This window comes from Peribacillus sp. NPDC055009 (assembly GCF_053608705.1).
Genome location: NZ_JBSGVZ010000017.1, coordinates 1 through 57,671 on the forward strand (window position 1 = coordinate 1; position 57,671 = coordinate 57,671).

56 protein-coding genes (1 of these 56 running past the window's edge) are annotated in these 57,671 nt (G+C 43.3%); 2 read left to right on the plus strand and 54 right to left on the minus strand.

Annotation, left to right across the window (positions count from 1 at the left end):
* Nucleotides 1-377: 377 nt before the first annotated feature.
* The 26 genes from ACWF5P_RS20730 to ACWF5P_RS20855 form a co-directional block, all read right to left on the minus strand.
* Nucleotides 378-650, minus strand: coding sequence for an EscU/YscU/HrcU family type III secretion system export apparatus switch protein (locus tag ACWF5P_RS20730; protein WP_397314480.1), 273 nt, complete (start codon nucleotides 648-650; stop codon nucleotides 378-380).
* Nucleotides 647-2,566, minus strand: a complete 1,920-nt coding sequence (locus ACWF5P_RS20735; protein ID WP_434169063.1) for a hypothetical protein — start codon at nucleotides 2,564-2,566, stop codon at nucleotides 647-649. Before ACWF5P_RS20735 ends, ACWF5P_RS20730 begins: the two co-directional genes overlap by 4 nt.
* A gap of 12 nt (nucleotides 2,567-2,578) precedes the next feature.
* Nucleotides 2,579-3,361 carry a ribonuclease HII gene (locus ACWF5P_RS20740; RefSeq protein WP_230177691.1) on the minus strand — a complete coding sequence of 261 codons (783 nt, stop codon included), beginning with the start codon at nucleotides 3,359-3,361 and terminating at the stop codon, nucleotides 2,579-2,581.
* Between the two features lie 140 nt (nucleotides 3,362-3,501).
* Nucleotides 3,502-4,410 carry a ribosome biogenesis GTPase YlqF gene (gene ylqF, locus ACWF5P_RS20745; RefSeq protein ID WP_101224634.1) on the minus strand — a complete coding sequence of 303 codons (909 nt, stop codon included), beginning with the start codon at nucleotides 4,408-4,410 and terminating at the stop codon, nucleotides 3,502-3,504.
* 17 nt (nucleotides 4,411-4,427) lie between these two features.
* Entirely contained in the window at nucleotides 4,428-4,988 is a 561-nt protein-coding gene (gene lepB, locus ACWF5P_RS20750) for a signal peptidase I (RefSeq protein ID WP_101224633.1), read from the minus strand.
* Nucleotides 4,989-5,204: 216 nt separating this feature from the next.
* Nucleotides 5,205-5,552: a 50S ribosomal protein L19 gene (gene rplS, locus ACWF5P_RS20755; protein ID WP_034313702.1), complete on the minus strand. Its 348-nt coding sequence runs from the start codon at nucleotides 5,550-5,552 to the stop codon at nucleotides 5,205-5,207.
* A gap of 130 nt (nucleotides 5,553-5,682) precedes the next feature.
* Entirely contained in the window at nucleotides 5,683-6,417 is a 735-nt protein-coding gene (gene trmD, locus ACWF5P_RS20760; protein WP_101224632.1) for a tRNA (guanosine(37)-N1)-methyltransferase TrmD, read from the minus strand.
* On the minus strand, nucleotides 6,417-6,935 hold the full coding sequence (gene rimM, locus ACWF5P_RS20765) for a ribosome maturation factor RimM (protein ID WP_434169062.1): 519 nt from the start codon (nucleotides 6,933-6,935) through the stop codon (nucleotides 6,417-6,419). The genes trmD and rimM overlap by 1 nt, the downstream gene beginning before the upstream one ends.
* A 10-nt stretch (nucleotides 6,936-6,945) precedes the next feature.
* Complete coding sequence (locus ACWF5P_RS20770; protein ID WP_034313711.1) at nucleotides 6,946-7,332, minus strand: YlqD family protein; 387 nt, start codon at nucleotides 7,330-7,332, stop codon at nucleotides 6,946-6,948.
* 209 nt (nucleotides 7,333-7,541) lie between these two features.
* Entirely contained in the window at nucleotides 7,542-7,772 is a 231-nt protein-coding gene (locus ACWF5P_RS20775; protein WP_048684915.1) for a KH domain-containing protein, read from the minus strand.
* A gap of 13 nt (nucleotides 7,773-7,785) precedes the next feature.
* Nucleotides 7,786-8,058, minus strand: a complete 273-nt coding sequence (gene rpsP / locus ACWF5P_RS20780) for a 30S ribosomal protein S16 (protein ID WP_057913437.1) — start codon at nucleotides 8,056-8,058, stop codon at nucleotides 7,786-7,788.
* Between the two features lie 153 nt (nucleotides 8,059-8,211).
* The gene (ffh, locus tag ACWF5P_RS20785; protein WP_101224630.1) at nucleotides 8,212-9,552 is read right to left on the minus strand and encodes a signal recognition particle protein; all 1,341 of its coding nucleotides are present in this window, start codon (nucleotides 9,550-9,552) and stop codon (nucleotides 8,212-8,214) included.
* A gap of 11 nt (nucleotides 9,553-9,563) precedes the next feature.
* Nucleotides 9,564-9,896, minus strand: coding sequence for a putative DNA-binding protein (locus ACWF5P_RS20790; RefSeq protein WP_101224629.1), 333 nt, complete (start codon nucleotides 9,894-9,896; stop codon nucleotides 9,564-9,566).
* A gap of 217 nt (nucleotides 9,897-10,113) precedes the next feature.
* Nucleotides 10,114-11,136 carry a signal recognition particle-docking protein FtsY gene (gene ftsY / locus ACWF5P_RS20795; RefSeq protein WP_452445221.1) on the minus strand — a complete coding sequence of 341 codons (1,023 nt, stop codon included), beginning with the start codon at nucleotides 11,134-11,136 and terminating at the stop codon, nucleotides 10,114-10,116.
* A gap of 27 nt (nucleotides 11,137-11,163) precedes the next feature.
* Complete coding sequence (smc, locus tag ACWF5P_RS20800) at nucleotides 11,164-14,727, minus strand: chromosome segregation protein SMC (protein ID WP_452445222.1); 3,564 nt, start codon at nucleotides 14,725-14,727, stop codon at nucleotides 11,164-11,166.
* 24 nt (nucleotides 14,728-14,751) lie between these two features.
* Nucleotides 14,752-15,492 (minus strand): ribonuclease III, encoded by a 741-nt coding sequence (gene rnc, locus ACWF5P_RS20805; RefSeq protein ID WP_101224626.1) that lies wholly within the window; start codon nucleotides 15,490-15,492, stop codon nucleotides 14,752-14,754.
* A gap of 264 nt (nucleotides 15,493-15,756) precedes the next feature.
* Nucleotides 15,757-15,990, minus strand: a complete 234-nt coding sequence (locus ACWF5P_RS20810; protein ID WP_034313729.1) for an acyl carrier protein — start codon at nucleotides 15,988-15,990, stop codon at nucleotides 15,757-15,759.
* A gap of 57 nt (nucleotides 15,991-16,047) precedes the next feature.
* Nucleotides 16,048-16,791: a 3-oxoacyl-[acyl-carrier-protein] reductase gene (gene fabG / locus ACWF5P_RS20815; protein WP_101224625.1), complete on the minus strand. Its 744-nt coding sequence runs from the start codon at nucleotides 16,789-16,791 to the stop codon at nucleotides 16,048-16,050.
* Nucleotides 16,788-17,735 (minus strand): ACP S-malonyltransferase, encoded by a 948-nt coding sequence (gene fabD, locus ACWF5P_RS20820; RefSeq protein WP_101224624.1) that lies wholly within the window; start codon nucleotides 17,733-17,735, stop codon nucleotides 16,788-16,790. The genes fabG and fabD overlap by 4 nt, the downstream gene beginning before the upstream one ends.
* Before the next feature lie 27 nt (nucleotides 17,736-17,762).
* The gene (plsX, locus tag ACWF5P_RS20825; protein ID WP_434169059.1) at nucleotides 17,763-18,749 is read right to left on the minus strand and encodes a phosphate acyltransferase PlsX; all 987 of its coding nucleotides are present in this window, start codon (nucleotides 18,747-18,749) and stop codon (nucleotides 17,763-17,765) included.
* Nucleotides 18,750-18,773: 24 nt separating this feature from the next.
* Nucleotides 18,774-19,331: a transcription factor FapR gene (fapR, locus tag ACWF5P_RS20830; protein WP_034313744.1), complete on the minus strand. Its 558-nt coding sequence runs from the start codon at nucleotides 19,329-19,331 to the stop codon at nucleotides 18,774-18,776.
* Between the two features lie 119 nt (nucleotides 19,332-19,450).
* The gene (recG, locus tag ACWF5P_RS20835) at nucleotides 19,451-21,502 is read right to left on the minus strand and encodes an ATP-dependent DNA helicase RecG (RefSeq protein ID WP_452445223.1); all 2,052 of its coding nucleotides are present in this window, start codon (nucleotides 21,500-21,502) and stop codon (nucleotides 19,451-19,453) included.
* The gene (sdaAA, locus tag ACWF5P_RS20840; protein ID WP_101224621.1) at nucleotides 21,499-22,383 is read right to left on the minus strand and encodes an L-serine ammonia-lyase, iron-sulfur-dependent, subunit alpha; all 885 of its coding nucleotides are present in this window, start codon (nucleotides 22,381-22,383) and stop codon (nucleotides 21,499-21,501) included. The genes recG and sdaAA overlap by 4 nt, the downstream gene beginning before the upstream one ends.
* Nucleotides 22,384-22,420: 37 nt before the next feature.
* A complete protein-coding gene (sdaAB, locus tag ACWF5P_RS20845; protein ID WP_101224620.1) occupies nucleotides 22,421-23,083 on the minus strand; it encodes an L-serine ammonia-lyase, iron-sulfur-dependent subunit beta in 663 nt (220 codons plus the stop codon).
* A gap of 207 nt (nucleotides 23,084-23,290) precedes the next feature.
* Nucleotides 23,291-24,961: a DAK2 domain-containing protein gene (locus ACWF5P_RS20850; RefSeq protein ID WP_230177530.1), complete on the minus strand. Its 1,671-nt coding sequence runs from the start codon at nucleotides 24,959-24,961 to the stop codon at nucleotides 23,291-23,293.
* Between the two features lie 18 nt (nucleotides 24,962-24,979).
* Nucleotides 24,980-25,342 carry an Asp23/Gls24 family envelope stress response protein gene (locus tag ACWF5P_RS20855; protein WP_034313762.1) on the minus strand — a complete coding sequence of 121 codons (363 nt, stop codon included), beginning with the start codon at nucleotides 25,340-25,342 and terminating at the stop codon, nucleotides 24,980-24,982.
* Nucleotides 25,343-25,594: 252 nt separating this feature from the next.
* Here ACWF5P_RS20855 and rpmB point away from each other — a divergent pair, with 252 nt between their 5' ends.
* On the plus strand, nucleotides 25,595-25,783 hold the full coding sequence (rpmB, locus tag ACWF5P_RS20860) for a 50S ribosomal protein L28 (RefSeq protein ID WP_034313767.1): 189 nt from the start codon (nucleotides 25,595-25,597) through the stop codon (nucleotides 25,781-25,783).
* A gap of 187 nt (nucleotides 25,784-25,970) precedes the next feature.
* Here rpmB and spoVM read toward each other — a convergent pair whose 3' ends face one another.
* The 18 genes from spoVM to ACWF5P_RS20950 form a co-directional block, all read right to left on the minus strand.
* Nucleotides 25,971-26,051, minus strand: coding sequence for a stage V sporulation protein SpoVM (gene spoVM, locus ACWF5P_RS20865; protein WP_034313769.1), 81 nt, complete (start codon nucleotides 26,049-26,051; stop codon nucleotides 25,971-25,973).
* A 122-nt stretch (nucleotides 26,052-26,173) separates the two neighbouring features.
* On the minus strand, nucleotides 26,174-26,827 hold the full coding sequence (locus tag ACWF5P_RS20870) for a thiamine diphosphokinase (protein ID WP_427574075.1): 654 nt from the start codon (nucleotides 26,825-26,827) through the stop codon (nucleotides 26,174-26,176).
* A gap of 103 nt (nucleotides 26,828-26,930) precedes the next feature.
* A complete protein-coding gene (gene rpe / locus ACWF5P_RS20875; RefSeq protein WP_101224617.1) occupies nucleotides 26,931-27,578 on the minus strand; it encodes a ribulose-phosphate 3-epimerase in 648 nt (215 codons plus the stop codon).
* A 1-nt stretch (nucleotide 27,579) separates the two neighbouring features.
* Nucleotides 27,580-28,461: a ribosome small subunit-dependent GTPase A gene (gene rsgA, locus ACWF5P_RS20880; protein ID WP_452445224.1), complete on the minus strand. Its 882-nt coding sequence runs from the start codon at nucleotides 28,459-28,461 to the stop codon at nucleotides 27,580-27,582.
* Nucleotides 28,462-28,484: 23 nt separating this feature from the next.
* Nucleotides 28,485-30,518, minus strand: coding sequence for a Stk1 family PASTA domain-containing Ser/Thr kinase (gene pknB / locus ACWF5P_RS20885; RefSeq protein ID WP_434169056.1), 2,034 nt, complete (start codon nucleotides 30,516-30,518; stop codon nucleotides 28,485-28,487).
* 5 nt (nucleotides 30,519-30,523) lie between these two features.
* The gene (locus ACWF5P_RS20890; RefSeq protein ID WP_452445225.1) at nucleotides 30,524-31,273 is read right to left on the minus strand and encodes a Stp1/IreP family PP2C-type Ser/Thr phosphatase; all 750 of its coding nucleotides are present in this window, start codon (nucleotides 31,271-31,273) and stop codon (nucleotides 30,524-30,526) included.
* Between the two features lie 4 nt (nucleotides 31,274-31,277).
* Complete coding sequence (gene rlmN / locus ACWF5P_RS20895; protein WP_101224613.1) at nucleotides 31,278-32,372, minus strand: 23S rRNA (adenine(2503)-C(2))-methyltransferase RlmN; 1,095 nt, start codon at nucleotides 32,370-32,372, stop codon at nucleotides 31,278-31,280.
* Nucleotides 32,372-33,724 carry a 16S rRNA (cytosine(967)-C(5))-methyltransferase RsmB gene (rsmB, locus tag ACWF5P_RS20900; RefSeq protein WP_101224612.1) on the minus strand — a complete coding sequence of 451 codons (1,353 nt, stop codon included), beginning with the start codon at nucleotides 33,722-33,724 and terminating at the stop codon, nucleotides 32,372-32,374. The genes rlmN and rsmB overlap by 1 nt, the downstream gene beginning before the upstream one ends.
* Nucleotides 33,711-34,670, minus strand: coding sequence for a methionyl-tRNA formyltransferase (gene fmt / locus ACWF5P_RS20905; RefSeq protein WP_452445226.1), 960 nt, complete (start codon nucleotides 34,668-34,670; stop codon nucleotides 33,711-33,713). Before fmt ends, rsmB begins: the two co-directional genes overlap by 14 nt.
* The gene (gene def, locus ACWF5P_RS20910; protein WP_101224610.1) at nucleotides 34,667-35,152 is read right to left on the minus strand and encodes a peptide deformylase; all 486 of its coding nucleotides are present in this window, start codon (nucleotides 35,150-35,152) and stop codon (nucleotides 34,667-34,669) included. Before def ends, fmt begins: the two co-directional genes overlap by 4 nt.
* 95 nt (nucleotides 35,153-35,247) lie before the next feature.
* Nucleotides 35,248-37,659 (minus strand): primosomal protein N', encoded by a 2,412-nt coding sequence (gene priA / locus ACWF5P_RS20915; protein WP_452445227.1) that lies wholly within the window; start codon nucleotides 37,657-37,659, stop codon nucleotides 35,248-35,250.
* A 6-nt stretch (nucleotides 37,660-37,665) separates the two neighbouring features.
* Entirely contained in the window at nucleotides 37,666-38,874 is a 1,209-nt protein-coding gene (gene coaBC / locus ACWF5P_RS20920) for a bifunctional phosphopantothenoylcysteine decarboxylase/phosphopantothenate--cysteine ligase CoaBC (RefSeq protein WP_434169054.1), read from the minus strand.
* A 260-nt stretch (nucleotides 38,875-39,134) separates the two neighbouring features.
* The gene (rpoZ, locus tag ACWF5P_RS20925) at nucleotides 39,135-39,341 is read right to left on the minus strand and encodes a DNA-directed RNA polymerase subunit omega (protein ID WP_098371057.1); all 207 of its coding nucleotides are present in this window, start codon (nucleotides 39,339-39,341) and stop codon (nucleotides 39,135-39,137) included.
* A 3-nt stretch (nucleotides 39,342-39,344) separates the two neighbouring features.
* Complete coding sequence (gmk, locus tag ACWF5P_RS20930; protein WP_034313809.1) at nucleotides 39,345-39,959, minus strand: guanylate kinase; 615 nt, start codon at nucleotides 39,957-39,959, stop codon at nucleotides 39,345-39,347.
* A gap of 10 nt (nucleotides 39,960-39,969) precedes the next feature.
* Nucleotides 39,970-40,233, minus strand: a complete 264-nt coding sequence (remA, locus tag ACWF5P_RS20935; RefSeq protein WP_034313813.1) for an extracellular matrix/biofilm regulator RemA — start codon at nucleotides 40,231-40,233, stop codon at nucleotides 39,970-39,972.
* A 53-nt stretch (nucleotides 40,234-40,286) separates the two neighbouring features.
* Nucleotides 40,287-41,162, minus strand: a complete 876-nt coding sequence (locus tag ACWF5P_RS20940) for a YicC/YloC family endoribonuclease (protein ID WP_101224606.1) — start codon at nucleotides 41,160-41,162, stop codon at nucleotides 40,287-40,289.
* Nucleotides 41,163-41,317: 155 nt separating this feature from the next.
* Nucleotides 41,318-43,996 (minus strand): calcium-translocating P-type ATPase, SERCA-type, encoded by a 2,679-nt coding sequence (locus ACWF5P_RS20945; RefSeq protein WP_434169637.1) that lies wholly within the window; start codon nucleotides 43,994-43,996, stop codon nucleotides 41,318-41,320.
* Entirely contained in the window at nucleotides 43,996-44,124 is a 129-nt protein-coding gene (locus tag ACWF5P_RS20950) for a hypothetical protein (RefSeq protein ID WP_260357047.1), read from the minus strand. The genes ACWF5P_RS20945 and ACWF5P_RS20950 overlap by 1 nt, the downstream gene beginning before the upstream one ends.
* Nucleotides 44,125-44,417: 293 nt before the next feature.
* Here ACWF5P_RS20950 and ACWF5P_RS20955 point away from each other — a divergent pair, with 293 nt between their 5' ends.
* The gene (locus ACWF5P_RS20955; RefSeq protein WP_452445228.1) at nucleotides 44,418-46,139 is read left to right on the plus strand and encodes an Rqc2 family fibronectin-binding protein; all 1,722 of its coding nucleotides are present in this window, start codon (nucleotides 44,418-44,420) and stop codon (nucleotides 46,137-46,139) included.
* Nucleotides 46,140-46,185: 46 nt separating this feature from the next.
* On the opposite strand, the gene pyrE is transcribed toward ACWF5P_RS20955, so the two are convergent.
* The 10 genes from pyrE to pyrR all read right to left on the minus strand — a co-directional run.
* Complete coding sequence (gene pyrE, locus ACWF5P_RS20960; protein WP_452445229.1) at nucleotides 46,186-46,821, minus strand: orotate phosphoribosyltransferase; 636 nt, start codon at nucleotides 46,819-46,821, stop codon at nucleotides 46,186-46,188.
* The gene (gene pyrF / locus ACWF5P_RS20965; protein WP_452445230.1) at nucleotides 46,815-47,531 is read right to left on the minus strand and encodes an orotidine-5'-phosphate decarboxylase; all 717 of its coding nucleotides are present in this window, start codon (nucleotides 47,529-47,531) and stop codon (nucleotides 46,815-46,817) included. Before pyrF ends, pyrE begins: the two co-directional genes overlap by 7 nt.
* A complete protein-coding gene (locus ACWF5P_RS20970; RefSeq protein ID WP_101224602.1) occupies nucleotides 47,503-48,444 on the minus strand; it encodes a dihydroorotate dehydrogenase in 942 nt (313 codons plus the stop codon). The genes pyrF and ACWF5P_RS20970 overlap by 29 nt, the downstream gene beginning before the upstream one ends.
* Nucleotides 48,441-49,220: a dihydroorotate dehydrogenase electron transfer subunit gene (locus tag ACWF5P_RS20975; protein ID WP_101224601.1), complete on the minus strand. Its 780-nt coding sequence runs from the start codon at nucleotides 49,218-49,220 to the stop codon at nucleotides 48,441-48,443. The genes ACWF5P_RS20970 and ACWF5P_RS20975 overlap by 4 nt, the downstream gene beginning before the upstream one ends.
* A complete protein-coding gene (gene carB, locus ACWF5P_RS20980) occupies nucleotides 49,217-52,423 on the minus strand; it encodes a carbamoyl-phosphate synthase large subunit (RefSeq protein ID WP_452445231.1) in 3,207 nt (1,068 codons plus the stop codon). Before carB ends, ACWF5P_RS20975 begins: the two co-directional genes overlap by 4 nt.
* On the minus strand, nucleotides 52,402-53,508 hold the full coding sequence (locus ACWF5P_RS20985; RefSeq protein ID WP_101224599.1) for a carbamoyl phosphate synthase small subunit: 1,107 nt from the start codon (nucleotides 53,506-53,508) through the stop codon (nucleotides 52,402-52,404). Before ACWF5P_RS20985 ends, carB begins: the two co-directional genes overlap by 22 nt.
* Nucleotides 53,505-54,791 (minus strand): dihydroorotase, encoded by a 1,287-nt coding sequence (locus tag ACWF5P_RS20990; RefSeq protein ID WP_230177546.1) that lies wholly within the window; start codon nucleotides 54,789-54,791, stop codon nucleotides 53,505-53,507. The genes ACWF5P_RS20985 and ACWF5P_RS20990 overlap by 4 nt, the downstream gene beginning before the upstream one ends.
* Nucleotides 54,754-55,689 (minus strand): aspartate carbamoyltransferase catalytic subunit, encoded by a 936-nt coding sequence (locus tag ACWF5P_RS20995; protein WP_434169048.1) that lies wholly within the window; start codon nucleotides 55,687-55,689, stop codon nucleotides 54,754-54,756. The genes ACWF5P_RS20990 and ACWF5P_RS20995 overlap by 38 nt, the downstream gene beginning before the upstream one ends.
* Before the next feature lie 194 nt (nucleotides 55,690-55,883).
* Nucleotides 55,884-57,173, minus strand: coding sequence for a solute carrier family 23 protein (locus ACWF5P_RS21000; protein WP_452445232.1), 1,290 nt, complete (start codon nucleotides 57,171-57,173; stop codon nucleotides 55,884-55,886).
* 177 nt (nucleotides 57,174-57,350) lie between these two features.
* Nucleotides 57,351-57,671: the 3' portion of a bifunctional pyr operon transcriptional regulator/uracil phosphoribosyltransferase PyrR gene (gene pyrR, locus ACWF5P_RS21005; protein WP_434169636.1), read on the minus strand. The gene runs 222 nt beyond the window's last position; 321 of the gene's 543 nt are visible here — the last part of the coding sequence; the start codon falls outside the window, past its right edge; its stop codon occupies nucleotides 57,351-57,353.

Below are 57,671 nucleotides of genomic sequence, written 5' to 3' on the forward strand. Positions count from 1 at the left end.
GAGACAGATAATATACTTCTATATCCAGGTTAAAAATGGAGAAAACCTTCTTCTCCGTTGTGTTTTTTCCTTATTAAATTCATATATTTTGGATCTGTAAATCTATTTTCAAAAAAGTCATTACCGTTATAAATCTTCTAAAAATGCCTTCATGAAAGCCTTTTCACTATATTAACCCAGAGGTCGATTCATTGATAAATTACTATTACCCTTGTGTTGATTCAAAGGAAAAGCAAAAGGACAAAGCCATGGCCTTGTCCTTTTGCAAATACATTAGTATTTTTTTAATATAATGAAAATTCATCAGTGATTTCCCTAATATTCTACATAAACCAACAGTAATCCATTTAGCGATATCATCTGGATAATTTAGGAAACTACCGATTCATATCCTTGTCAACTTTATAAATGAATGCGAATACCTCTGCAACAGCTCCATACAATTCTTCTGGAATCGTTTGATTTATATCCAATTGACCTAAAAGTGCAGCAAGCGATTCGTCCCTTTGGATTGGTATATCCAGTTTCATCGCCTTTTCCAGAATAATATCAGCGGTTTTACCTTTTCCCTTCGCCAATATGACGGGCGCTTTAGATGTCTTTTGATCATACTTTAAGGCAATCGCTTCTTTTCGTTTATCATTCATCATATTCGAATATCCACTCCACTATACGAACCGGTTTCTGAAAAAGGTATCGGTTTCCCCCCTTGGTCCCGCTCTTTTTCATTCACGGGATTTACAAAGGAAACCCCTGACAATCTGTATTCCATTTTTTCGAGATTCTCTCTCAGGATGTCAAGATATTGACCGGCTGCCTCTTCAAGGACCGCACCATTCCCATTTATGACCGTCACTTTGATGATTCGGTTTTGAACCTGCATGTCGATGACCGTCTCTTTAAGGCGTTCCAATTCTAAATAAAATAGGACACGGCAGTAATCCGGGTCAATTTTGCCATCTTTTGTTTTTCTTCCGCTCCATTGTAAAGTCAGATCCGTTTGAACAGATCCCAGATTGAGTGGAACTGTAAGAAGTAAATTCTGAATCGGTCCATTTTCCTGTGAAAGGATCTGTTGCGCAGTAATCCGATTTAGGATTTGCTCTGCCATCTCCTTCATAGATGCCGGAATTTGTTCATTCAGCAATTTAAGCAGCAGCGGTTTAAGTGTCTCCAAATCCTTCGGGAAATCCGCCATATCTTCTCCAGAAAGGTTAATGAGTGCATGTTCCAGCTGAAGACCAAGGATCTTGGTCATTTCTTTCAGCTGATGTGCAACAGAAGGTCCATCGGTGAAATCGATTGTTTGAAACTCAGCTTCCAATATAAGTGAAAGGACTAGCTTCTCATTATTCCTAGCGTATTGGGCCTCAGGAAGCCTATTAAGCGACTGGAACAATAATTCAGCCGCCTTACCCTTCGACTCAGCTATTTGATCTGTGTCCTTATTCAAGTAGCCTATAAGGTCATTCACTTCCATTTTTCCTCCTAGTGCCTTTTTAGCTGTTGCTTCGGTAAAAGAACTCTGGAGTAAATGAAAGGCATGAGAGGAAAGTTTTTCTGCAGTAATGTTTTTTCTCGGCATCGAGTGGATATCATGTGGCAGTTTTGCCCCCTCGTGTTCATGACCGTTCAATATGCGATTAATAGCAGTATCGATCTCTTCAACTTTTGCAAATGCTCCGCTTTTTGCCTCGGAAAGCAGCTGCAATCCTTGATGTATTTTATCAACCGCTGAATTCTTAGCAATACCTGACCTAGCCTCAGATCCATCAATTAAATTCTCCAGAAAGACAAATTCCGTCATTCCCTTTGGAATGAAACCCGTCTTTTGGAGCAGGGAAAATGCACCGGATTTCATTTCTGGTGTTGAATCGGAATCCAGCCAAGTGGTGACTAGTTTTTGCAAACCGATTTGTTGAAACTGGTTCTGTTTAGCAACGTGTAAGGAGTCCAATACTTCCCTCAGCTTGCCGGCAGTCCTCGTTTCTGCTTCACCATCCTCCAGCTTTTGCTTGAAGCAACTGAGAAGTTTATGGAAAGGTTCACTTTTGGACTGTGTAAATAAAGCATCAAATACATCTTTTACAAAAGGCAGTTGCTGAATGAACATCGTTTTTATTACAGGCAGACCGGCTTCTGCAGCATCAGCAGCTTTTAACCATTGCATGGCGGGCTGAAAAGTATCCTTGGTTATCGGGAGGCGATTTGTCAGGAGATATTCGGCAAGCTTCAATGCGGACGGTTCGGGCGTTATGCCGAGATGAGCGATTAATTTTGCAGCCGTTCCCTTTATGCCGGAATCGTTCAAATCGGGGGAATTTAAAGCTTTTAACACGAGCCGCCCCTCAATTGGGTGCTGCACTTGAAACCAATGCCTTTCTCCTGTCCGAAGCGGGATATCGAGAGTGGCAATCATTTTTTGGTGGCCAATCTGTACCTCGGCCGTTTGGTTAGGAAAAACTTTATTCACCTTCCCGATAAAGATTTGCCCGTTTTTCCAACTAACAATTCCTTTTATTTCAATAGGTGAAGATAACGGTTGACCGATTGTTATGGATTGCACCACTCCCCCCCCTTAATCCTTCGTTCTTGCAGCTATTTCCTTAACTGGTGCAAAACTTCTTCTATGCCAAGGTGTAAGCCCGTGCGTGTCGAGCGCTTCTAAATGTTGGCTTGTCCCGTAACCCATGTGCTTTTCAAAACCATATTCCGGATATTTCTCACCATATTCCTTCATCATTCTATCACGGGTTACTTTCGCTATTATGGAGGCCGCAGAGATGCTAATGCTTCTTGCGTCCCCCTTTATGAGCGAAAGCTGCGGAATCGGCACATCCAGTTCCATTGCATCGATCAACAAATGATCAGGAAGTTCCGACAGATCGTTCAATGCGGCCACCATTGCCTTTTTCGTAGCTTGATATATATTGATTTCATCAATTACTTCGCTATGTACAACACCTACACCTATGGATAGTGCTTCCTTAAAAATCATTTCATAAAACAGTTCCCTTTTTGCCTCTGGAATCTTTTTGGAATCATTAAGCCCAGGCAAATAAAAAGATTCAGGCAAGATGACTGCACTGGTCACAACTGGTCCTGCCAGAGGTCCTCTTCCCACTTCATCGATACCAGCCAGAATGGAAAACCCCTGTTTTCTCAATTGACGCTCAAACTCCGTCATTTCCGTGAAAGCATCCCTTACCTGTTGTTCTTTTTCATAAGCTCTTTGCCATTTGCTTACTAAGTCGGTTACTCCCTTTCGTCCGTCCTCCCGGCATTTCTGTAAAAATAAATCTTCAGGCTCTCTTATTGTCTTTAACTTTGAGGAGATTTCCTTAATGCTCATTTCGGTTATCATCTATATCACCCATCATATTAATTATCGGCAGCCTAGCTCCCTTTCTACAGTTCAAACAAAAATACGGAGCGGAAAAGAGACATCAAAAAGAGTAAGCCTTTTCGACATCCAATACTCCAGCTCCGTATCAATCCTTTTCACTGATTGTCTTCAACAATCAGGTCATTGTTAATGTTATTCGGGATATCATTCTCTTCATAATCCAAAGGGACCTCAAACGTAAGCGGACCCATCTTTTCTGAACGGATTTCACGTACGACCAACTCTGCGGTCTTGTCATAATCGATGAACCCTCCAGATGCTAAACAGCCCCTGAACTTTCCGACCGCATCGAACAATTCGAGTGTTTCCTGCGGAATTACATCCAGATTATAACGGGATTTCAATCTATCCGGATATTCTTTTTCCAAAAAGCGAAGGCCGTATAATGAGACTTCATGCAAGTTTAAAATCGTATCTTTGATCGCACCTGTCAACGCAAGCTTCAAGCCTACTTCTTGATCCTCGAATTTCGGCCAGAGAATCCCCGGCGTGTCGAGCAATTCCAATTCCTTGCCAACTTTTATCCATTGCTGCGCTTTCGTGACGCCAGGCGTATTCCCTGTTTTGGCAATGTTCTTTTTGGCAAGCCGATTGATTAAAGTCGATTTCCCCACGTTCGGAATGCCGACTATCATGGCACGGATCGCTCTCGGCTTTATTCCTCTTGATTCCATCCGCTCATACTTCTCTTTTAAAAGTTTTTTGGAAGCAGCTGTAATCTGGTTTAAACCGTTTCCAGCCTGTGAGTTAATGGCAATCGCCGTTTTCCCCTGCGATTTATAATGTTCAAGCCACATATTCGTTTTTACCGGATCGGCCATATCAGCTTTATTCAAAAGGATGACCCTCGGTTTATGCTGAATGATTTCATCGATCATCGGATTTCGTGAAGATGCCGGTATCCGGGCATCCACAAGTTCAAAGATGATGTCGATCAGTTTTAATTTCTCTGTTACTTCCCGTCTTGCTTTGGCCATATGGCCAGGGAACCACTGTATTGTCAATGGAATGCACCTTCCTACTATTCCGCCAATCGAAAGTCTTCGATCGGCCAATAAACTAATTTAGTTTTTCCTAACACTTTATCGTAAGGAACGACACCTACGCCAAAATGGCGGCTATCCTTACTAAAACGGCGATTATCCCCCAGGACAAATAGGTGGCCTTCAGGCACCGTTTCTTGTTCTATGACATCACTTAATGTAAAAGGTTCCGTCAAGTCCCCGCCATCAATCAATTGTTCTTTATATTCATCCAAGTATGGCTCATCATAAGCTTTTCCATTCACGTAAAGAGTATCATTTTTATATTCGACTTTTTCCCCAGGCAATCCAATGACCCGCTTTATGTAATCCTTGCCTTCTGGAGCTTCGAAAACGATAATGTCGAATCTTTTCGGTTCACCGATCGAATAGGAAATTTTATTAACGATCATGCGGTCCGTATCCTTTAATGTCGGCATCATGGAATTACCGTCCACAACAATAGGAGCCAGAAGGAAATAACGAATCAGCGTCGCCGCTATAACCGCGATTATGACCGCCTTTGTCCATTCCCACAATTCATTTTTCTTTTTCGCCATCCTTACACACCCTTTTTGAAGCATATCAACAATTATTTTAACATGTTGCGGACGCTATAGCGAGCAGGATTCTATATAGTTTTCACCGTAAGTGTATTCATCGTTTCTTAAAGTGCAAAAAGGGAGCCTGATAAACAAGCTCCCTTTTTGCATGATACTGTTTGGTTATTCACCTTATGTGGATCATGGTAAACCCGCATGAAGATATTCGAAGAATTAACGACGAATTTCTTTAATACGTGCTTTTTTACCACGAAGTTCGCGTAGGTAATAAAGTTTCGCACGACGTACTTTACCGTGACGGATAACTTCTAGTTTCGCAATTTTTGGTGTGTGAACAGGGAAAGCACGTTCTACTCCAACGCCGTAAGAGATCTTACGTACTGTGAAAGTTTCACTAACTCCGCCGCCACGACGTTTGATTACAACGCCTTCAAACAACTGGATACGTTCGCGAGTTCCTTCAATAACCTTTACGTGTACACGTACTGTGTCACCAGGTCTGAATGATGGAAGATCTGAGCGAAGTTGTTCTTTTGTGATTTCGTTAATAAGATTTTGCATCGATTTCAACTCCTCCTGGACGCTCATGCAAATACTTATTGTTTGCAGCGGAACATCGTTATAAGACTGAGCATTTCGCCCAAGTCACAAGGTATATCCTATCATACTATAAACGTCGATGCAATAGAGATCAGTCTTCTTTTTTAATCTCGGACAATAATTTTTCTTCAACTTCCGATAGTTCATAACTATCGAGCAAATCCGGACGCCGAATCCAAGTTCTGCGCAGGGATTCCTTCATCCGCCATTCATCGATTTTTTTATGATTCCCGGATATTAGCGGATCAGGAACTTTCATCCCCCGGAAATCTGCAGGTCTAGTATAATGTGGATGCTCTAACAAACCAGAAGAATAGGAATCAAGAATCGGGGAGTCAACATTTCCAAGAACGCCAGGCAGCAAGCGCACAACGCTGTCAATAATGACCATTGCGCCCAATTCCCCGCCTGTAAGCACAAAGTCGCCTATCGATATTTCATCAGTGACGACATGCTCCCGGATCCGCTCATCATACCCTTCATAATGCCCGCAAATGAAAATGAGATGTTCCTCTTCAGCTAACTCTTCGGCTTTTTTCTGCGTGTAACGCTCTCCCTGGGGGCAAAGCAGGACTACCCTTGGGGTTAGCTCAGCTTGCCCTTTAAGAGCTTCCACGGCATCAAAGATCGGTTGTGCCTTCAATACCATTCCGGCACCGCCGCCATACGGATAATCATCAACCGTCGAATGCTTATTATCTGCATAATCTCGGAAATTGGTCACCTTATAGCTGACAGCCTGCTTTTCCGCAGCCTTTTTTAAGATTGACGAACCAAATACCCCTTCGAACATTTCTGGAAAAAGCGAAAGCACATCGATTTTCATCAGTCTAAAAGTCCTTCCATCGGTGTAATGATGACCTTTTTAGCGGAAATATCTACTTCTTTAACAATTTGTTCAATATACGGAATCAAAATGTCCTTACTGCCAGCTTTCTTAATGACCCAAACATCATTTGCACCAGGCGTAAGAACCTCAATGATTTCCCCAACTTCAATGCCTTCATCCGTAAATACCGAACAGCCGATGATTTCATGGAAGTAGAACTCACCTTCGTCCAATTTACCAAGCTGTGCTTCCTTGACTTTCAGGACCCCGTTTTTAAAAGCCTCGACTTGTCCGACGTTATAATAGTTCTCGAACGTCAATAGGTTAAAGTTTTTATGGGTGCGATGCGACCTGATGACAAGCGGCAAAGGTTTTTTCTCAGTGTCCCTGAACAAATACAGAGTATTTCCCACTTTGTATCGTTTGTCCGGAAAGTCTGTTGAAGAAATAACACGGACTTCTCCTAAAAGACCATGTGTGTTGACAATTTTACCTACATTAAACCATTTTTCCATTCTTTCACCTCTAACGAATTTCCGAGACGATTCCATCTTTAATGACAATGGTCTTCGTTGCCATGATTTCGTCCCAATCTGCCCCAATTTCCACATCAATGATACTTTGAACTTCCCGTTCCTTCAATTCACTTCCGGCGGGAAGGATCTCCAACTGCTCCATTTGAAATTCAAGCAGTTTAATTTTTTCTTGCCTCTGGTTTATTTCTTTTTCGAAATGAGCACGGAGACTAGCAGGTTGGAGAGTTCTTGTTTTTTCAAGTTTTTTCAGTTCAAAGCGAAGCTGTTCACTCTCTTTTTGAAGCTGAAGGCGTTTTGACTTGTATTTCTCGAGGAGCTGATTCTTGCTGGATTCCGTTAATACTTGGTTAACGATTACATTTTGGAGAATTTTCATTCCAGCACCTCCTATTATCTATGATTTCGTATTTCCTTCTAAAAATATGTATGATGGGGTAATCTTTTTGAAATGGGGGTCATTCTCTTAAGTATAACGTAAATCGGTAAAAGATGCGTCTTAAAAGGCGTAAAGTTTAAAGCCCGAATTTGATCAATTGGGATCTAAGCTTTCTTGAAGTACAAAAAAAGGAGGGGAATTAACCCTCCTTATTCGGAAATCTCCAAATAGATTTTCTTCTGCTGTGAAGATCCTGCTGCATATACCACAGTCCGAATCGCCTTAGCAACACGCCCTTGTTTACCGATCACCTTGCCCATATCCTCTTTATGAACGGAGAGGATATAAACAATCCGGTCGGATTCTTCCTTGGAGGTCACGATGACCTCTTCCGGATAATCCACAAGTGCTGAAACAATCGTTTCAATCAGTGCTTTCATCAACTACCGTCGATTACTTGCTGTTTTTTGCAACATGGAATTTTTCCATGATGCCTTGTGTTGAGAATAAGTTACGAACTGTATCAGATGGTTTAGCTCCATCTTGTAACCATTTAAGAGCAAGCTCTTCGTTGATATCAACTTTTGCTGGTTGAGCCACCGGGTTATAAGTTCCTACCACTTCAATGTAACGTCCGTCACGTGGTGAACGAGAATCTGCAACTACAATACGATAGAAAGGAGATTTTTTAGCTCCCATACGTTTTAAGCGAATTTTTACTGCCATTTTAAATAAGCACCTCCGAATAGTTTCACACAAGATAGTATAATATCAAATGTCTTGCATGTTTGTAAAGGTTTTTTTCTTAACAGGTAAAAAAAGTGTTGAAATACATGGCTTCGACCCGTATTTCACCTTAGTTCCGAGCTGAAATAAACCTTACATGAACGGGAATTTAAATCCCTTTTTCTTTCCTTTTTGCATGTTCGTAACCTGTTTCATCATCTTTTTCATTTCTTCGAATTGCTTCAGTAGACGGTTCACTTCTTGAATCGATCTGCCGCTTCCTTTGGCAATCCGTTTCTTGCGGGATGCATTCATGGTTTCCGGATGTTCCTTTTCATGCGTTGTCATTGATCGGATGATAGCTTCAACATGACCGATTTGTTTTTCATCGATCTGAAGGTTGTCCATCCCTTTCATTTTATTCGCACCTGGAATCATTTTCAGAATATCATCAAGCGGTCCCATATTCCGCACCTGACCGAGCTGATCAAGGAAATCATCAAAGGTAAAAGTGGCTGTACGCATCTTTTTCTCTAATTCTTTCGCTTTTTCTTCATCAACATTGGCCTGTGCTTTTTCGATAAGGGTCAACACATCACCCATGCCGAGGATCCTTGACGCCATCCGTTCTGGATGGAAAGCTTCAAGTGCATCCAATTTTTCACCCATACCGACGAATTTAATAGGCGTGTTGGTGACTGAACGAATTGAAAGTGCCGCACCACCACGTGTATCTCCATCAAGTTTCGTTAATACGGCTCCTGTCAGGCCCAGCTGTTCATTGAAACTTTGGGCTACATTGACCGCATCCTGACCGGTCATCGCATCGACAACCAGGAAGATTTCATCTGGTTTTGTCAACTCTTTGATATCCTTCAGTTCGCCCATCAAGTTTTCATCAACATGAAGGCGACCTGCGGTATCAATCAACACATAATCATGATGTTCTTCCTTAGCTTTTTCAATTGCCTGTTTAGCAATTTCAACAGGACTGACCTGGTCCCCAAGGGAGAAAACAGGCATGCTTAATTGTTTGCCAAGTGTTTCAAGCTGCTTAATCGCCGCCGGACGGTAAATATCAGCCGCAACGAGCAATGGCTTGCGGTTGTATTTTTTCCTTAGAAGATTGGCAAGCTTTCCGGTGGTCGTCGTTTTACCTGCACCTTGAAGACCTACCATCATGATGACAGTCGGTGGTTTCGAGGCAACGGCAATCTTGCTTTGTTCGCCGCCCATCAGCTCCGTCAATTCTTCCTTGACTACCTTTATTACCTGTTGACCGGGGGTTAAGCTTTTCAGCACTTCCTGACCTACCGAACGTTCACTGACACGTTTTACAAAATCCTTCACGACTTTAAAGTTAACATCCGCTTCAAGCAGGGCCAATCGAACTTCACGCATCATTTCTTTAACGTCCGCTTCGTTGACTTTCCCTTTTCCACGGATCTTTTGCATCGTGCTCTGCAGTCGGTCGGCCAATCCTTCAAATGCCATATTGCCGCCTCCTAATCCAACTTCTCAAGCGTTGTGATTGCTTCTAGCAGCTTCTCTTTTGAAAAGGAATCCTTTTCTATGAGTCCCTTCATATTCGCAATCCACTGGTTACGCTCTTGAAATTTTTGAAATAACAACAGCTTTGCTTCATATTCCTCAAGCATCGCTTCTGTTCTTTTTATATTATCATAGACTGCCTGCCTACTGACTTCGTATTCATCGGCAATCTCGCCAAGAGAGTAATCATCCAGATAGTAGAGGGACATATAGCTCTGCTGCTTCTCTGTTAACAACGATTGGTAAAAGTCATACAAATAATTAATCCGCGTTGTCTTTTCAAGCATCTTAGCAAGCCTCCCTGCTGTTAAGTGAAAACCCTTTACAAGTTTATATTGTAAAGCCTTGTTTATTTGATGTCAAGTTAAACTCCTTACCACTTGTTTGCAAAGCATTATTTTTTTCTTTATTCCGCTTTTTTAGACCTTTATGCAATTGTTTCCCTAATTTACACAGTGAACGAAAAACCAGAAGAGAATTATCTCTTCCGGCTTACAATTTTTCTTAAACCTCTTCTTTATCGATGATATCAGCAAAAAGGCCATAAACATATTTCTCAGCATCGAATTCCTGTAGATCGTCCATTTTTTCACCTAGCCCGACAAATTTAACGGGTATGGCCAATTCATTGCGAATTGCCAAAACAATTCCGCCTTTTGCGGTGCCATCAAGCTTTGTTAAAACAATACCGGAAACATTGGTCGCTTCCTTGAATGTTTTTGCCTGAATGAGGGCATTTTGTCCAGTTGTTGCGTCAAGGGCAAGCAACACCTCATGTGGTGCACCAGGTACTTCACGTTCAATTACACGTTTCACCTTTTCCAATTCCTTCATTAAGTTCACTTTATTCTGTAAGCGACCGGCAGTATCACAGATCAAGATATCCGCTTTTCGTGCCTTGGCGGCCTGAATGGCGTCGAACATGACCGCTGCAGGGTCAGAGCCTTCACCCTGTTTGATTACACTGACGCCGACACGCTCTCCCCAAACCTCAAGCTGTTCAATCGCACCGGCACGGAAGGTATCCCCTGCAGCCAATACGACTGATTTACCTTCCATTTTGAATCTATGGGCAAGTTTACCAATGGTCGTCGTTTTACCTACCCCATTAACCCCTACAAACAAAATGACCGTCAAACCCTCTACTTGTATATTCAGGCTTGAAGTCGCTTCATCATCACCTTGGTAGATTTCCACTAGCTTTTCGGAAATAACGGACTGCACTTCCCTCGTATCAGAGATATTACGAAGCTTGACTTCCCTTTTCAATTGATCAATCAGTTCCATCACAGTATCAAAGCCTACATCTGCCTGTATCAGGATTTCTTCAAGTTCTTCAAAAAAGTCCTCATCCACTTTCCGATAACGGGCAACAAGTTCATTAACCCTTCCTGTAAAGGAATTCCTCGTCTTTGTCAAACCTTGCTTGAATTTTTCCCCTATGGATACTTCTGCTTCGACTGATTTTTCTTTTTCTTTTTCTTCCTGGGTCGTAAATTTCTCTTTTAGCTTTTTGAAAAAACTCATTGTCCCACTTCCTCTAATTCATGAATTTTAAACTTCAATAAAGTTTTCTGATTCTTCCATCCGGACGGAAACAAGTTTGGAGACGCCTGACTCTTGCATCGTAATGCCATATAGGACATCTGCTTCTTCCATCGTGCCTTTGCGGTGAGTAATCACGATGAACTGCGTTTCCCTGCTGAACTTCCTTAAAAATTGACTGAACCGGACAACATTCGCCTCATCAAGCGCTGCCTCGACTTCATCAAGGATACAGAAAGGCACCGGACGCACTTTTAGAATGGAGAATAAAAGGGCTATGGCTGTCAATGCTCTTTCTCCCCCGGATAAGAGACTCAAATTTTGCAGTTTTTTCCCGGGAGGCTGTGCAATGATATCCACACCTGTATTTAGTAAATCATCCGGATTTGTCAGTTTCAGCTCGGCTCTGCCTCCGCCAAATAAAGCTTTGAAGACTTGTTCGAATTCTTCACGGATCGAATAGAAGGTATCCGCAAAGCGCCGCTTCATTTCATCATCCATTTCATCTATGACCTGGAATAATGTATCCTTCGCCTGTTGAAGGTCTTCCTTTTGACTTAGAAGGAATTCATAGCGTTCAGCTACACGTGCGTATTCATCAATTGCACCTAGATTCACCGTTCCCAGTTCCTCGATTGCAAGCTTGATGAGCTTCACCCTTTTTTGAGCTTCTTCTGCAGGCATCATCAATGGATACTGTTCTTTAGCACCTTCAAAGGAAAGGGTATATTCTTCTCTCAAGTGCTCGAGACGATTTTCCAGTTCGACATCCAGACGAGTTAATTTCACTTCTTCATCCTTTATCACTTCGACAATGCCTCTATAAAGTCGATTTTCTTCTTTTAAGGACAGTTCAAGCGATTCAACTTCCTTTAGAAGCTCGTTTTTTTCCTGTTTTTTTATGGTGATTCCTTCAATTGCCCCATTTTTGTCAAGCAATTTCTGCTGAGCCATATCTTCCAGTGACTCTTCCCCGCTTGAACTGTCTGTCATTTCATTGGTAAGGAGGCCTAAATCATCTTTGTTTTCGGCAAGCCTGCTTGTTTCCTTTGAAAGATCCGATTCAATGCGTTCCATCTTCTCTTTTTGGTTTTGCAGCTGGCCACGCTTAGAGGCAAGCATTACCCTCAGTTCATTCGTTTCTTCAGCAAGGCTCTCCTTTGAGGATTGTTGGGATTGCTTTTGTTCCGTCATTTCGGAAATCAACTTGTCAAGCCCCTCAATTTCCGATTTACATGAGTCCAAAAGTTCTTCCAGCTCTTCAAGTCTTGCTGTTTTTTGCTGCTGTTCTTCTAAATATGAATTTTTATCCAAATCATAAAGATGCAGCCGTTCATTCACATTTCTTTCCTGCAGCTCCACTTCACGGAGTTCACCCTTAAGGGTTTGTTCTTGTAAACGAAGTCTCTCTCCTGTTTTTCTGGTTTGTTCAAGCGTTTGCTCTTGAAGACCCACATCCACTTTGAGCTGTTTGACTTGCTTTTCTAGCTGATTCGTTTTAGCTTCCATGGCAGCAAGTTTTTGTTGGAGCTCTTCCAATTCCGTTTTCCTTGAAAGCAGGGAGGTCGTTTTTTGCTTTAAGGCTCCGCCAGTCATTGAACCGCCTGGATTGACGATATCCCCCTCAAGCGTTACGAAGCGGAAACGGTGCTGCATCATTTTCGCCAGGTCATTTGCGCCTTTCAAATCAGTGGTGATGATCACGGTTCCCAATAGGTTTTCAGCAATCGCTGCATGCCTATCATCATATTGGATCAATGAGGAACCAGTCCCTACAAAAGCGGAATGGCTCTTCAGCATCGATAATTGGTTAGCTGATATCTCTCTTGCCTTTATGACTGATAAAGGCAAGAACGTCGCACGCCCATACCTATTTTTCTTCAAGAATGAAATGGCTTCCCGTGCATGCTCCTCGCGTTCCACGACAACATGCTGCATCGCTCCGCCCAGAGCCGTTTCGATGGCCGTTTCATATTCCTTTGGAACCTTTATCAATTCCGCAACTGCCCCTTCAATGCCTGGAAGGGTTTCTTTCGCTTTCAAAACCTCTTTTACACCCTGAAAGAAGCCTGCATAATCATCTTCCATTTCTTCAAGCAGTTCCTTACGTGATTTTGCCTGTTGAAGGAATTGATAGGCCTTATAAAGGGTGGTTTCTTGTTTTTGATACGTATCTTTTGCCGCATTCAATTTATTCTGCTGATTTCGGAAATAAGTGACATGCTCTTCAAGCTGCTTGGTCATATTGTCCATCAGCTTTGAATATTCCATTTTTTTAGCAGTGATATCCATTCTTTCGGTTAAGAACTTTTCATTTTCCATGTCAAGTTTAGCATTTTTATGTTCCTGCTGTGTTAGCTGCTGGAGCAGGTATTGTTTTTCGTTTTTAGCCGATGCCTGCTTGTTCAACCACTCGATATAGTCACTCTTTTTCGCTTCGATCATCGCTTCGATATCACTATTGAATAGGCCCAGGCTTTTTTGTTTTTCATGTAGAGTTTCAGAAATCCCCTTCACTTCCAAGTTCAGTGCATTCAGGATTTCCGTTTCTCTTTCCTTTTGCAAAGACAGACGCTCGACAGCAGCCTCACCTTCCACAATCGCTTTTTCCAGCTGTGACTTGTTTTGGGCGGCATTCTTTTTCCGTTCTTTCAAAACTTCTTTACGGCCTTCAAGCTTTTCAAGTTCTTCGCTGGCATTCAGGAGAATTTCCTGAAGACCATTGATCGATGTCTCAAGCGTCGCAAGACTATCCCTTAGCTTTTTGAGATGAGCTTCCCTATCATGAAGCTGTCCTGCCATTTGCTGTTCCATTTCATTATGTTTTTCAAGTTCCTGTGATAGGTTTTCCCATTTTTCATAAAGTTCTTCTATTTCAAAAACGGTTAAAGCCACTTCTATTTGCTCAAGCTCGTCTTTCTTCGCCAAAAATTCCTTGGCGAGGGAAGACTGAATTTTTAACGGCTCCACCTGCCCCTCCAATTCATGGAGGATATCATGGACACGGTTTAAGTTATCCTGTGTTTCCGTCAGCTTCGATTCCGCTTTTCGTTTTCTCGTTTTATACTTCAGGACACCGGCTGCTTCTTCAAAAATCACTCGTCTTTCTTCAGCTTTACTGCTAAGGATTTCTTCCACTTTCCCTTGGCTGATGATGGAAAACGCTTCTCTCCCAAGACCAGAATCCATGAAAAGGTCTATGATGTCTTTCAGACGGCAACCTTGATTATTAATGAAAAATTCACTTTCTCCCGATCGATATACACGTCTTGTCACACTGACTTCATGAAAGTCAATCGGCAGGGAATTGGTCTCGTTATCAAGGGTCAATGATACTTCCGCAAAATTCAACGCTTTCCTCGTGTCACTTCCCGAAAAGATGATATCTTCCATTTTTGCTCCACGCAGTGATTTCGCAGACTGCTCTCCAAGTACCCATCGGACTGCATCGGTCACATTACTTTTACCGCTTCCGTTTGGTCCAACCACTGCCGTGACACCAGGTACAAAATCAATCGAAATTTTCTCTGCGAAAGATTTAAATCCTACAACGTCCAAACGTTTGAGGAACATGACCTTTCCCCCTCTACTGTTCAACTATCTTGTTGATTTTTTTTCTTTTAAAACGATCAATGCATGCTCGGCAGCATGCTGCTCCGCTTCTTTTTTGGACTTTCCTATTCCAGAGCCCAGCTCTTCCCCATTCAAGGAGACGGTCGAAACAAACTCCCGATTATGAGCCGGTCCTTTTTCCTGCAAGATCTTATATTGCAGGACACCGATGGCATCACGCTGGATCAGCTCCTGAAGCTGGCTCTTATAATCCATCACATGAGAAAAAGCACCCTCGTCTATCTTCGGAAACACAACATTCGTCAAAAACTGAACAACTGGCTCTAATCCTTGATCAAGGTACAAAGCTCCAATATAGGCTTCGAATACATCCGCAAGCATGGCAGGGCGTTCTCTTCCGCCTGTCATTTCTTCCCCTTTTCCGAGCAATACATATTCCCCGTAAGAAAGACTATTGGCAAAAGCAACAAGTGAAGGCTCACATACAATGGCTGCCCTCAGTTTGGTAAGTTCACCTTCGCTCATCATCGGATATTTTTGATATAAGTATTTAGAGATGGTCAGTTCAAGTACAGCGTCTCCCAAAAATTCAAGCCTTTCATTATCTTCATAAGGCTTACGGCGATGCTCATTCACATAAGATGAATGTGTAAAAGCTTGTTTCAATAAATTTTCATCTTTAAAATGAAAACCCAGATTTTCTTGCAACTGTTTAAATTTATTATCCTTAATTGATGGTTTACGATTATTTCCGTTCCTACGCATCTCACAAAACCCTCCACAACGGTTCAAAAAGCATATTTTTCCAATATATAAAAAGAAACCTGGCAGGAATTCCTGTCAAGCTTTCCTATGTACCATCATACATTATTATCCGCTTAAAGAAAACCAATGGCAAAAGACCACTGCCATGCAGGCGGTGCTTACCCGCGTACATGCTCATTCCCTTATCTTACGCGGCATCAAACTTCTTTAGCAATAAGAGAAAGCCCCGTTAAAAAACGGAGCTTTTAGTCAAATGACAATTCATTACATAGTGCTTTGTATGTAATTCACAGCATCACCTACTGTGGCGATTTTTTCAGCGTCATCGTCCGAAATTTCCATATCAAACTCGTCTTCGAATTCCATGACTAGTTCAACTACATCCAGGGAATCGGCACCAAGATCTTCTTTGAAAGAAGCTTCAAGTTTTACCTCTGATTCTTCTACGTTCAAACGATCTACAACGATTTTAGTTACTCTTTCTAATACATCTGCCAATGTGTTCACCTCCCCTCAAGACATTATAAATTAATTTCGAAAAAAATCAAAGAAAACTTACATGACCATTCCGCCATCTACATGAAGTGTTTGCCCAGTCATATATTTGCTGGCATCGGAAGCGAGGAAAGACGCCACTGCAGCAATATCTTTAGGGTCACCGAAGCGTGCAAGCGGAATTTGGTCCAGCATGGCTTTTTGGACGTCTTCAGGCAATTCCCCAGTCATATCCGTTGAGATGAAACCTGGGGCAATCGCATTGACCGTAATGCCTCTTGAAGCAAGTTCCTTTGCCGTGGTTTTAGTCAAACCGATCACACCAGCTTTAGCCGCTACATAATTAGCCTGCCCCGCATTTCCGCTGACGCCGACGATCGATGCCATATTGATGATCCTGCCGCTGCGCTGCTTCATCATTTGCCTTGTAACCGCCTTTGTGCATAGGAACACGCCTTTAAGATTCGTATTGATCACAGAATCCCATTCATCTTCTTTCATACGCATCAATAGGTTATCACGTGTGATACCTGCATTATTAACCAGGATATCCACTCTGTCAAACTGTTCGATGACCTCTTTGATCATGCTTGTCACCGATTCACTATTTGCAACATCGCATTGGATGGCAAATGCTTTACGGCCCAATGCCTTGATTTCATCAACCACTTCATTCGCTTTAGCTTCACTGCCGGAATAGTTGATGGCAACGTCTGCTCCCTGACGGGCAAGTTCCAATGCAACTTCCCTCCCAATACCTCGTGAAGCTCCCGTTACAAGTGCTTTTTTACCTTCGAGGATCATGCTTGTACCCCCTTCAATGTTTCAATTGTTTTAGTTAGAGTATCTATATCGGAAACCGAATGAATTTGAACGGAACGATCGATTTTCTTTATCAATCCGCCCAATACTTTCCCCGGGCCCACCTCGATGAACGTATCCACGCCCAATTCAAGCAGATTTTTCACGCTGTCTTCCCAAAGGACCGGTGAATACAGCTGTTCGATTAATTTTTCTTTAATTTCAGCAGGTGCTGTAATGGGCTTAGCCGTTACGTTTGAAATGACAGGAATTTCAGCCTGTTTGAAGCTTACTTCATCGAGGACACCCTGTAACTTTTCTGCTGCCGGTTTCATTAATTCCGAATGGAACGGTCCACTCACTTCAAGAGGAAGAGCACGTTTAGCCCCATTTTCCTTGGCTTTTGCACTTGCAAGTTTAACACCTTCGGAGGTGCCTGAAATGACGATTTGCCCTGGACAATTGATATTGGCCAATTGAACGGATTCACCAGTGGCCGTAATTTCAGAAGTGACTTCAGATAGAGCTTCACGGTCCATTCCCAATATCGCAGCCATTGAGCCTTGGCCATTCGGTACCGCAGCTTCCATGAATTCACCACGTTTACGCACTGTATATACGGCATCTTCAAAAGAAATTGCGCCAGATGCCACTAATGCCGTATATTCACCTAAGCTGTGCCCGGCTGTATAATCTGGTTTGATCCCCGCTTCTTCCAGCTCCTTGACAAAAGCATAACTCGTGGTCAATAAAGCAGGCTGTGCATTATAAGTCACCGTTAATTCTTGTTGTGTGCCATTAAAGATCAATTCGGAAAGTGGGAAATCAAGTTTTTCATCTGCTGATCGAAAAATTTGCTGAGCACGCTCGTTTTCCTGAAATAAGCCATGCCCCATTCCTATTGATTGTGATCCTTGTCCTGGAAAGACAAAAGCAATTTTACCCATATGTTACTCCCCTGCCTCTATGATTTATTATTGTTTTTCTATCGTCTCCGCAATTGTCGATATGACGTCATTTCCAACCATATCGCGAGTCTGGCGTATTGCATTATAGACTGCATTCGCATCTGAAGAACCATGAGCCTTAATGACAGGGGCCTTCAAACCGAAGAGGCCGGCACCGCCATACTCCGAGTAATCCATTTTATTTTTTATGCCTTTTAGTTCAGGCTTTACCATTGCTGCGGCCAGCTTACTCTTTAGGTTGCTCATCAAGGCCGCTTTTACCATTTTAAATACACCCATAGCAGTACCTTCAAGCGTCTTTAACACCATATTTCCCGTGAAGCCGTCGGTCACGACAACATCTGCCGGCCCGCTTAGGAGGTCCCTTGCCTCTACATTGCCTATAAAGGATATCTCCGATGATTGCTGCAGTAACGTAAAGGCTTGCTTAGTCAGTTCATTCCCCTTTTTTTCTTCTGTTCCGATATTAAGTAATCCGACACGGGGCTTTTCGATTCCCCGAACTTTTTGAGCATAAACAGACCCCATTATGGCGAATTGAAGGAGATGCTCCGGTTTCGCATCGGAGTTCGCGCCTACATCCAGTAGTACAAAACCTTTGCCATCGATTGTCGGAAGGGTTGGAGCCAACGCCGGACGTTCAATGCCTTCTATCCTTCCGACCACAAACAAGCCTGCAGCCATTAGCGCCCCTGTATTGCCTGAAGAAATGCATGCATCCGATTCTCCGTCAGCCACTTGCTGTGCAGCCAAGACCATCGAGGCGCTTTTCTTGCGGCGAACCGCACGAACAGGTTCATCGGTGCTTAATATTTTTTCATCAGTATGTATAACCTTTATACGGCCATGTTTCGCTAAGTATTGGTTAATCTCCGATTCATTGCCTATCAAGGTGATTTCCACATCGGAAAAAGCCTCGACAGCTTTCATAGCTCCCAAAACCTGTGCCTTGGGAGCATTATCGCCACCCATTGCATCTATCGTTATCTTCATTTTCTTTCATCCTTTACTAGCAAGTTAAGAGCGATACATTTCGAACTCGCCTTTAAAAACCAGTTCATTACCCACGTAGCTTCTAACCTCCACCACGGAACGATCGTTGGTGTGGTCCACGTTTTTAACCCTAGCTTTAGCTACCACTCTTTCATTTTCCTTTACAGAACGAGTAAATAAAATGGATGCTTTCGCAGTTAATGCCAATTCATCATTTATGACTGCTACAGCCAATGAATTTGCTTGGGCAAAAAGGTGATGTCCCCTCGCAATTCCATTCCGCTTAAAGACATGCTCCTTATTTATATCCAAAATCGAAATTGCATTGTCATCTAAATTAAGATCAATTACTTCCCCGATGATTTCATCCAAAGGCAATGCCCTGATTTCGTCACTGAATTTTTTCTCGGCCACGCTTTTAATACGTTCACGCAGTTCCGGTATCGATAATTCAAGACGGTCAAGCCTAATGGTCTGGACGCTCACCGAATATTTTTCAGCCAGCTCCTCATCCGTTACAAAAGGATTCTGTTTAATCGTTTCGATTAATAATTGCTGGCGTTCCTTCTTATTTCTTCGCATTTGAAGGTCACCATCCGTAGTATTATGACTAGGTACTAATAGTAGTATATATATTTTAAAAACAGATTGCAAGATATTGAGTAAAATCTCACAATCTGCTATTGGTTTTTTGATTCAGTTCAGTCCAGCTTTTCTCCCGTGAATACTCCCGTTCCCGCTAAATAGTTCCGCAGCGGTGCATACTCAGGGGAATGCCAAAAGCTTTGGGAGGCAATCAATTTTGCAGCATCTTCCCTTGCCACTTCCAAAGTCCTGTAATCATGGACCATGTCGGCTACCTTGAACTCGGGAAGGCCGCTTTGTTTTTTACCGAAGAAGTCCCCGGGGCCGCGTAGTTCCAAATCTTTTTCGGAAAGGGCGAATCCATCGTTTGTCTCGGTCATGATTTTCATCCGTTCTTTGCCGACTTCCGTTTTCGGATCAGCCAGCAGGATGCAAAAGGACTGATCGCTTCCCCGTCCAACCCTTCCGCGCAACTGATGCAACTGTGAAAGCCCAAAGCGCTCCGCATCATAAATGACCATTACCGTTGCATTTGGAACATTCACCCCAACCTCGACAACCGTCGTGGAAACAAGGATTTGTGCTTCATTGGCACTAAACTGCTGCATCACTTCGTCTTTTTCATCCGCGGGCAGCCGGCCATGCATAAGTCCAACTTTGTACCTGTTCGCAAAGTATTGAGTCAGCATTGCATGAACATCGAGAACATTCTGTAAAGAATCGAGTTTCTCCGACTCCTCAATCAATGGACAGATAACGTAAGCCTGTCTCCCTTTCTTTAGTTCCTTTTCGACGAATGTTAAGATCCGATCAAGCATTTGGTGTTTTGCCCAATAGGTTTCTATTGCTTTACGCCCGGCAGGCATTTCATCGATCGTCGAGACGTCCATTTCCCCAAACACTGTAATTGCAAGCGTTCGCGGAATCGGGGTAGCCGTCATGAAAAGTACATCTGGATTTGTACCCTTTTCACGAAGGATCCGGCGCTGCTCCACACCGAAACGATGTTGTTCATCCGTTATGACAAGTCCGAGATTTCGAAAATTCACTTCATCCTGTATCAATGCATGTGTTCCTATCAAAAGATCTAGCTCCCCGGATTCCAGCATTTGCAATAGTTCCTTGCGCTTTTTGCCTTTTACCGAACTTGTCAACAATGCGACCTTCACTCCACTTGGTTCCAACATCGCCTTTAGCGATTGAGTATGCTGCTCAGCCAAGATTTCCGTCGGGACCATTAATGCACCTTGGAAACCTGCTGTAATCGTCGCCTTCAGGCATATCGCCGCAACCACCGTTTTTCCAGACCCGACATCCCCTTGAAGCAGGCGATTCATCCTGTAGGGAGATTTCATGTCATTCATTATTTCCTCGACGACCCTATTCTGAGCGTTCGTCAAAGGAAAAGGGAGAGTTCCAACAAAGGCTTCCAGCTGCTCCATGTCAAACTCCTGGCCAATTCCTTTTGACTGCTCCCGCTGCACTTTACGAAGTGCCTGCATTTTAAGTTGAAACAATAAAAATTCTTCATACACAAAACGGCGGCGAGCCTTTTTCACCTCATTGGCCGATTGAGGGAAATGCATGGTACGAAGAGCGGCGTTACGCGGCATCAGCTTGTATGCGGACAATAATTGCGGAGGCAGATTTTCTTCTATCATTGCCCCATATTCAGAAAATGCATTGGAGATAAAACGGCGGAGCCCTTTGACAGTAATGCTGCCCTTCACAGAGTATACCGGTTCGAACTCTTTCTCCCGGCTACGATCGCCAACGTGGCATTCCGAGCCTGTAATGGTTTGGCGATGACGATCCCACTTTCCTGTTACCGTTACGGTTTCGCCTATCGCAAGCTTCGGCTTCAGATATGGCTGGTTAAAAAAAATCACATTTATTAAATATCTCCCAGTTAACACTTTAATCGTAAGCCTGGATTTTTTCTTTCCGAAGTACCCTAATGTAGGCACCGTATGAACTTTGCCTTCTATGGTAACCCGCTCATCATGCTCGACCGTTTCTAAATCCCTCAATCGGTAATCTTCATAGCGATATGGGAGGTGTTCAAGGAGATCCGCGACGGTATGGATCTCCATTTCCCCCAAAGTTGCCGCCGTTTCGGCCCCAATGCCCTTTACTGCTGTTATGGGTTCCTGTAAAGCGGGACTCACTTCTTATTCAGCGGCAAGCCAAAGATTTTGGCTTCCAACTCCCGTCCAGTCGGTGTAGCCGCTAAACCTCCTTGTGCAGTTTCCCTAAGAGCCGATGGCATCGTTTGCCCGATTTTGTACATCGCATCAATCACTTCATCACACGGTATGCGGCTTGTGATCCCCGCTAGCGCCATATCTGCGGCAACCATAGCATTGGCTGCCCCCATGGCATTACGCTTCACACAAGGCACCTCCACAAGCCCAGCAACAGGGTCACACACAAGGCCAAGCATGTTCTTTAATGTGATTGCCATCGCTTCTGCACTTTGTGCAGGTGTCCCTCCTGCCATTTCAACGATGGCTGCCGCCGCCATGCCCGAAGCAGAACCGACTTCAGCCTGACAGCCTCCTGCGGCTCCTGAGATAGAAGCATTATTCGCTACAACAAAACCAAACGCCCCTGCTGTAAATAGAAACTCAATTTTCTGTTCCCGATTCGGCTTTAACTTATTTTGCAAAGCAAAAAGGGTCCCAGGCACAACACCGGCAGATCCGGCAGTAGGTGTCGCACAAATCGTTCCCATGGCTGCGTTCACTTCGTTTGTTGCCACCGCTTTGCTTACCGCATCCAGCAGCAGTTCACCGGATAAGGAATTTCCTGATTTAATGTATGTCTGAAGAAGGACTGCATCCCCTCCCGTCAGGCCGGAAACGGACCGGACACCTTGAAGTCCTTTTTCAACTGCCTGTTCCATTACATCCAGGTTGACTCCCATCTGGCGGATGATTTCTTCACGGCTTTTTCCCGTTACTTCCATTTCCTGTTCTATCATGAGCGTTGAAATTTTTTTTTGCTTTGATTCAGCTAATTCTACTAATTCCGCTACATTACGAAACATGATTTCTTCTCCTTCCTAAGTGGAAACGATTGCCCTATTAATCCACAATCCTCGCTACTTGAGTGATGTCGGGGAGTGCTGTAATTTCAGCGATGACGTGATCCTCCAAGTTTTGGTCCACTTCAATCGTCATCAAGGCCATCTTCCCTTTTTCTTTTCGGGAGACTTCCATCTGGCCAATATTGATTTGATGCTTGGCTAAAATGTTTGAAACATTTGCGATGGCACCGAACCGATCATCATGAACGACGAGTATGGCAGGGTTGTGCCCGGAGAGCCTCAATTTAAACCCGTTCAGTTCGACGATTTCGATTTTTCCCCCGCCTATCGATATTCCGACAAGTTCCAGTTCACCATCATCATCACCAACCGTTATTTTTGCTGTATTGGGATGCTCCGGTACGGCTTCTTCTTCCCGAAAAGTAATTTTCATCTTTTTTTTACGGGCTATTTCCAGCGATTCTTTGATTCTCTCATCAAATGTATCAAAATCAAGTAAGCCTCCTACAATGGCTACATCCGTTCCATGGCCTTTATAGGTTTTGGCAAATGATCCGTAAAAAGAAATGTGGGCCCATTTTGGTTCCCGGTCGAATAAATTCCTGGCAACCCTGCCAATCCTTGCAGCTCCTGCTGTATGGGAACTAGAGGGGCCGATCATAACAGGACCAATTATATCGAATACACTTCTAAATTTCATGACTTGCTCCTCCTTCTATACACTGGGAGTCAGTTTAATAATAAAGCGTGATACATTGTAATTACAATTAAGCTGTCCGTAATCCTTCTTTTCATAAAAAATAAAACTGCATAGCCTAATGACATATGCAGTTTATTGCCTTTTATTTTTTTCAGGACCCTCAAACATTGTGACGATTAAGTCTCCCTCATCTTCATTGATCTCTACTTATTCAATTGAAAAAATGAAAGAATATAAAGGTTGTTTCCCATTATGCACTTCAACTTCAACGTCTTCGAAATTCTCATTACAAAACGCAACAAGACTTTCGACATTTTCAGCAGTGGCATCTTCTCCATATAAAATGGTAAGGATTTCTGAATCTTCGTCAATCATATCGGAAAGAAGATCTTTTGCCGCTTGGGTCATGTCTTTATCCTTCACTTTGATGGTGCCTTCAGCAATTCCCATGAAGTCCCCGGTCTCGATTGCAAGACCGTCAATGTTGGTATCCCGGACAGCATAAGTAATCTGGCCCGTTTTCACATGCGAAAGGGCTTCGATCATCGCTTTTTTATTCTCTTCAGCATCAAGTGAAGGGTTGAAAGCCAGCAATGCAGCCATTCCCTGTGGTACTGTTTTCGTTGGGATGACAGTCACATGATCCCCAAGTACATCTGCAGCCTGATTGGCCGCCATGATGATATTTTTATTGTTAGGCAAGATGATCACATGATCTGCATATGCCTCTTCGACAGCTTTAACGATATCCTCTGTACTAGGATTCATCGTTTGTCCGCCTTCGATGACGGACTTAGCGCCGATGCTTTTGAATAATTCGCTGATGCCAGCACCCATCGCCACTGACACTACAGCGTACTTCTCTTTGGTGGACGGTTTAGTTTGAAGCGGTGTTTTCGTCTCACCTACAATCGCAGTATGCTGTTCACGCATATTATCGATTTTCATTTTTATTAAGCTACCATATTGCTGTCCATAATTCAGGCACGTACCAGGCTGTTCAGAGTGAATATGTACCTTGACGACTTCATCATCTGAGATGACTAATAAAGAATCTCCGTATTCACTTAAATCATTTCTGAATTTTTCTTCATCAAATGATTTATTGACAAGTTTTTCATTTTCCAATCGGACCATGAATTCCGTGCAGTAGCCATACACGATATCTTCCGTGTTCATATGCCCTTGAACATTCATGTGATGTTCGGCATTGATCATGTCATCCATGCTTGGGCCATTTGCAGGTCGGACTGGAAGTGCCTCACCTTTCAGCTCAGCAAGGAAACCTTCATAAACGAATACCAACCCTTGCCCGCCGCTATCAACGACTCCCACTTCTTTTAAGACTGGAAGAAGATCCGGTGTACGTTTTAATGAGGCATTGGCCTCCGTAACGATTTCTTCCATCACCTGAATAAGGTCTATATGCTTTGCTGCTGATGAAACCGCTTGCTTGGCTGCATCTTTTGCAACCGTTAAAATGGTTCCTTCAACAGGTTTCATAACGGCTTTATAAGCTGTCTGAACCCCCGCTTCAAAAGCTTGGGCAAATTCTTCACTATTGATTTCCGATTTATGTTCAATCGCTTTAGCAAAACCGCGGAACAGTTGCGAAAGGATAACTCCCGAATTGCCGCGTGCTCCCATTAGCAGTCCTCTTGAAAGTGAGGCACCCACTTTCCCGATGTGTTCCTGGACGTTATTTTGCACTTCCTTCGCACCCGAAGTCATCGATAAATTCATATTCGTTCCTGTATCCCCATCTGGAACAGGGAAAACATTCAACGCATCAACCATTTGGGCATTAGCCGCTAAATGGTTGGCACCTTGAATGATCATTTCTGCAAAGCGCTTTCCGTTCAAACTTGTAATTGACACAAAACTTTCCTCCTATACTTAAGGGTTCGTCACACGAACTCCCTGTACAAAAATGTTGACGGAATCAACAGCTAATCCTACAGTTTTGTCCAGGGTGTACTTTACCTTTGATTGCACATTATGTGCAACTTCCGAGATTTTCGTTCCATAACTTACGATAATATACATATCGATATGAACTTCTTCCTCTTCTTGTCGGACAATTACACCTTTAGTAAAGTTTTCTTTTCTTAAAATTTCGGCAATGCCGTCTTTAAATTGTTTTTTGGAAGACATTCCTATAATTCCGTAGCAATCCACGGCTGCGCCGCCTGCTACAGTAGCGATAACCTCATTAGAGATATCAATTTGTCCATACTTCGTTTGTAATTCGATAGACATTTTCTTTTCCCTCCCAAAAATCAAATCAACTAAAGACATTTTACTATAATGTCTATGGTTTTAAAAGTAAATGTCTTACGGTACTATATATAATTCAATTTTGAAGTATGTATGTCAAGGTTTTTTTCTTGAAAGTAATTAACTGAAGTATTGCATTCTAACGGTAGGTATGATAAATTATTAAAGTATTTTACAAAGACTTAAGACGACTGCGAAAAACTTAAGCTTGTTGTAGTTAGGAGGGAATTTGACATGGCACGTAAATGTGTAATCACTGGAAGAAGAACTCGTTCTGGTAACAGCCGCTCTCACGCAATGAACGCTAGCAAGCGTACATGGGGCGCTAACCTTCAAAAAGTACGTATTTTAGTTGACGGTAAACCTAAACGTGTATACGTTTCTGCAAGAGCTCTTAAATCGGGCAAAGTAGAACGCGTATAATGTTACGGCATCCTCTTAGGATGCCTTTTTACTTGTAATGGCCAGTATTTAATGGGGATGGTTTCAATTCGTTGATCAGGTCTTTCCTGCATCAAGGAGGGAGCCTTCACCCATTAATGGATGGCCGCCCCTTTTTACCGAAAAAATAACACCTCCCTTAATTTGAGAGGTGTCATGGAGATAAGTATCAGCCTTTTTTAAACGCTCCGAGCATAGCCCTTACCAAACTGCCCAGAACTTTTGGCAATTTAATCGTATAAAATTTCATCATGCCCCTCCTCTTTGCATCCCACAATTAAAGATGAAGTGGAATTTTTCTATTACAACATAAGCTTTTAAGCGGATATAGGATGATCGTAATTATATCCGAATCTGCTCTAAGCATGAATTTTAATCACTGCTTCTTATCACCATTAATATGCCTTTCTCAAATGAAACATTCCCAGATTCGGAAATTAGTTCATTGCTGATGCAAAGCGTCGAACCTATTTCCAAGCTTGCATCATCCAGCGGGTATTTGAAACCCGAAAGTGTAATACCGGTGACTTCAGCCGTTACGGGGAGCAATGACAAGTATTTCTTATCTTTCAAAGCAGTGACCTCATATGAACCTGCTGTCTTTACCGTGAATATATTTTGCCGATCGACTATGTATATATCCATATCGCCATGATGAGGGAGGACACTTTCTTTTTGGAGCAGCTGGATATTCCCAAGAAAATGGTCCATTCTTCCCCCTGTTGCGCCCAGAATGTGAATTTCACTTGGCTTTTGCCCTATTGCCCATTTAAATGCGATCTCTAAATCAGTTTCATCCTTTTCCGAAGAATATAGATTGATTTGTTCCAGCCTTTGCTCAATTTTCCTGTATTCACCTTCCGAAACTGAATCAAAATCCCCAAAACCGAATCTAGGTTCGATACCTTTTTCAAGCAAAGACCATACTCCCCTGTCAACCCCGACCCAAAGGTCAGTCTTCTCCTTATACCATGTCAGATCCGGCCAAAAACATTCCGGACCTCCAGCCATAATACTAATAATCATCGAAATCATCCTTTTCTTTACATATTCATATCAAAGATCCCCTATGTTTGATTGATAAAAAAAGCCGATCACCATCATACGAATATGATAGTGTCGGCTTATATCACTTTCCCCGAATCTTTTGAATCGCTGCGTTTCGATCTTCTTGATTATATATTGCCGAGCCAGCCACAAGGATTGTCGCCCCTTGTTCAATACATAGTTTAGCCGTTTCTTCATTTACTCCACCATCAATCTCTATTTCCAGATTTTGATTATACATTTCCGCCATCGCCTTCACTTCGGCAATTTTGGGAAGAACGGATTTAATGAACTTCTGTCCGCCAAAACCAGGATTGACCGTCATCAACAATACCATGTCAATATCTTCGATTATAGGTTGGATCAATGAAGCTGGAGTGGCTGGATTAAGCACCACGCCTGCCTTTACACCAAAAGATTTAATCAATTGGATCGTCCGATGCAAGTGTGTGCATGCCTCTACATGAACAGTTATATAATCGGCTCCTGCTTTCGCAAAGGCCTCGATATAACGATCTGGTTGTTCGATCATTAAATGAACATCAAGCGGAAGCTTTGTTATGGGACGGATAGCATCGACAATTAGTGAGCCTATCGTTATATTCGGCACGAAATGCCCATCCATGACATCTACATGGATTAAATCCGCTCCGCCCCTTTCCACATCAAGAATTTCTTCTCCCAATTTTGCAAAGTCAGCTGATAAAATGGATGGTGCGATTTTAACCATTTTAATACCTCGGCTTTCTATCTCTGATTTCTTCTAGGAATTGCATATAATGTTCATATCGATAACGTGGAATTTCCCCGGCATCAACCGCTTCCTTCACTGCACACTTTGGTTCTTTATCGTGCAGGCAGGCCCTGAATTTACAGTCTTCCCCATGCTTATGCATTTCCGGGAAGCAATAGGATAACCTTTCAGCTTCCATTTCCATGAATTCAAGTGAACTGAACCCTGGAGTATCCGCGACAAGTCCAGAGCCGATATGAATCAATTCAACGTGGCGGGTGGTATGCTTCCCACGTCCCAGGTGTGAAGAAATATCATCCGTCTTTAAAGCCAATTCAGGATTGATTGCATTCAGCAAAGACGATTTCCCAACACCTGACTGCCCGGCAAATACACTGGTTTTTCCTTCTAAATACGGCACTAGTTCTTCAATTCCTCCAGCGGTAACAGAAGATGTTTCCAGGACAGTATAGCCAAGTTTCTGATAGTCCTTGATATACTGAGACAATTTCTTTTGGTTTTCAGCTGTAACCAAGTCCAGTTTCGTCACCACGATAATCGGTTCAATTTCGTTATCTTCAATCAGTACGAGGAATCGATCAAGCAATGCCGGACTGAAATCAGGTTCTACTGCCGAAAAGACAAGGATTGCCTGGTCTACATTCGAGATTTGCGGACGTATCAATTCATTCTTTCGCGGTTTTATTTCGGTCACGGTCCCGTCCGTTTTATTTTCCGCTTCAAAAACAACATAATCACCCACGAGCGGGTTTACCTTATTCTTCCTGAACAGGCCCCTTCCACGGCATTGATAGACCTCTTCACCATCAAGGACATAATAAAATCCACTTAATGCTTTGATAATTTTTCCTTCGGGCATAACCACACTCCTAATTAATAAAATTATTCTGGATATGAGACGGATTCGTCAATGATGACCTGATTGTCCCGCATGACTTTATATCCTGCTTTCTTATCTGGGGTAACCATTAATTCGATCGTTCTCTTCGCATCTTGCAATATATAGAATGTTTCTTGTGGCTCCGTCATGCTATTGTCGATATCCTCGATGAAAATTTGTATTTTTTGTGTTTTGCCTGGCTCAACAGGATCATACTCGATTTTGATTTCCTCCGTTACACTCTTGGGAGGGATTTCTTCTTTCCCTTTTGAAATGACCACTTTCACAGTACTGCCCTTTTCCACCTTCGTAGCAGGTTCCGGTGACTGGGAAATGACAAGCCCCTCCGCTACGGAATCATCATAGATTTCTTCTTCGACATCGATCTTTATACCACTTTCACTGGAATAATCATCCAGTCCAGCTTTATTGAATCCAGTTAAGTTCTTCAAGCTCAGGAGATCTGCCCCTTTACTGACCGTTAGCTCAAGCTCCGTTTCGGATGGTACGACCTCAGTGGCACCCGAGGGCGTTTGTTCAATGATCGTGCCGGCTGCACTGTCATCATATTTTTCGGTCACGCTTATGTTTTTGAATCCCATTTTCTCAAGCAGGGATTTAACATCAGAGTAGTCTCGACCTTCATAGCTTGACAATGAAATCGTCTCTTTACCAATGCTTTGATAAATATCGATGACTGCACCTTCCTTGACCGTCTTACCTTCCTTAGGGTTGGTTTTGATCACAAGACCAGCTTCAACCTCTTCATCTTCAATCTCGATCGTATCTCCAACCTTCAAATCCAATTCAAGCAATTCAGTAATGGCATCATCCAATTCTTCCCCTTTAAGGTCTGGGATCGTCACTTCCTTCGAGACAAGGAGGGGGGGTACAACAGTGACAGATAAAACAGCAAGCAGGGCGAGAACTAAAAAGGTGGTCACCAGGATTGCAGGCATGTTTCTTCGTTTTTTACCTTTATGATCCGACTTGTTTTTTTGTTTTTTCTGTTTCTTTTGTTTCTTCTGTTTCTTTTTCGATTTACTCTCTGCTTCAGAATCAGTTTCCTCATCATCCACATAAACTAAAGTGTTTTTTTCAGGACCCCTTATGATTGTCTCATCGACGCTGGAAAGCTGATCGTCCGTTATGACGGGGATGGCTTTTGTTGCATCATGATCTTCGGGAATGGCAAAAGGCAGTTCATTTGAACGCTCAGGATTAAGCGACGTCCGTATATCATCTTCCATCGAGTCTACGCTCTCATAGCGGTAATATGAATCTTTGGCTGTCGCTTTCAAGATAATATTTTCCACACTCTGGGGTATTTCAGAGTTCCAGCGTTTTGGCGACGGAGTTTCTGATTGTAAATGTTTAAGAGCAATCGACACGGCTGATTCACCCGAAAATGGCAATCTTCCCGTCAACAATTCAAACATGACGATGCCAAGTGAATAAATGTCCGACTTCTTATTGGCCATACCGCCTCTGGCCTGTTCAGGAGATAAATAATGAACCGAGCCCAAGACTGCGTTGGTCTGCGTTATGTTTGTTGCACTTAGTGCCAATGCTATGCCGAAGTCCGTAATCTTGACGGTTCCTTCTTTATCAATCAAAATGTTCTGTGGCTTGATATCACGATGAATGATCCCATTATGATGGGCATGGGAAATCGCTGCCGTAATTTGCCTCATGATATCCAAGGCCTCATCAACTGGAATTGGATAATATTTTTGTATGTATTGCTTAAGTGTAAATCCGTCAACGTATTCCATTACAATATAATAGATGGAATCTTCCTCACCAACATCATAAATGCTTACGATATTGGGATGGGCCAAACTGGTTGCCGATTGGGCTTCCCGATTGAAGCGCTTGATGAACTCTTCGTCATTATTAAAATCCATGCGAAGGATTTTCAATGCGACATCCCTATCCAAGATCATATCCCTTGCTAGGTAAACATTCGCCATACCGCCGCCGCCTACCATCTCGAGCAGCTTATAACGGCCGTTGATTCTTCTACCAATCAACATTCAATTCACCTGCTTTCACTTTCTTCAGTAAATTGAACAAGCACAAGTGTGATATTATCTTCCCCACCATAGTGATTGGCCTTATCTATTAATGAATTCGCCTTTTCTTCAAGTGACTGTCCATTGGTTACCGTTTCTTCCAGTTCCTGTTCACTCACTTTATTCGTCAATCCATCCGAGCAAAGCAACAGTAAATCATTTTCTTCGAAGATGACCGTCATAATGTCCATTTCCACTTGCATTTCTGTCCCCAAGGCTCGTAATAAAACATTTTTCCGTGGATGGTTTTCGGCATCTTCCTTCGAAATCTGACCGGAACGGACCAATTCGTTAACGAGTGAATGATCTTCCGTGACCTGCTTAAAACCGCTCTCATTATACAAATAACACCGGCTGTCCCCGATGTTGGCAATCGTAGCAAACTTGTCGGTGCAAATGGCTGCAACAATGGTGGTACCCATGCCCTTACATTCCGTATTCGCTTCTGCATGTTTAAAAAGCAACTGATTGACCGAGAAGATTTGCTGCTTCAGCCAATCCTCGGCCTCATTTGCCGTTTCGATTCCGGTTGATGCTTCCCAGCCCTTTTTCAGAAGGTCTATCGTCATTGCACTGGCTACATCCCCGGCGCGGTGGCCGCCCATGCCATCTGCAACGATGGCAAGGCGTACGCCTTCCGAGTTCTTAAAGATTCCGCCATTATCTTCATTATGCTGGCGGACTTTTCCACGGTCTGTCCTAAATATTGCCCTCATAGGGTCACCTCGTCTCTTCTTTGCGCTCCTTGGCCCGAAGCTGGCCGCAGGCTGCGTCAATATCACTGCCTTGTTCCCTTCGGATCGTTACATTAATGCCGCGCTTCTTCAATGTTTTTTCAAACTCAAAAATTTGGTCCCGAGGTGTTCGTACATAGTTGCGTTCAGGCACATAGTTAACCGGTATTAGGTTGACATGGCATTTTATCCCTTTTATTAAAGCTGCTAATTCTTCAGCGTGCTCCACTGTATCATTCTCGCCACCGAATAGACCATATTCAAAACTTACACGGCGACCTGTTTTTTCTGTATAATACTTGATTGCTTCGATCAAGTCTGGAAGTTTGTATGCCTTATTGATCGGCATCAATTTACTTCTCAATTCCGTATTCGGTGCATGAAGGGAAACAGCAAAGTTTATTTGCATGCTTTCTTCGGCAAACTTATAGATCTTAGGAATGATCCCACTTGTGGAAACGGTAATATGACGTGCCCCGATGTTCAAGCCCTTTTCATGGTTTATATTCTTCAAGAATGACATCATATTATCGTAGTTATCAAACGGTTCACCTATACCCATGATTACGACAGAACTAACACGTTCTTCCGATTCGTCAAGTGCTTGCTGAACTTTTACGACTTGGGCAACTATTTCCCCTGATTCAAGATTCCGCTTTAAACCGCCTAATGTCGACGCACAGAATGTACAGCCAATTCTACATCCTACCTGTGTTGTCACGCAAATGGAGTTTCCGTATTCATGGCGCATCAGTACCGTTTCTATCGAATAACCATCTTGGAGTTCAAATAAAAACTTCATCGTTCCGTCATTGGACGTTTGCTGAATCAAGGTTTTCAAAGTTGTGAAGGTGAATTGCGCTTCCAGCTTATCCCGTAATGATTTCGAAAGGTTGGACATATCTTCAAAACTGGAGACACGTTTTTTATAAAGCCAGTCATATACTTGATCGGCCCGGAATGCCTTTTCTCCATTTTGAACAAGCCAATCTTTAATTTGGTGTAGCTCCAATGAGTAAATCGATGGTTTTTCTGGTGTCGTATCTTTTCTTACTCTAGATGATTTAGTGATTTCTGCCATTACAGCACCTTCTTTCTAAAACTCGCAATAAAGAATCCGTCACTGCTAAAATATTGCGGAAAAACTTGCAGCGTATGACCCTCGATGAATGGCTGAACGCTTTCAGGCATTCTTGCGGACAAGGTTGCATCGCTTTCAAAATCCGGGTGGCTTTCCAAAAATGCTGCAGCGACTTTGTCATTTTCTTCTTTATCCACCGTACAGGTACTATATACTAACCGTCCGCCTTGCTTAACAAGCGGGGCAGCCGATTCCAATAATTGTTTTTGTATACTTGAGAGTTTCATTATATCATCTTTTGTTTTAGTGTACTTTACATCAGGCTTCCGGCGCATGACTCCCAACCCGGAACATGGTGCATCGATCAGGACCCTGTCAAAACCTTCCTTATTGAAGTGTTCTTGCACTTTTCTGCTATCAAGGGCCATTGTCTTAATATTGTTTCTGAGCTTTAGGCGCTCCGCCTGCTCTTTAATGAGCTTGACCTTATGCTCATGAAGGTCGAGAGCATATACTTGTCCAGTGGTCAAGCCTTCTGCGATATGGGTCGTTTTCCCTCCAGGTGCGGCACAGCAATCGAGTACAGCATCATTTTCATTCGCACCCAATGCATGGGCAACAAGCATTGAACTCTCGTCCTGAATCGATAAATAACCCAATTTATAGCTTTCCGAATGAGCAAGATTCCCTTTGTAGCTGACAATTGCTTCGGGAATGACCTCACTTGCTTCAACATCATATCCTTCTTCCGTTAATATGCTGATCAGTTCACGGCGTGAAATCTTTTTTAAATTAACCCGACCCGTCTGTAATGGCGCAGTTAAATTGATTTCACACATTTCCTTGGTTTTTTCATAGCCAAATTGCTCTACCCAACGCTTTACAAGCCAAATTGGATGACTTACTTCTATGGAAAGCCGTTCCAGATCATCTTTAATTTCATCTAAAGAAGGAACACCATTCCTTTGGATGTTACGGAGGACGCCATTGACCATTGAAGATGTACCCTTGTGTCCGCGTTTTTTGGAAATTTCGACAGCCTCGAAAATGATTGCATGATCAGGCACTTTATCTAAATAGACCATTTGATAAACGGAAAGCCTAAGTAAATTAATGACCCAGCTTTGCGTTTTTTTAGGCTGTTTAATATATGGGCTCAAATAATAATCCAAAGTCATCTTACGCTGTATGGTACCGTAACTTATTTCTGTAAGCAAACCGCTGTCCACGACGGATAACTGGTGCTTTTTAATCAAGTTGTTCAATAATAGGTTACTGTAGGATTGGTTTTTCTCTACAGATTCCAAAATATCGAGAGCGATTTCACGTACTCCCTTTTTAGTTTGCTTCATTCTGTTCTCCTAACTTCATGCCTGCTTTAATGAACGATCCGGCTCCGCGCAAGTAATCTTTCGCCGGCATTTTTTTCTTTCCTGAAGGCTGCAGTTCTGTAACCAGTATTGCCGTCTCATTGCCTGTCGAAACGATGAAACCATCATTTTGTACATCAATGACCGTGCCCGGCGCAGCCTGATTGCCATCTTCCAGTTTCTTTACCTGCCAAATCTTCAAAATGGACCCTTCTAAGGTTGTATAAGCAACAGGCCAAGGATTCAGGCCGCGTACATGGTTATAGATGTCTTCTCCTGATTTCGACCAGTCGATTCTTTCCTCTGACCGCTTGATGTTAGGTGCAAAAGACGCTCTAGCCTCATCCTGCTTGATCGGCTGTAACTCCTCATTAATAAGTTTCGGAAGTGTCTCTGCAAGTAAATCCGACCCTATCTTGCTTAATTTATCATGCAGCGTTCCGACATTATCTTGTTCTTCGATAGCAACTTCTGCCTGAGTCAATATATCACCGGCATCCAATTTTTCCGCCATATACATGATGGTTATCCCAGTCTTTTCTTTCCCCTGTAAAATGGAATAATGAATGGGCGCCCCACCACGCAGTTCTGGAAGCAGGGAGGCATGTACATTAATACATCCGTACTTAGGGGCATCCAGCAATTCATTCGGAAGGATTTGTCCGAAAGCCGCCGTCACCACCAAGTCAGTATTCAAGGAGATGATTTTTTCAAGTTCTTCTTTTTCACGGATTTTTTCGGGCTGATAAACGGGAATCCCATGCTTTTCGGCTTCGACCTTAACTGGAGGCGGCGTCAGCACTTTTTTGCGGCCTACTGGACGATCGGGCTGTGTGACAACAGCGATCACATCATACCCTTCATCAATGATTCTTTTCAATACCGGCACTGAAAAGTCCGGTGTACCCATAAATATTATTTTCGTCATTCTTCTCCATACCTTTCTAACTCTTCTTCCGAAATATACCGGGAAACCTTACTTGTAAATAAAACTCCTTGCAGATGGTCGATTTCGTGCTGAAGGGCCCTTGCAAGGAAATCTTCCGCTTCTATCTCGAAAAAAGATCCTTTTCGGTCTTGTGCCCGGACTTTGACACGGTATGGACGCGTTACTTCGCCATATAAACTCGGGAAGCTTAAGCATCCTTCAACACCTGTCTGTTCGCCTTCCATTTCCAGCACTTCCGGATTAATCAGTTCGATTGCACCTGATCCTTCCTCTATTTCAACGACGGCCACTTGCTTTTTCACGCCAACCTGAGGTGCTGCAAGTCCAACGCCATCCGCCTCCACCATCGTTTCATACATGTTATTTAACAGCTTTGCCAACTTTTTATCAAAACTTGTTACTTTATCGCATTTTTGTTGTAAAATTTTTTCAGGAAACAAGACAATCGGTAAAATAGCCAAAATTAATGGTAACCTCCTAGATATGAAAAACAGCACTTCATTATATAAAAACGCAAGCTGTGACAGCTCGCGGTAATCATCCATCTCTTAAACAATTACATCATGATCTGTGGATTTAAATCTATTGAAATCTGTAGCTGATTCTGAGCGGTTTCTTTTTGGTAATGCTCCAAAAGTGTGCGTAAATGCTGATTCAGGTCCGGCTCTCGTTTGTATTTTATCAGACATTGGTAGCGATATCTATTGTTGATTCGACTAATGGGGGAAGCAACCGGACCTAGTACGATAGAATCCCGATTCAATCGTGAGCCTAAATAATTCGTGATCTTCTCAGTGACACTCACTGTCTTCATTAAATCTTCATGTGAAACGGTAATAAGGACAACATAATAATACGGAGGGTAATGACTTTGCCTCCTTAGATGCATCTCCCGTTCATAAAAAGCATCATAATCCTGAAAGGCAGAAAGCTCGATGCTGTAGTGCTCAGGTGTATAGGTTTGGATGACCACTTCTCCCGGAAGCTGATGACGTCCTGCCCTTCCGCTGACCTGTGTCAGCAGCTGGAATGTCTTTTCCGAAGAACGGAAATCAGGCAGATGCAGCATCGTATCAGCTGAAAGGACTCCAACAAGGGTGATATTAGGAAAATCAAGGCCCTTGGCAATCATTTGGGTGCCTAACAATATATCGGCCTTCCCTTCACCAAAGGCATTCAGCAACCGCTCATGTGAACCCTTCTTACTCGTCGTGTCAACATCCATCCGTATGACCCGTGCTTCAGGGAGGATTTTCGCAAGCTCTTCTTCAACCTTTTGAGTGCCTGTACCGAAGAACCTTATATGTTCACTTTCACATTCAGGGCATGCGGAAGGCATTCCCTCTTCAAAACCGCAATAATGGCATTTCATTATATCATTAAAGCGATGATATGTGAGTGAAATGTCACAATTAGGGCAGTTGATGACCAATCCGCAGCTTCGGCACATCACAAAGGAAGAATGTCCCCTTTTATTTAGCATCAGAACTGTTTGCTCCCCCTTCTCAAGCCGGTCTTTCAGCTTGGTAAAGAGCAGCTCCGAAAACATGGAACGATTTCCGGTTCTTAGTTCTTCTCGCATATCTACAATATCCACTGCTGGCAATGCACTTTTATTCATCCTCTGGCTAAGTGTCAATAATTTATAGACATTTTTCTTGGCTCGCGCAAAAGATTCAAGTGTAGGTGTCGCGCTGCCAAGAATAACCGGACACCTATATGATTTTGCTCTTTCAATGGCTACGTCCCTGGCGTGGTACCTTGGCGTTTCTTCTTGCTTATAGCTGGATTCATGCTCTTCATCAATGATGACCAGCCCCAGGTTTTCAAAAGGAGCAAACACGGCGGAACGAGCGCCCACCACCACTTTTACTTCTTTACGGTGAATTTTCCGCCATTCATCATATTTTTCACCTACGGATAAACCGCTATGCATGACAGCTACCTGCTCCCCAAACCTTTCCTTAAACCTCTTCACCGTCTGTGGAGTTAAGGAGATTTCAGGTACAAGCATGATGGCTTCCTTCCCTTTTTCAATGACAGATGCAATAGCCTGTAGATACACTTCCGTCTTCCCGCTTCCGGTTACACCATATAAAAGGAAAACATCATGTTCATCATGGTGTATTTTCTCTTGGATAGGCTTCAACGCAGTTGTTTGTTCAGCTGTAAGTGTAAAGGGAGTGGATTTTTCGAAAACACGGTTTTCATAAGGATCACGGTATATTTCTTGATCCATTTCCGCCAAGGCCCCTTTTGACACTAGGGATTTGACGGTACCGCTTGATGTGTTCATCAATTCAAGCAATTCTTTTAACGGAATGGGTTCTTGATGTTCAATAAAGTATTGAAGGAGTTCCTGTTGTTTTTTTGCATTGCTTGACATGGCTGATGCCATTTCTTTCAGTTCCTCAGGGGAAAGTAAAGATTTTATGACACGGACTGTCTTCTTATTAAGTCGGTTTTTCACATTATATACGAGCTCAAGATTGCCATTTTGCATTTCCTTTTGGAAAAGTGAAGCGTTCTCCCCTTCAATCACGTCTTTCCAAGATATTGAATCATTTTTCCCGAAAAGGTTTTGAATGAATGGAGGCAGCTGATCCTTTTTATCTTCAACGACTTTGATCACTTTTTCATACTTTGCTTTCATCGCTGCCGGAAGCATGGCCTGTAGCGCTGAAATTTTAAAACACATCGCCTCTTTGGTCAACCAGTCACCCAGCTGAAGCAATTCATCATTAAGGATGGGCTCCAAATCCATTGGTTCTTTTATATTGCGTAATTTCGCAAAGTCGCTTTTAGCTTTTAAGCCTGTGACGAATCCCTGAACCATTCTTGGACCGAACGGGACGATGACCCGCATTCCGGGTTTGATGACTTGGCTCCACTTTTCAGGTATGCGATAGTCGAATTCTCGATCCGTTTGTTTAGCAGGTACATCCACGATGACGGATGCTATATCCATATGACATCATTCCTTTTGCATGCGAGATACTTCTGCCAGGATGCTTTTAGCTATATCCGCTTTACTCATTTTTGGAAGTTCGGTCGAATTTCCATCTTTATTGTAAATAGTCACGATGTTCGTATCCGTTCCAAATCCTGCCCCTGGGGCGGTAACATTATTGGCAACGATCATATCTGCATTCTTTTTGGCTAATTTCCCTCTTGCGTATTCTTCAACATTGTTCGTTTCAGCCGCAAAGCCTACCAAGAACTGATGAGTTTTATTTTCACCGAGTTCCATGAGGATATCCTTGGTCCGTTCAAATTCCATCACATTTTCCCCTGGCTGCTTTTTCATCTTTTGATCATGATAAATCTTCGGTTTATAGTCCGCCACTGCAGCGGTCATGATTACGACGTCACTGGAATCGAACTGATCGAATACCGCATCATACATATCTGCTGCTGATACCACTGGTATTACTTTGGCCTTGGAGGGCGGTGACAAGTTCACTGGGCCAGTGATCAATGTCACCTCAGCGCCCATTTCAATTGCCTTTTCGGCTAGGGCATAGCCCATTTTGCCGCTGGAATGATTCGTTACGTAACGCACGGGATCGATTGCTTCGCGAGTCGGTCCTGCCGTTATCAAATATTTCTTTCCTCTAAGAGGCTGTTGGTGTGATTTACGTTCATCGAAATATCGATTAAGATGTTCCACGATTGTTTCCGGTTCCTCCAATCGCCCTTTCCCTACATACCCGCAGGCCAAATACCCTTCACCCGGTTCAATGAATTGATATCCAAACGAACGAAGTGTCTCCATATTTTTCTGAACCGCTGGGTGGGCGTACATGTGCACGTTCATTGCCGGCGCAACCCAGACAGGCGCTTCCGTTGCCAGAAGTGTGGTCGTAATCATATCATCCGCGATTCCATTGGCTACCTTTCCGATGACATTCGCTGTAGCTGGAGCCAACAGGATGATATCTGCCCAATCAGCCAAGTCGATGTGGGCAATGACTGATGAATCCTTCTCATCAAAAGTATCTGTATACACATCATTTCTCGAAAGTGCTTGAAAGGTGAGCGGCGTCACGAATTCACGTGCCGATTCACTCATGATAACTTTAACATGTGCACCTTCCTGAGTTAATTTACTTGTCAGGGCAGCAGCCTTATATACAGCAATCCCGCCGGTGACACAAAGAAGTACTTTTTTATCGATAAGCATGCAAATTCCCCCTAACTATACATTCTATTTTCTTCTAATTATGACGGAAAACCGAAGAAATTTCATTTGAAATGCGCAATAACATATGGATTTTCCTAAAAATCCCATATCTCTGCCTGCTTCATCAATGACTTCCGGACTTTATTAAAACCAAAACAAACAGGCCTGACACCTTGGCCGCAGGAAGGAAGCAATTTCCAAATGTAATGCTCCTGTTTGCTTTAGGGTGTCAGGCCCGATAGGTCAAGCTATGTGTTCTTTTAGTTTTCCTCGTAAGAATTGTCGTAAGTCAATTTACCGGAATGAATCTCTTCAAGGGCACGACCTACTGATTTATGGGAAACCGGTTTCGTTACGAGGCAATTATCTTTAATTTGCATTTCCCTGGCACGCTTAGCTGCCACTGATACAAGTGAGTATTTTGAATCGATTTTAAGTAATAGAGAATCAATTGATGGATATAACATAATTTATTCCGCCTCCAGCATTTTTTTATATAAAACAGCAACTCTTTCCCGACGGCAATGCTCGGCTATTACAATTGCATTAATTCTAGCACATGCGGCATCCACATGATCATTTTCAACAACATAATCATACAGATCCATAAGTTCTATTTCTTCCTTGGCCACTTTCATCCGTCCTTTTATCGCTTCCTCCGTCTCGGTTCCGCGAGTAACGATGCGGCTTTCGAGTTCGGTCAAACTCGGAGGAGCAAGGAAAATGAAAAGTCCTTCAGGGAATTTCTCCCGGACCTGTTTAGCTCCTTGAACTTCAATTTCCAGAAATACATCTTTTCCGGAATCGATTGTTTCACGGACATAATCCACGGGTGTTCCATAATAATTACCGACGAACTCAGCATATTCCAGCAATTTGCCTTCCTCGATCAGTGCTTCGAATTCCTCGCGTTTTTTGAAGAAATAATCCACTCCGTCCACTTCACCATGGCGAGGCAGCCGTGTGGTCATCGAAATCGAATATTCGAATGCCGTTCCTGGCTGAGAAAAAATCGCCTTTCTTACAGTTCCTTTACCAACACCGGATGGACCGGACAAAACGATTAATAAACCTTTTTCTCTCATATTGTTTCAGTTACCCCTCTTCTACGCTGTCATCTCTATCTTGAAGCCGTGCGGCAACCGTTTCCGGTTGAACGGCAGATAAGATAACATGGTCGCTGTCTGTAATTATAACGGCCCTAGTCCTTCTACCATATGTAGCATCTATTAAGGATCCGCGGTCTCGGGCATCTTGGATGATCCTTTTGATCGGAGCCGATTCAGGGCTCACGATGGATACGATCCGGTTTGCGGAAACGATATTCCCAAAACCAATATTAATGAGCTTAATTGACATTTTTGTCCCCCATTCATACCTATTGTCACCTTGTTAGGTTCATCATAAACCGACTACTCGATATTTTGAACCTGTTCTTTTAATTTTTCAAGCAGACTTTTCATTTCCACCACTTCTTTGGTAATGGCCGAATCATTTGCCTTTGATCCAATCGTATTGACTTCCCTATTCATTTCCTGGACAAGGAAGTCGAGTTTCCTTCCAATTGGTTCACTATGGGTAAGCGTCCTTGAAAATTGCTGTACATGGCTATCGAGTCTGGTCAGTTCTTCATTTATATCACATTTATCTGCAAAAATGGCCGCTTCTGTCACAATGCGGCTATCTTCGATCAATCCTTCAGTCAACTCTGCCAGTTTGATTTCCAAGCGGGCTTTATATTTTTCGACGACTGAAGGTGCATGCATTTTGACCCCTGCTACAATCTCACCAAACTTTTCAAGCTGGCGTTTCATGTCCAAGGCCAGTTCCTGACCTTCCAGATTCCGCATTGTTTTCAGATTTTCCAATGCCCCCGTGACAGCCTTCAATAACAGGGATTCCAAATCGGCAGGAACCGCAGGTACTTCCTCCGTTATGAAAATCGATTCAAGTTGCAGCATATCCTGTAATGTAATGGAACTTTCCAGATTGTATTTTCCCTTGACTTCTTCCATCAACCCCACATACTGATCAGCAAGATCCCAATCGATCTTCACCTTTTTGGAAACCAGGCTCTCACCTTCAACTGTAATGAAGATTTCCACCCGTCCCCTTCTTATGTATTGGTTCGCCTTCTTCTTCACCTTTTCTTCCAAAACCAAAAGCTGGCGCGGCATTCGAATCGTATATTCACAAAAACGATGGTTCACGGTCTTAATTTCAGCAAAAACCTTGACCTGTTCGTTTTCCGCTTCTTCTCTTCCATAGCCCGTCATACTGGTAACCATGGTTCCACATCCTATCAAACATAATGTAGTAATTTAGCCTTTAATATTCATTATATATTAGCTACAGCACGAAAACTTTAGCTCACAAATAAAATACTACAAAAATAAAAAGGCAATAGAGCAAGACTCTACCACCTTAAAGATTATATCATATATCATTGTGCTTTTCTTGCTAAAAAGGTTCCAGCCAGTAAAAAAGTTGGAATGGATGCCATTCCTATTACTAATAGCCAATCCCTTCCCGAAATCGGTACCGTATGAAAGATTGTTTGTAAAGGCTGCACATACATGACGGCTACCATCAATAATAGGGAGGATAATACCGCCCCCACTAGATAAAGGTTACCGAATGGATTTCTCGAGAAGATCGAACGTTCACTTCGGCAATCGAATACATGTATAAGCTGAGCCAATACCAAGGTAGCGAACGCAATCGTTTGTGCATATGCAAGGTTTTCGGGATTTGCACGATATACAACATAAAATGCGATCAATGTTGAAATCCCGATCAGAAAACCGCGTGAAATGATCTTCCAGCCAAGCCCTCTTCCAAAAACACCTTCATTGGCATTTCTTGGATTTCTTTTCATTACATCTTCTTCGGCGGCATCCAGACCCAATGCCATCGCGGGCAGTCCGTCAGTCACAAGGTTCACGAATAAGATCTGGATTGGTATCAAAGGTAAAGGCAATGCACATAGCATCGCAAAAAACATGACCAAGATCTCCCCCACATTGGAAGCAAGCAGATAACGGATGAACTTCCTGATGTTTTCATAAATATTCCTGCCTTCTTTGATGGCCGATTTAATTGTAGCAAAATTATCATCAACCAATATCAAGGAAGAAGCTTCCTTCGCGACATCAGTACCCGTGATGCCCATGGATATACCAATATCCGCTGATTTTATTGCAGGGGCATCATTGACTCCATCCCCTGTCATTGCAACGACATGTCCTTTATTTTGCAAGGCTTTTACGATTTTCAACTTATGTTCCGGGGAAACGCGGGCAAATACCGAAACACTTTCAACAACTTCCTCAAGTTCCCCGACATCCATGTCCGCCAATTGCCGTCCTTCAAGTACACGGTCTTTTCCTTTTAAAATACCAAGTTCTTTAGCTATTGCCTTTGCGGTTATTACATGGTCGCCAGTAATCATGACAGTTTTGATCCCGGCATCCCTGCATTCCTTAACAGCCTGCTTCACCTCCGGACGCGGGGGATCGATCATGCCCTGCAGCCCCATGAAGGTCAAATTGCGCTCAGCTTCGGTTTCATGAAGCAAAATCGTTCCTTTCGGAAGGGGTTTATATCCAACGGCAATCATTCGAAGTGCCTGTGAGGCAAGCTCATTCATATCCTGCTGTACCCTTTCCTTACTCTCCCGATTTAATATTTCCGACCTGCCTTCCCAAAGAATCGTATCGGACTGGGCGATCAATACGTCAGGGGCCCCTTTTGCAATTACAAAATGATTATCCTTATCATCCTTCACTATGACACTCATCATTTTGCGGCTCGAGTCAAATGGAAACTCCTTCACTATCGTAAACCCCTTAGACAGGTGTTCCCTTGTCAACCCTGCTTTCATTGCCGCGACCAACATCGCCCCTTCTGTCGGATCACCGTCTAAAATATATTGTTTACCATTCTCCTTTAACTCAGCTTTGTTACAGAGCATGCCGAATGTAATTATTTGCAGCAATGCATTATGGTTTCTCGGGGCAACTGAAACTCCCTCTAAAGAAAACTCTCCGACAGGTTTATAACCAGTACCGCTGACATCCCAAGTTTTCCCTCCACTCCAAACCTTCGTCACCGTCATTTTGTTTTGGGTCAGTGTTCCTGTCTTATCTGAGCAAATCACCGTTGCGCAGCCTAGCGTTTCTACAGCAGGAAGCTTGCGGACAATCGCTTTTTGTTTGATCATACGCTGAACGCCTAAAGACAAGGCTACGGTCACAATGGCTGGCAAGCCTTCGGGAATCGCTGCAACAGCCAATGATACCCCGGCTAAAAACATCGTATAGAGGTCATGCCCTTGAATGACACCAGTCAGGACTACAATTACAGTTAATATTAAAGCCGTGACGATCAAAATTTTGCCTAACTGCTCCAACCTCCGCTGAAGCGGTGTTTCTTTTGTTTCTGCAGTCTGCAGGAGATCCGCAATCTTGCCCATCGCCGTATTCATACCCGTAGCGGTTACGATTCCGACTCCATTTCCTCTTGTCACCATCGTTCCCATAAAAGCCATATTTTCCTGATCACCGATACCTTCGACTTCATTCATCAATGGATCGGAACATTTAACGGCCGGGAGTGACTCTCCGGTAAGTGCAGACTCTTCTATTTCAAGGCTTGAATGGTCGACGATCCGTAAATCGGCACCAATTCGGTCACCGCTCGAAAACTTCAGGATATCCCCCACAACGACTTCCTTCGATGGGATCTTCAGCCACTGTCCATCTCGAAGCACGTTAACTTGCGGCGCTGCCATTTCCTTTAGGGCATCCAAGGATTTTTCTGCCTTCCGTTCTTGAAAAAAACCAAGTAATCCATTCAAAAAAACAATCGCCATGATGGCAATCGCATCGATATATTCACCCAATATCCCGGAGACCAATGTCGCGGCAAGTAAAACGATGACCATGAAATCTTTGAATTGGGCGAAGAATAAAAGTATGGCAGACTGTTTTTCCCCTTCCTTCAATTCGTTAAAGCCATGCTTTCGCAGCCTGTCCTTTACTTCATCATCGTCCAAACCGTGTGTAACGTTTGTTTGAAGCGCTTTCTCCATTTCTTGATTATTCATTTCCTTGAACTCCATCAAGTATCACACATCCCTTTGAATAGAATGAAATAGGCTCCTGTATACATCTCAACAGGCGCTTTTTGCTTTACCCATCCAACACCTGCCTGCTTACCGATACATAAAACAACCTGCTCTTCTTCCATGATTATTCAGACTCGTCCAAAATAATGCTATAATTAAACAGAATTGCGGAAAGAAGAACGATGCGGATAATTTAATGAATGAACGAAAGCTAATCATGATGGATGGTCTAATTTAGGATTTATCTCAGGAACCTATAAAAATAGCATCCATTCAATATTCCCGAACGGCAGCTACAGCTTTCCACCCAGTTCGCTTAAATTTGTGATTAGCTAAAATGGGCAGTCCAATGCACTGATAACGCTTAGCAAAATGAGTATCTTAGAAAATCTTATGTAAAGGAAGTAAAAATAGAATGTCATTTGATGGATTATTTACGAAAGCGATGACGGAAGAAATCGCTTCTATATTAAAAGGTGGACGAATCAATAAGGTACATCAGCCTTATAAAAATGAAGTAATACTGGTTGTTCGTGCTGGAGGTAAGAACCATAAGCTCTTATTGTCAGCCCACCCAAGTTATTCGAGGGTGCAAATGACCGAAGAAAGCTATGAAAACCCCAAGGAAGCACCCATGTTCTGCATGCTTCTTAGGAAGCACCTCGAAGGCTACACGATAGAAAATATTTATCAATATGAACTTGATAGAATGATCATTTTTGAAGTGAAGGGCCGCAATGAGCTTGGTGATGTCTCCCAAAAGCAGTTAATCATCGAAATCATGGGACGTCACAGCAACATTGTTTTAGTTGATAAAGAACGGAATATGATTTTGGACAGCATTAAGCATGTTTCACATGCCGTTAACAGTTATCGGGCGATATTGCCTGGCCAAGAATATAAGGCTCCACCAGCACAAGAAAAGAATAATCCCTTCGATGCTACGGAGGACGGTATCAGGAAGAATATCGACTTCAATGCAGGAAAGCTGGATCGACAGCTTGTTGCCCATTTTTCCGGAGTTTCACCATTAGTTGCAAAGGAAGCCGTCTACCGGGCTGGGCTTGCCAACAGCACGACCCTTCCTTCAGCATTTTTAAGTATTATCCAGGAAATCTCGGAGAGAAAATATGCCGCCACGATCAAACAAGATGGAAATAAAGAAGTTTTTTATATGCTTTCACTAGAGCATCTGACTGGCAATCAACGTACGTTTCCTTCATTGAGCGAGATGCTCGACCGCTATTACTTCGGAAAGGCAGAAAGAGATCGGGTTAAGCAAAAGAGCCAGGATGTAGAACGTTTCATTACGAATGAAATCGAAAAGAACACAAAAAAAATCGGGAAGCTCGAACGTACATTAAAAGATACGGAACGCGGGGAACAGTATCAGTTGTTCGGCGAGCTGCTTACAGCTAATTTATATCAAATGAAAAAAGGCATGAAGGAAATAGAAGTCGTCAATTATTATGATGAAGATCAAAATATGGTCACCATCCCGCTTGACCCTTTAAAAAATCCATCAGATAATGCACAAAAGTACTTCTCCAGATACCAAAAGTCCAAAAATGCAGTCGGAGTCGTGCAAGAACAAATCGAAAAAACAAAATTGGAATTGGCCTATTTTGAAGCCTTGCACCAGCAGCTTCAATCAGCGTCACCCAGAGATATAGAGGAAATTCGCGAAGAACTTCAAGAAGAAGGATACATTCGGCAAAAAAAGAAAAAAGGCATGAAAAAGCCTGCAAATGCAAAACCGCAGCTTGAAACATATTATGCTACAGATGGAGATCTGATTTTTGTCGGGAAGAATAATAAACAAAATGATTACCTAACCAATAAGTTTGCACGCCGTGATGAAATATGGCTTCATACCAAAGATATACCTGGCTCACATGTTGTCATTCGAAATGAATCGCCAAGTGAAGAAACGATAAAAGAGGCAGCCGTATTAGCAGCTTTCTTCAGTAAAGCCAAGCAATCGAGTTCAGTGCCCGTTGACTTCACACAAGTTCGCCATGTTAAGAAACCGAATGGTTCCAAGCCCGGGTTCGTGATCTATGAGCAGCAGCAGACCGTATATATTACACCTGATGCCGATACCGTCATACGCTTAAAGGAAGCGGTAAAGGAGTAAAAAAATAGAGTTGGCCCAATCCTCCGTGATTGGGTCAACTCTATTTTCATGCTGAAATCCAAGCTGTATCAGCCGGATTCTCCCGCCATTTTTTTAGCTTTTCCAATTCATCTGCCGTGATGTACCCTTTTTCATTAGCGACTTTTATCAAAGTCGAGTAGTCACTCAACGAATGGTTAATAATGCCCTCAGCATCGAATTTTTCTTTTCCCTTTTCCAATTCATAAGTAAAGATCGAAACGACTCCTAGAACATCACAGCCTGCTTCCTTCAGCGCGTTAACAGCAGATATTACACTTCCGCCGGTTGAAATCAAGTCTTCCACAACCACCACTTTTTGTCCTGGAACAGCACGGCCTTCGATTTGATTGCCCTTTCCGTGCTCCTTGGCTTTGGATCGAACATAGCACATCGGTGCATTTAATTTTTCACTTACCCAAGCTGCATGCGGAATGCCGGCAGTTGCTGTTCCTGCAATTAGTTCAGCCTCAGGGAAGTGCTGTTCAATCAATCCTTTCAATCCTTCCGCTATTTCATTACGAACCTCTGGGTACGAAAGGGTTAAACGGTTGTCACAATAAATGGGTGATTGAATTCCAGATGCCCAAGTAAATGGGTCATTCGGCTGTAGGTACACTGCTTTTATTTCCAAAAGATGTTCAGCTATCTTATTATTTAACATGATATTCCCTCCCAAGCTGCTTTCATATCCAAATACGCCCTTAATGGATCTTCCGCTCCCGTTATGGCTCTTCCTACAACGATGGCATCGGCTCCAAATTCCCTAGCCTGTTCAGGCGTGGCAATTCTCTTTTGATCATGCGTCTGTCCTCCTGCATTTCGGATTCCAGGTGTGACCGTTAAAAATTCATGACCGATGCGTTCATGTATGGTCTTTACTTCATGGGTGGAACAGACGACTCCATCCAATCCTGCCTGTTTAGTAAGTTTTGCAAAATGGAGGACCGAATCCTCCAGAGATCCGGCAATGTTTTGCTCAACATTCATTTGTTCTTGTGACGTGCTCGTCAGTTGGGTAACCCCTATGCATAATGGACGCTTTTTACCAGCGGACGTTCCCTTATCCAGGCCTTCGATGGCTGCTTCCATCATTTTTTGGCCACCCGCCGCATGTACATTGACCATGTCGGCACCTAAAGTTGCCAATCCTGTCATGGCCATTTTGACCGTATTTGGAATATCATGAAGCTTCAAGTCCAAAAACACATCGTGACCTTGCTCTTTTACGAAAGAGATTATTGATGGTCCATTCTGATAAAATAATTCCATCCCCACTTTTACAGCCAGTTTTTCCGAGTGGAACTGTTTTAGGAATTTCTCCGTTTGAATGAAGTCAGGGAAATCAAGAGCGATAATTAGTGACTGTTTCATTCTGTTTCCAGCTCCTTCCGGTACATTCTGAAATATGGTCAAATCCCAGCTCATCCAACAATTTCGGCAATTCTTCAATGATGGTCGGGCAAACAAAGGGATCCACGAAGTTCGCGGTTCCTACCGCAACAGCACTGGCACCCGCATAGAAAAATTCAATGACGTCTTCCGCTGTAGCGATGCCGCCCATTCCGATTATTGGAATCGACACTTGCTGGCTTACCTCATAAATCATCCGGAGAGCAACAGGTTTTATTGCAGGACCAGATAAACCTCCCGTTCTGTTCGATAGAATCGGTTTACCAGTCTTTAAATCCAACCGCATGCCGACTAATGTATTTATCATTGTCAGCCCGTCGGCCCCGCCTTCTTCTACAGCTTTGGCCATTTCCACAATATCACTGACATTCGGTGAAAGCTTCACATATACAGGAACGGAAGATACTTCCTTGACCGCCTTTGTTACCTCTTTGGCAACTTCCGGTACCGTACCGAAAGCTATGCCTCCTTCTTTTACATTCGGACAAGAGATATTCAATTCAAGTGCTTTTACATTCCCTACCTTGCTTATTTCCCTGGCAACCTTTACATAGTCAGCTATTTGAGAACCTGCAACGTTGGCGATGATGGGAACATCATACCCACCTAGCCAGGCCAGTTCTTCACTGATGACCTTTTCTAAACCTGGATTCTGCAGACCGATGGCGTTCAGCATTCCCGAAGAGGTTTCCGCAACACGCGGAGTAGGGTTACCGAACCTCGGCTCAGGAGTGGTCGCTTTGATCATGATCGCCCCAAGAATATCCAAGTCGAAAAATTGACTGTATTCACGGCCAAATCCAAAGCATCCAGATGCTGGCATGACTGGGTTTTTCAAATGTAATCCTGGTAATTCAACTGAAAGCCTGCTCATAGTACCACCTCTCCTGCCCGGAACACGGGTCCATCGCTGCATACCTTTTTATAACTGAAACCAGTTGGATCATCCCCTGTATGACACACGCAGGCAAAGCATGCACCGATGCCGCAGCCCATCCTTTCCTCAAGGGACAGGTAAAGCTTTTTCTCACGATAGCCCGCTTCCAACGCTCTTAACATTGGTGTAGGCCCGCAGGAAAAGATTGTTGCAAACTCTTGCTCAAGGTTGTCTATTACAGTCGTAACAAATCCTTTTGTCCCATATGAACCATCCACAGTGGCTATATGGGTATCACCTAATTCACTGAATTCTTTTTCGTAAAAGATGGCGGACTTGGTCTGGAAGCCCAATACATGGATTACATTTACACCTTTCGCAACCAACATCTGTGATAGTTGATACAGGGGCGGGACACCAATCCCGCCGCCAACCAATAATGCCGTTTCTCCCTTTTTGGCCTCATGAACGGGAAATCCGTTGCCAAGCGGTCCAAGAATATCGACCGCTTCCGCCTCTTTACGCTGTGATAACAGCGTCGTCCCTTTCCCTTCAGCCCGGTATATCATCGTGAACTGTTTTTCACTGCTGTTGTAAGAAGAAATTGAAATCGGGCGTCTTAACAATGGCTCAGTGCCTTCAGTTGTCTTGACTTGGACAAACTGGCCTGGTTGCTTCATCTCTGAAACCAATTCACCTTGCAGGGTAAGTTCAAAGATGGATGGGGCCAGCTCCTTATGATTTAACACCTTCATTCTTTCCTTCTTGATCATATATAGCTCACCTCACGACTTTTTTCCGTTTTTCCCATTGCTTCTGCCGAGAAGGTCATGGATTCTATCACTCTTAAAATAGCTTCTGCCGTATCAAGTGATGTTAAGCATGTCACTCCATTTTCAACCGATTCACGTCGGATTCTGAAACCATCCCGGGCCGGCTGCTTGCCTTTTGTCAAAGTATTTATGACAAATTGCGCTTCCCCGTTCCGGATAACATCCAGCAGGTTTGTACCTTCTTCGCCAATTTTACCGACAATCGCAGTCGGGATGCCCGATTGCTGCAATAGGGCCGCAGTTCCACTGGTGGCTATCAGCTTGAAACCGATATTATGGAAACGTCTTGCTAAAAGTAGCGCTTCTTGCTTATCTTTGTCCGATATCGTCAATAACACCGAGCCATGCCCCTTAATTTTGAAGCCGGAAGCGACCAACCCTTTATATAAAGCCTTTTCGAGGGTGCTATCTTTCCCCATTACTTCACCAGTCGATTTCATTTCAGGTCCGAGAGAAATGTCCACGCCTCTTAATTTTGCAAAAGAGAAGACCGGCACTTTCACAAAGACCCCAGTTTGTTCTGGCACTAACCCAGATTTGTAACCTTGGCTTTCTAGTGTGTGGCCCAAGATGACCTTCGTGGCTAAGTTAGCCATCGGCACATTCGTAATTTTACTTAAGAATGGAACGGTCCGGCTCGAACGTGGATTTACTTCAATTACATACACTTCTTCATTGCTGATGACATATTGAATGTTCAAGAGACCAATTATATTCAAGCCTTTTGCCAATCGGATCGTATAGTCGATGATTACTTCTTTTTGTTTTTCCGTTAAATTTTGCGGCGGATAAACTGCAATCGAATCACCTGAATGGACGCCGGCACGTTCGATATGCTCCATGATCCCGGGGATAACCACCGTTTCACCATCGGAAATACCATCGACTTCTATTTCCTTACCCGTTAAGTAGCGGTCTATCAGGACAGGATGATCCGGATTTATTTTCACGGCATTTTTCATGTAATGCAGCAATTCTTCTTGTTTATAGACGATTTCCATCGCTCTTCCTCCGAGAACATACGATGGCCTTACTAAAACAGGGTAACCAATATCTTCAGCGATGACGATCGCTTCATCAACCGATGTTGCGGTTTTACCCTTTGGCTGAGGAATGCCTAAATCCTTCAGTGCTTTTTCAAATTTATTGCGATTTTCCGCCCTATCCAGGTCTTCAAGTGAAGTACCAAGGATTTTCACTCCTCTTTCAACAAGACCATCTGCAAGGTTGATTGCTGTCTGTCCGCCAAACTGGACGATGACGCCTTCCGGTTTTTCCAAATCGATGACATGCATGACATCTTCAATAGTCAATGGTTCGAAATAAAGTTTGTCGGAGATACTGAAATCCGTCGAAACTGTTTCTGGATTGTTGTTGATGATGATCGCTTCATATCCCGCTTCTTTAATGGCCCATACCGAATGTACGGTCGCATAATCAAACTCTACTCCTTGCCCGATCCGAATTGGACCTGATCCCAGGACAATGACACTTTTCTTGTCGGTCACGATGGATTCATTCTCATCTTCATATGTCCCATAAAAATACGGTGTTTCCGATTCGAATTCGGCAGCACATGTATCAACCATTTTGTAAACAGGGATGATTCCTTGCTGTTTCCGGTACTCATAGACGTCAATTTCGGGAACTTCCCATATTTCCGCGATCGTTTTGTCAGAAAACCCTAGTTCTTTAGCCTTTTGCAATACTTCACAATCAAATGAATGTTCTTTAAGCTGCTTTTCAAAGTCGATTATCTTTTTCAACTTATGCAAGAAGAATAAATCGATCTGGCTCCATTCGTGGATCGTTTCGATCGTTTTGCCCCTTCTTAAAGCTTCACCGATATAGAATAACCGTTCATCTCCGGCTTTTCGGATCCGTTTCTCTATTTTTCCATCCTCAAACTCGTCATTCAAGTTAAGATGGTATATACCCGCTTCAAGGGAACGGACAGCTTTTAAGATGGATTCCTCGAATGTACGGCCGATTGCCATGACTTCTCCGGTCGCTTTCATTTGGGTCCCGAGTCTACGGTTGGCGCTTTCGAACTTATCGAAAGGCCAGCGCGGAATTTTCGTAACGACATAGTCCAGTGCCGGTTCAAAGCTGGCATAGGTTTTGCCAGTGACAGGGTTCATCATTTCATCAAGTGTCAAACCAACGGCTATCTTTGCTGCCAGCTTTGCAATTGGATACCCAGTCGCTTTTGAAGCAAGTGCCGAAGAACGGCTGACCCTTGGGTTCACTTCAATGACATAATATTGATAGCTGTTTGGATCTAGTGCAAGTTGAACATTACATCCACCTTCAATTTTCAAAGCGCGGATAATCTTCAAAGAAGTATTCCGAAGCATTTGATACTCTCTGTCACTTAATGTTTGGCTTGGTGCCGCAACTATTGAATCTCCTGTATGGACACCGACAGGATCGAAGTTTTCCATATTACAAACGACTATTGCATTATCATTGGAGTCACGCATCACTTCATATTCCACTTCTTTGAAACCGGCAATGCTCTTCTCAAGCAGACATTGGTGAACCGGGCTGCTTTTCAGGCCACCCTCAACGATCTCGATAAGCTGCTCTTCGTTATCACAAATCCCACCGCCTGTTCCGCCAAGCGTGAAGGCTGGACGAACAATAACCGGATATCCGACTCGTTCAACGAATGTATAAGCTTCTTCCAAGTTATGAATAATGTCGCTGTCAGGCACTGGTTCCCCAAGATCGTTCATTAGCGTACGGAAAAGGTCACGGTCTTCCGCTTGTTGGATAGCCGAAAGTTTGGTACCAAGAATCTGTACATTGCATTCTTCCAAGATTCCTGATTCGGCAAGCTCAACGGCCATGTTCAAGCCAGTCTGTCCGCCCAAGGTAGGTAACAGTGCATCCGGGCGCTCTTTACGAATGATTTTGCTGACAAATTCCAATGTGATCGGTTCAATATAAACCGCGTCAGCCATTTCAGTGTCTGTCATGATTGTAGCAGGGTTAGAGTTAATCAGGATCACTCGATAACCTTCTTCTTTTAAGGCTATACACGCTTGGGTTCCTGCATAATCGAACTCGGCGGCCTGTCCGATGACGATCGGACCGGAACCAATTACTAGGATGCTTTTTATATCAGTGCGTTTTGGCATGTTTTTTCCCCCTTGTTGGTTGCAGCTTCAATCATTTGTAAGAATTCATTGAATAAGTAGTTGGCATCTTCCGGACCTGGTGATGCTTCCGGGTGATATTGCACGGTGAAAGCAGGATACTTTTTATGGCGCAGTCCTTCAATCGTATCGTCATTCAATGCTGTATGTGTCACAATAAGATCTGTACTTTCTATGGAAAGCTCTTCAACTGTATATCCATGATTTTGAGATGTGATGGATACTTTTCCGGTACGAAGGTCCCTGACCGGATGATTCGAACCTCGATGGCCGAATTTTAATTTTGCTGTATCCGCCCCGTTTGCAAGTGCGAATAATTGATGTCCTAAACAGATTCCGAATAACGGCACTTGCGTTTGGATTGTCCGGATCATTTCGAGCGTCTCATGAACACTTTTCGGATCTCCAGGACCGTTTGAAAGCATCACGCCATCCGGATGATATTGCATCACTTCTTCGGCCGTGACGTTATAAGGCACAACCACGACATCACAGCCGCGCTTCGTCAACTCACGTAAAATCCCATGCTTCATGCCGTAATCTACAAGAACTACCCGCGGGCCTCTGCCCGGGCTGGAATAAGGTGCTTTTGTTGAAACCTGTTTTACCTGATTAGAAGGAATCACCGTTGCTTTCAATTGGGAAACCACTTCATTTGCATCTTTATTGATATTGCAAAGTGCCCCTTTAAGTGCACCTGATTTCCTGATGATTCTTGTCAGCTTTCTCGTATCGATTCCGCTAATTCCAGGTATGTTCTTCATTTTCAAATATTCATCTAGTGATAATTGGTTTCGCCAGTTGGAAGGATGTTCTGCTGTTTCCTTAACGACGAATCCTGCTATGGCTGGATTGATGGATTCAAAGTCATCCCGGTTTATACCGTAGTTCCCGATTAATGGATACGTAAGTGTAACGATTTGACCGCAATACGATGGATCGGATAGAATCTCTTGGTATCCCGTCATTCCTGTGTTAAAAACGACTTCACCTATTTTTTCTACGTCCCCTCCGAATGCTTCCCCAAGGAATACTGTCCCATCTTCTAAAATTAGCTGTCTTTTCATCCTTGAACACGTCCTTTTTCCCAAGCTATTTTTCCTTGTGCAATCGTCATGACTGGCCAGCCATAACATTTCTTTTCATTAAAAGGTGTATTTTTCCCTTTTGAAGCAAACTCTTCAGCATTGATTTCTTTTTCCGTTTCCAAATCGATGAGTACGATATCCGCAGTAGCACCTTCTTTTAGCTCTCCATAAGGAAGGGAGAAACTTTCAGATGGTTTGATTGTCATGAAATCGATCAATTGCTTTAATGTTATGATGCCCTTTTTAACCAATTCGGTGTAAAGCAGCGGGAAGGCGGTTTCCAATCCTACTATTCCGAAAGGAGCCAGCTGCATTCCCTGCGCCTTTTCCTCTGCCGTATGCGGGGCATGGTCTGTTGCTATAAAATCGATGGTTCCGTCAAGCAGTCCTTCAATCAACGCGTCCCGATCTTCACGGCCCCTTAATGGCGGGTTCATTTTATAATTCGCATCAAGTCCCGGTATATCATCTTCACACAATAATAAGTGATGCGGTGTAACTTCGGCTGTAACTCGGATACCTGCACGTTTTGCATCCCTTACCGTCCTTACCGATTCCTTAGTGGATATATGGCACACGTGATAATGGCAGTTAGCCGCTTCGGCAAGAAGGATATCCCGGGCGATATGTACCGCTTCACATGCCGACGGAATTCCATTGATTCCCTGTTCTTTTGAGAATCTTCCTTCATGGACGGAGCCTTTATTGATTAAGCTATTGTCTTCACAATGAGCTACTATGGCCATATCTTGAGCGGCTGCCCGTTTCATCGCTTCCAGCATCATCCCGGCTTCTTGAATTCCTACGCCGTCGTCCGTAAAGGCGAAAGCACCCGTTTGTTTTAATGAAGCAAAGTCGGTCAGCTCCTTGCCTGCTTCCCTTATCGTAATGGATGCATATGGGAGTACCCTGACATGAGCCGTTTCTTCAATCTTCCTGTTAAGCGCCTCAAGGTTCTCCACTGTATCAGGAACTGGCCTTGTATTCGGCATCGCCGCTACCGTAGTGAAACCACCTCTTGCCGCTGCAAGCGTCCCGCTTGCGATCGTTTCTTTATGTTCACCGCCAGGTTCGCGTAAATGGACATGCAGGTCAACGAATCCTGATGTAATAAGTAACCCTTCAGCGTCAACTACCTTACAATTTTCCGTTGCCAGGTTTTCGCCGATTTTTGTGATGACCTTGCCTTCCATTTCAATGTCCGCTTTTTTGAATGAGTTTTGATTATCTAGCAATACTCCATTTTTGATTACTGTTTTCATGAGTGTTTCCCCCTTCGGATTGTTCAAGCACATTTTTTAATACGGCCATTCTAATGAACACGCCATTCTCCATTTGTTTAAAAATTCTTGAGCGGCTGCATTCGACTAAATCACTGTCTATTTCAACACCGCGGTTTATTGGTGCAGGATGCATGATGATCGCACCCGGTTTCATATTTTCTTCACGTTGTTTGGTCAGGCCGAAACTTTCCAGATAATCTCCATTTGCCTGATCGTATTTTTCAATATGCCTTTCATGCTGTATTCTGAGCAGCATGACCACATCCGAGGTAGCTACCGCATGATCGATGTCCTCATACCTTCCTAAACTGTTTGTTCTGTCAAACCATTCAGGCGGGCCCGAAAATACGACATTCGCTCCTAAGCGGGTCAATGCTTCTGCATTCGATTTCGCAACCCGACTATGCCTCACATCACCAATTATGGCAATCTTCAGACCTTTGAAACTTTTAAACTCTTGTTTTATCGTCAATAGGTCCAGTAATGATTGGGTTGGATGATTTCCACAGCCATCCCCTGCATTGATTATTGGAATCCCGATCTTCTCATTCAATTCGTCAAAATAATTATCCTGTTCATGACGGATGATCAAGGCATTTACACCTATTGCTTCTAGTGTTTTAACAGTGTCATATAAGGTTTCACCTTTTAACACGGAGGATGTACCCGCATCAAAAGGAATGACCTCAAGTCCCAATTTTCTTTCAGCCATTTCAAAGCTTGATTTTGTACGTGTACTTGGTTCAAAGAAGAGATTGGCAACTGTGGTCTGCTGCTTTGGATTCCATTTAGATCCGTTGGCAAAACACTCTGCCTCATGTAAAATTCTTTCAATATCGGTTAAAGTCAATTCATTCATGGTCAATAATTTTTTCATCGAACCTGCTCCTTTCACATTTGTGATGCGGGGCATAAAAAACACCCCGCCATTAAGGACAGGGTGTAGGTCATAAAGAGTGTGAGGTCACGGAATGGTTTACACTTTATCCCGTTCTCATTCTTTACAGCAACACCCTTTTAAGCCTCTCTGGACTTCTTTTAAAAGGTGATTTATTGTTTTGATGCAGTATCTTATTTTTCAAATATATCTCCGGATATTTTTTCACGGTCCGGAAGAATCAAGTTAAGAAGGATTCCGACGATGGCTGAAAGTGCCATTCCGGAAAGCGATACCGTTTCCGATAGTTGTACGAACGCTCCTCCGATTCCTAACACCAGGATGACTGAAGCTATCATCAGGTTTCTTTTCTTGTCAAAATCGACCTTATTATCAATCAGCATCCTTAATCCGCTTGATGCGATGATACCGAAGAGCAAGATGGAAATGCCGCCCATCACCGCGCTGGGTATCGAGCTGATCACTGCTGATATCTTACCGTTAAAGCCAAAGATGATTGCTGTTAATGCTGCCCCGCCGATGATATACACACTGTACGCCTTTGTCATCGTAAGGACCCCAATATTTTCACCATATGATGTCAGCGGCGGACCACCGATGAAGGAACCAATCATGATTCCTGCTCCATCTCCTAAAATCGAGCGATGCAAACCGGGCTTTTCCAAAAAGTTTCTGCCGACTACTTTGCTCAGAACCATTTGGTGACCAATATGTTCTGATAAAGTTACGATGGCGACGGGTACCATGATGGCAATGACCTCCCATGAGAAGGTTGGTGTATAGGTTACATATGGCAACATGAAGTCAGGCATTTCCCACCATTGTGCCGATTTGATCGGTTCATAATCTATTATTCCCGCAACAGCCGAACAGGCGTAGCCCACTATGATTCCCATTAAAATCGGGATCAAGTTAATGAATCCTTTAAAGAACACGTTACAGATGATGGTTACCGCTAAAGTGATCAGCGCTATAACTATATATGTGACGCTGTATTTATCTTGCGGATCATACATTGCCATGTCCACGGCCGTTCCGGCAAGGCTTAATCCGATTACGATGATGACCGGGCCCACCACAACCGGAGGAAGTATATTCATTAACCAGCGCAATCCGAATTTTTGGATAATCAATGCTACTATCCCATATATGAACCCTGCTGCAAAACAGCCGATCATGGCCGCCTCCGGACCACCTAATGCCTTTGCCGCGATAATCGGCGTAATGAAAGCGAAAGATGACCCGAGATAAGCTGGTATCTGACCTTTGGTTATCAATAAGTATGAAAGTGTGCCCAAACCGCTTGAAACCAGCGCTACCGCTGGGCTTAACCCTACCAAGAATGGCACCAGCACCGTTGCACCGAACATGGCGAACAAATGCTGGATGCTTAACGTAATCCACTGGCCAGCCTTTGGTACGTCCTCAACATCCAGTACGATGTCTCTTTTCGTTTCTTCCATTTCCGTATCCCCCTCATGAAAATTCCATCAAAACTGCAAAAACCCTCTTTGCAGGTATACAAAGAGGGTTTCTCAGAAGGCGAATGCCTATGCATAGGCATAGCTCTCCCGATTGACTCCCCTTTGCCAGCCTCTCTGGACTGTCTTTAAAAGGGTAATATGAAATTTTCATGTTGTTTAGTATTCTAATATAGTAACTTGATCTATTTCATCTACTTCTGTTAATGTAACGGTAATTTTTTCAGATTGGGAAGTCGGAACGTTTTTGCCGACGAAATCCGCTCGAATCGGCAATTCCCTATGTCCCCTATCCACTAATACGGCAAGCTGGATCTGCGAAGGTCTTCCCAAATCCACCAGAGCATCCATTGCCGCTCTAACGGTTCTGCCTGTGAAAAGAACATCATCCACTAAAATCACTTTCTTGTCAGTGATATTGACCGGTATGTCTGAACCTTTTACGATGGGTTCCCCATCATTGGTCTTTTTCGAAAGGTC

Excerpts from the sequence above, each read along its gene's own strand:
- ACWF5P_RS20730 (WP_397314480.1), bottom strand. The coding sequence starts at position 650 with ATGATGAATGATAAACGAAAAGAAGCGATTGCCTTAAAGTATGATCAA.
- lepB (WP_101224633.1), bottom strand. The coding sequence starts at position 4,988 with ATGGCGAAAAAGAAAAATGAATTGTGGGAATGGACAAAGGCGGTCATA.
- rplS (WP_034313702.1), bottom strand. The coding sequence starts at position 5,552 with ATGCAAAATCTTATTAACGAAATCACAAAAGAACAACTTCGCTCAGAT.
- trmD (WP_101224632.1), bottom strand. The coding sequence starts at position 6,417 with ATGAAAATCGATGTGCTTTCGCTTTTTCCAGAAATGTTCGAAGGGGTA.
- rimM (WP_434169062.1), bottom strand. The coding sequence starts at position 6,935 with ATGGAAAAATGGTTTAATGTAGGTAAAATTGTCAACACACATGGTCTT.
- ACWF5P_RS20770 (WP_034313711.1), bottom strand. The coding sequence starts at position 7,332 with ATGAAAATTCTCCAAAATGTAATCGTTAACCAAGTATTAACGGAATCC.
- ACWF5P_RS20775 (WP_048684915.1), bottom strand. The coding sequence starts at position 7,772 with ATGAAAGCACTGATTGAAACGATTGTTTCAGCACTTGTGGATTATCCG.
- rpsP (WP_057913437.1), bottom strand. The coding sequence starts at position 8,058 with ATGGCAGTAAAAATTCGCTTAAAACGTATGGGAGCTAAAAAATCTCCT.
- ffh (WP_101224630.1), bottom strand. The coding sequence starts at position 9,552 with ATGGCATTTGAAGGATTGGCCGACCGACTGCAGAGCACGATGCAAAAG.
- ACWF5P_RS20790 (WP_101224629.1), bottom strand. The coding sequence starts at position 9,896 with ATGCTTGAAAAGACAACGCGGATTAATTATTTGTATGACTTTTACCAA.
- ftsY (WP_452445221.1), bottom strand. The coding sequence starts at position 11,136 with ATGAGTTTTTTCAAAAAGCTAAAAGAGAAATTTACGACCCAGGAAGAA.
- smc (WP_452445222.1), bottom strand. The coding sequence starts at position 14,727 with ATGTTCCTCAAACGTTTGGACGTTGTAGGATTTAAATCTTTCGCAGAG.
- rnc (WP_101224626.1), bottom strand. The coding sequence starts at position 15,492 with ATGCGTAGGAACGGAAATAATCGTAAACCATCAATTAAGGATAATAAA.
- fabG (WP_101224625.1), bottom strand. The coding sequence starts at position 16,791 with ATGATCCTCGAAGGTAAAAAAGCACTTGTAACGGGAGCTTCACGAGGT.
- fabD (WP_101224624.1), bottom strand. The coding sequence starts at position 17,735 with ATGGGTAAAATTGCTTTTGTCTTTCCAGGACAAGGATCACAATCAATA.
- plsX (WP_434169059.1), bottom strand. The coding sequence starts at position 18,749 with ATGAAGATAACGATAGATGCAATGGGTGGCGATAATGCTCCCAAGGCA.
- fapR (WP_034313744.1), bottom strand. The coding sequence starts at position 19,331 with ATGCGAAGAAATAAGAAGGAACGCCAGCAATTATTAATCGAAACGATT.
- sdaAA (WP_101224621.1), bottom strand. The coding sequence starts at position 22,383 with ATGTTTCGTAATGTAGCGGAATTAGTAGAATTAGCTGAATCAAAGCAA.
- sdaAB (WP_101224620.1), bottom strand. The coding sequence starts at position 23,083 with ATGAAATTTAGAAGTGTATTCGATATAATTGGTCCTGTTATGATCGGC.
- ACWF5P_RS20855 (WP_034313762.1), bottom strand. The coding sequence starts at position 25,342 with ATGTCTATCGAATTACAAACGAAGTATGGACAAATTGATATCTCTAAT.
- rpmB (WP_034313767.1), top strand. The coding sequence starts at position 25,595 with ATGGCACGTAAATGTGTAATCACTGGAAGAAGAACTCGTTCTGGTAAC.
- spoVM (WP_034313769.1), bottom strand. The coding sequence starts at position 26,051 with ATGAAATTTTATACGATTAAATTGCCAAAAGTTCTGGGCAGTTTGGTA.
- ACWF5P_RS20870 (WP_427574075.1), bottom strand. The coding sequence starts at position 26,827 with ATGATTATTAGTATTATGGCTGGAGGTCCGGAATGTTTTTGGCCGGAT.
- rpe (WP_101224617.1), bottom strand. The coding sequence starts at position 27,578 with ATGGTTAAAATCGCACCATCCATTTTATCAGCTGACTTTGCAAAATTG.
- rsgA (WP_452445224.1), bottom strand. The coding sequence starts at position 28,461 with ATGCCCGAAGGAAAAATTATCAAAGCATTAAGTGGATTTTATTATGTC.
- pknB (WP_434169056.1), bottom strand. The coding sequence starts at position 30,518 with ATGTTGATTGGTAGAAGAATCAACGGCCGTTATAAGCTGCTCGAGATG.
- ACWF5P_RS20890 (WP_452445225.1), bottom strand. The coding sequence starts at position 31,273 with ATGAGGGCAATATTTAGGACAGACCGTGGAAAAGTCCGCCAGCATAAT.
- rlmN (WP_101224613.1), bottom strand. The coding sequence starts at position 32,372 with ATGGCAGAAATCACTAAATCATCTAGAGTAAGAAAAGATACGACACCA.
- rsmB (WP_101224612.1), bottom strand. The coding sequence starts at position 33,724 with ATGAAGCAAACTAAAAAGGGAGTACGTGAAATCGCTCTCGATATTTTG.
- fmt (WP_452445226.1), bottom strand. The coding sequence starts at position 34,670 with ATGACGAAAATAATATTTATGGGTACACCGGACTTTTCAGTGCCGGTA.
- priA (WP_452445227.1), bottom strand. The coding sequence starts at position 37,659 with ATGGATATAGCATCCGTCATCGTGGATGTACCTGCTAAACAAACGGAT.
- coaBC (WP_434169054.1), bottom strand. The coding sequence starts at position 38,874 with ATGCTTATCGATAAAAAAGTACTTCTTTGTGTCACCGGCGGGATTGCT.
- rpoZ (WP_098371057.1), bottom strand. The coding sequence starts at position 39,341 with ATGTTATATCCATCAATTGATTCTCTATTACTTAAAATCGATTCAAAA.
- gmk (WP_034313809.1), bottom strand. The coding sequence starts at position 39,959 with ATGAGAGAAAAAGGTTTATTAATCGTTTTGTCCGGTCCATCCGGTGTT.
- remA (WP_034313813.1), bottom strand. The coding sequence starts at position 40,233 with ATGTCAATTAAGCTCATTAATATTGGTTTTGGGAATATCGTTTCCGCA.
- ACWF5P_RS20940 (WP_101224606.1), bottom strand. The coding sequence starts at position 41,162 with ATGGTTACCAGTATGACGGGCTATGGAAGAGAAGAAGCGGAAAACGAA.
- ACWF5P_RS20945 (WP_434169637.1), bottom strand. The coding sequence starts at position 43,996 with ATGGAGTTCAAGGAAATGAATAATCAAGAAATGGAGAAAGCGCTTCAA.
- ACWF5P_RS20950 (WP_260357047.1), bottom strand. The coding sequence starts at position 44,124 with ATGGAAGAAGAGCAGGTTGTTTTATGTATCGGTAAGCAGGCAGGTGTT.
- ACWF5P_RS20955 (WP_452445228.1), top strand. The coding sequence starts at position 44,418 with ATGTCATTTGATGGATTATTTACGAAAGCGATGACGGAAGAAATCGCT.
- pyrE (WP_452445229.1), bottom strand. The coding sequence starts at position 46,821 with ATGTTAAATAATAAGATAGCTGAACATCTTTTGGAAATAAAAGCAGTG.
- pyrF (WP_452445230.1), bottom strand. The coding sequence starts at position 47,531 with ATGAAACAGTCACTAATTATCGCTCTTGATTTCCCTGACTTCATTCAA.
- ACWF5P_RS20970 (WP_101224602.1), bottom strand. The coding sequence starts at position 48,444 with ATGAGCAGGCTTTCAGTTGAATTACCAGGATTACATTTGAAAAACCCA.
- ACWF5P_RS20975 (WP_101224601.1), bottom strand. The coding sequence starts at position 49,220 with ATGATCAAGAAGGAAAGAATGAAGGTGTTAAATCATAAGGAGCTGGCC.
- carB (WP_452445231.1), bottom strand. The coding sequence starts at position 52,423 with ATGCCAAAACGCACTGATATAAAAAGCATCCTAGTAATTGGTTCCGGT.
- ACWF5P_RS20985 (WP_101224599.1), bottom strand. The coding sequence starts at position 53,508 with ATGAAAAGACAGCTAATTTTAGAAGATGGGACAGTATTCCTTGGGGAA.
- ACWF5P_RS20990 (WP_230177546.1), bottom strand. The coding sequence starts at position 54,791 with ATGAAAACAGTAATCAAAAATGGAGTATTGCTAGATAATCAAAACTCA.
- ACWF5P_RS20995 (WP_434169048.1), bottom strand. The coding sequence starts at position 55,689 with ATGAAAAAATTATTGACCATGAATGAATTGACTTTAACCGATATTGAA.
- ACWF5P_RS21000 (WP_452445232.1), bottom strand. The coding sequence starts at position 57,173 with ATGGAAGAAACGAAAAGAGACATCGTACTGGATGTTGAGGACGTACCA.